Source organism: Paenibacillus caseinilyticus (genome assembly GCF_027533645.1).
GTDB classification, from domain to species: Bacteria; Bacillota; Bacilli; order Paenibacillales; family NBRC-103111; genus Paenibacillus_G; species Paenibacillus_G caseinilyticus.
This window is the reverse complement of the sequence record NZ_JAQAGY010000002.1, coordinates 572895-613439: the sequence shown is the minus strand read 5'-3', so window position 1 is coordinate 613439 and position 40545 is coordinate 572895. Positions and strand designations below refer to the sequence as shown.

Annotated in this window: 43 protein-coding genes and 1 tRNA gene (1 of these 44 cut by a window edge); 17 read left to right on the top strand and 27 right to left on the bottom strand. The window is 56.3% G+C overall.

The features are described from left to right. Positions 1-325: 325 nt before the first annotated feature. The gene (locus O9H32_RS05570; RefSeq protein WP_269864878.1) at positions 326-1024 is read left to right on the top strand and encodes a response regulator transcription factor; all 699 of its coding nucleotides are present in this window, start codon (positions 326-328) and stop codon (positions 1022-1024) included. Here the strand turns inward: O9H32_RS05570 and O9H32_RS05565 are convergent. Continuing rightward, positions 1021-1938, bottom strand: a complete 918-nt coding sequence (locus O9H32_RS05565) for a stalk domain-containing protein (protein ID WP_269864877.1) — start codon at positions 1936-1938, stop codon at positions 1021-1023. The two genes, O9H32_RS05570 and O9H32_RS05565, sit on opposite strands and share 4 nt — an antisense overlap. A 459-nt stretch (positions 1939-2397) precedes the next feature. Beyond that, entirely contained in the window at positions 2398-2760 is a 363-nt protein-coding gene (locus O9H32_RS05560; RefSeq protein ID WP_319946923.1) for a hypothetical protein, read from the bottom strand. Positions 2761-3041: 281 nt separating this feature from the next. On the opposite strand from O9H32_RS05560, the gene O9H32_RS05555 reads away from it, so the two are divergent. Continuing rightward, positions 3042-3713, top strand: a complete 672-nt coding sequence (locus tag O9H32_RS05555) for a DUF1054 domain-containing protein (RefSeq protein WP_269864876.1) — start codon at positions 3042-3044, stop codon at positions 3711-3713. A 107-nt stretch (positions 3714-3820) separates the two neighbouring features. Continuing rightward, positions 3821-4552, top strand: coding sequence for a hypothetical protein (locus O9H32_RS05550; RefSeq protein WP_269864875.1), 732 nt, complete (start codon positions 3821-3823; stop codon positions 4550-4552). A 412-nt stretch (positions 4553-4964) separates the two neighbouring features. Here O9H32_RS05550 and O9H32_RS05545 read toward each other — a convergent pair whose 3' ends face one another. The 7 genes from O9H32_RS05545 to O9H32_RS05520 form a co-directional block, all read right to left on the bottom strand. Next, on the bottom strand, positions 4965-6035 hold the full coding sequence (locus tag O9H32_RS05545; RefSeq protein ID WP_269864874.1) for an SGNH/GDSL hydrolase family protein: 1071 nt from the start codon (positions 6033-6035) through the stop codon (positions 4965-4967). Between the two features lie 223 nt (positions 6036-6258). Continuing rightward, positions 6259-6642 carry a hypothetical protein gene (locus O9H32_RS32985; protein WP_455072780.1) on the bottom strand — a complete coding sequence of 128 codons (384 nt, stop codon included), beginning with the start codon at positions 6640-6642 and terminating at the stop codon, positions 6259-6261. Further along, entirely contained in the window at positions 6576-7553 is a 978-nt protein-coding gene (locus O9H32_RS05540; protein ID WP_455072779.1) for a rhamnogalacturonan lyase family protein, read from the bottom strand. The genes O9H32_RS32985 and O9H32_RS05540 overlap by 67 nt, the downstream gene beginning before the upstream one ends. Positions 7554-7803: 250 nt before the next feature. Next, the gene (locus O9H32_RS05535) at positions 7804-10329 is read right to left on the bottom strand and encodes a helix-turn-helix domain-containing protein (RefSeq protein ID WP_269864873.1); all 2526 of its coding nucleotides are present in this window, start codon (positions 10327-10329) and stop codon (positions 7804-7806) included. Between the two features lie 126 nt (positions 10330-10455). Beyond that, positions 10456-11337: a carbohydrate ABC transporter permease gene (locus tag O9H32_RS05530; RefSeq protein WP_269864872.1), complete on the bottom strand. Its 882-nt coding sequence runs from the start codon at positions 11335-11337 to the stop codon at positions 10456-10458. 27 nt (positions 11338-11364) lie between these two features. After that, the gene (locus tag O9H32_RS05525) at positions 11365-12327 is read right to left on the bottom strand and encodes an ABC transporter permease (RefSeq protein WP_269864871.1); all 963 of its coding nucleotides are present in this window, start codon (positions 12325-12327) and stop codon (positions 11365-11367) included. A gap of 99 nt (positions 12328-12426) precedes the next feature. Continuing rightward, the gene (locus O9H32_RS05520; protein ID WP_269864870.1) at positions 12427-14175 is read right to left on the bottom strand and encodes an extracellular solute-binding protein; all 1749 of its coding nucleotides are present in this window, start codon (positions 14173-14175) and stop codon (positions 12427-12429) included. A 345-nt stretch (positions 14176-14520) separates the two neighbouring features. Between O9H32_RS05520 and O9H32_RS05515 the strand changes: the two genes are divergently transcribed. Both O9H32_RS05515 and O9H32_RS05510 read left to right on the top strand, forming a co-directional pair. Next, positions 14521-15210: a TetR/AcrR family transcriptional regulator gene (locus tag O9H32_RS05515; RefSeq protein WP_269864869.1), complete on the top strand. Its 690-nt coding sequence runs from the start codon at positions 14521-14523 to the stop codon at positions 15208-15210. A 6-nt stretch (positions 15211-15216) separates the two neighbouring features. Continuing rightward, positions 15217-15783 (top strand): GNAT family N-acetyltransferase, encoded by a 567-nt coding sequence (locus O9H32_RS05510; RefSeq protein ID WP_269864868.1) that lies wholly within the window; start codon positions 15217-15219, stop codon positions 15781-15783. Between the two features lie 131 nt (positions 15784-15914). Here O9H32_RS05510 and O9H32_RS05505 read toward each other — a convergent pair whose 3' ends face one another. Then, a complete protein-coding gene (locus O9H32_RS05505; protein WP_269864867.1) occupies positions 15915-17093 on the bottom strand; it encodes an MFS transporter in 1179 nt (392 codons plus the stop codon). Between the two features lie 287 nt (positions 17094-17380). Between O9H32_RS05505 and O9H32_RS05500 the strand changes: the two genes are divergently transcribed. Next, positions 17381-18850, top strand: a complete 1470-nt coding sequence (locus O9H32_RS05500) for an aminotransferase class I/II-fold pyridoxal phosphate-dependent enzyme (RefSeq protein WP_455072778.1) — start codon at positions 17381-17383, stop codon at positions 18848-18850. A 170-nt stretch (positions 18851-19020) separates the two neighbouring features. On the opposite strand, the gene O9H32_RS05495 is transcribed toward O9H32_RS05500, so the two are convergent. Together O9H32_RS05495 and O9H32_RS05490 are read right to left on the bottom strand one after the other, a co-directional pair. Further along, complete coding sequence (locus O9H32_RS05495; protein WP_269864865.1) at positions 19021-19167, bottom strand: hypothetical protein; 147 nt, start codon at positions 19165-19167, stop codon at positions 19021-19023. After that, entirely contained in the window at positions 19136-19975 is an 840-nt protein-coding gene (locus O9H32_RS05490; RefSeq protein ID WP_269864864.1) for a Cof-type HAD-IIB family hydrolase, read from the bottom strand. The genes O9H32_RS05495 and O9H32_RS05490 overlap by 32 nt, the downstream gene beginning before the upstream one ends. Positions 19976-20130: 155 nt before the next feature. Here O9H32_RS05490 and O9H32_RS05485 point away from each other — a divergent pair, with 155 nt between their 5' ends. Beyond that, on the top strand, positions 20131-20550 hold the full coding sequence (locus O9H32_RS05485; protein WP_269864863.1) for a DUF1885 family protein: 420 nt from the start codon (positions 20131-20133) through the stop codon (positions 20548-20550). A 210-nt stretch (positions 20551-20760) separates the two neighbouring features. Here O9H32_RS05485 and O9H32_RS05480 read toward each other — a convergent pair whose 3' ends face one another. Beyond that, complete coding sequence (locus O9H32_RS05480) at positions 20761-21054, bottom strand: DUF1292 domain-containing protein (protein ID WP_269864862.1); 294 nt, start codon at positions 21052-21054, stop codon at positions 20761-20763. 103 nt (positions 21055-21157) lie between these two features. Further along, positions 21158-21772, bottom strand: coding sequence for a stalk domain-containing protein (locus O9H32_RS05475; RefSeq protein WP_269864861.1), 615 nt, complete (start codon positions 21770-21772; stop codon positions 21158-21160). 389 nt (positions 21773-22161) lie between these two features. On the opposite strand from O9H32_RS05475, the gene O9H32_RS05470 reads away from it, so the two are divergent. From O9H32_RS05470 to O9H32_RS05450, 5 genes are all read left to right on the top strand, one after another. Next, positions 22162-22902, top strand: coding sequence for an MBL fold metallo-hydrolase (locus O9H32_RS05470; protein WP_269864860.1), 741 nt, complete (start codon positions 22162-22164; stop codon positions 22900-22902). A gap of 297 nt (positions 22903-23199) precedes the next feature. Then, positions 23200-24111, top strand: coding sequence for an arginase (rocF, locus tag O9H32_RS05465; RefSeq protein WP_269864859.1), 912 nt, complete (start codon positions 23200-23202; stop codon positions 24109-24111). A 114-nt stretch (positions 24112-24225) separates the two neighbouring features. Further along, the gene (locus tag O9H32_RS05460; RefSeq protein WP_269864858.1) at positions 24226-24459 is read left to right on the top strand and encodes a DUF3892 domain-containing protein; all 234 of its coding nucleotides are present in this window, start codon (positions 24226-24228) and stop codon (positions 24457-24459) included. Positions 24460-24771: 312 nt separating this feature from the next. Next, entirely contained in the window at positions 24772-26475 is a 1704-nt protein-coding gene (locus O9H32_RS05455) for a methyl-accepting chemotaxis protein (protein WP_269864857.1), read from the top strand. A 265-nt stretch (positions 26476-26740) separates the two neighbouring features. Then, positions 26741-28381 (top strand): sensor histidine kinase, encoded by a 1641-nt coding sequence (locus O9H32_RS05450; RefSeq protein WP_269864856.1) that lies wholly within the window; start codon positions 26741-26743, stop codon positions 28379-28381. Here the strand turns inward: O9H32_RS05450 and O9H32_RS05445 are convergent. After that, a complete protein-coding gene (locus O9H32_RS05445; protein WP_319946922.1) occupies positions 28350-28931 on the bottom strand; it encodes a divergent PAP2 family protein in 582 nt (193 codons plus the stop codon). The genes O9H32_RS05450 and O9H32_RS05445 overlap by 32 nt on opposite strands. Positions 28932-28948: 17 nt before the next feature. Beyond that, the gene (gene mobA, locus O9H32_RS05440; RefSeq protein ID WP_269864855.1) at positions 28949-29575 is read right to left on the bottom strand and encodes a molybdenum cofactor guanylyltransferase; all 627 of its coding nucleotides are present in this window, start codon (positions 29573-29575) and stop codon (positions 28949-28951) included. Positions 29576-29781: 206 nt separating this feature from the next. Between mobA and O9H32_RS05435 the strand changes: the two genes are divergently transcribed. Then, positions 29782-30504, top strand: coding sequence for a Crp/Fnr family transcriptional regulator (locus O9H32_RS05435; RefSeq protein WP_269864854.1), 723 nt, complete (start codon positions 29782-29784; stop codon positions 30502-30504). A 40-nt stretch (positions 30505-30544) separates the two neighbouring features. On the opposite strand, the gene O9H32_RS05430 is transcribed toward O9H32_RS05435, so the two are convergent. After that, the gene (locus O9H32_RS05430; RefSeq protein WP_269864853.1) at positions 30545-30844 is read right to left on the bottom strand and encodes a DUF1811 family protein; all 300 of its coding nucleotides are present in this window, start codon (positions 30842-30844) and stop codon (positions 30545-30547) included. Between the two features lie 6 nt (positions 30845-30850). Then, on the bottom strand, positions 30851-31894 hold the full coding sequence (locus O9H32_RS05425; protein ID WP_269864852.1) for a phosphotransferase: 1044 nt from the start codon (positions 31892-31894) through the stop codon (positions 30851-30853). 110 nt (positions 31895-32004) lie between these two features. Here O9H32_RS05425 and O9H32_RS05420 point away from each other — a divergent pair, with 110 nt between their 5' ends. Next, complete coding sequence (locus tag O9H32_RS05420) at positions 32005-32229, top strand: hypothetical protein (RefSeq protein ID WP_269864851.1); 225 nt, start codon at positions 32005-32007, stop codon at positions 32227-32229. A gap of 109 nt (positions 32230-32338) precedes the next feature. Next, entirely contained in the window at positions 32339-32773 is a 435-nt protein-coding gene (locus O9H32_RS05415; RefSeq protein ID WP_269864850.1) for a PilZ domain-containing protein, read from the top strand. Here O9H32_RS05415 and O9H32_RS05410 read toward each other — a convergent pair. Beyond that, positions 32770-33714 carry a hypothetical protein gene (locus tag O9H32_RS05410; RefSeq protein WP_269864849.1) on the bottom strand — a complete coding sequence of 315 codons (945 nt, stop codon included), beginning with the start codon at positions 33712-33714 and terminating at the stop codon, positions 32770-32772. The two genes, O9H32_RS05415 and O9H32_RS05410, sit on opposite strands and share 4 nt — an antisense overlap. Positions 33715-33939: 225 nt before the next feature. Between O9H32_RS05410 and O9H32_RS05405 the strand changes: the two genes are divergently transcribed. Further along, positions 33940-34012: transfer RNA gene (locus O9H32_RS05405), tRNA-Val, on the top strand. Between the two features lie 122 nt (positions 34013-34134). Here the strand turns inward: O9H32_RS05405 and O9H32_RS05400 are convergent. The 4 genes from O9H32_RS05400 to O9H32_RS05385 form a co-directional block, all read right to left on the bottom strand. Then, the gene (locus O9H32_RS05400) at positions 34135-34524 is read right to left on the bottom strand and encodes a PH domain-containing protein (protein WP_269864847.1); all 390 of its coding nucleotides are present in this window, start codon (positions 34522-34524) and stop codon (positions 34135-34137) included. A gap of 68 nt (positions 34525-34592) precedes the next feature. Beyond that, on the bottom strand, positions 34593-34826 hold the full coding sequence (locus O9H32_RS05395) for a helix-turn-helix domain-containing protein (RefSeq protein WP_269864846.1): 234 nt from the start codon (positions 34824-34826) through the stop codon (positions 34593-34595). 245 nt (positions 34827-35071) lie between these two features. Next, positions 35072-35224: a hypothetical protein gene (locus tag O9H32_RS05390; protein WP_269864844.1), complete on the bottom strand. Its 153-nt coding sequence runs from the start codon at positions 35222-35224 to the stop codon at positions 35072-35074. Positions 35225-36176: 952 nt separating this feature from the next. Further along, positions 36177-37199, bottom strand: coding sequence for a hypothetical protein (locus O9H32_RS05385; protein ID WP_269864843.1), 1023 nt, complete (start codon positions 37197-37199; stop codon positions 36177-36179). Positions 37200-37452: 253 nt separating this feature from the next. Here O9H32_RS05385 and O9H32_RS05380 point away from each other — a divergent pair, with 253 nt between their 5' ends. Further along, the gene (locus tag O9H32_RS05380) at positions 37453-38214 is read left to right on the top strand and encodes an abortive infection family protein (protein ID WP_269864842.1); all 762 of its coding nucleotides are present in this window, start codon (positions 37453-37455) and stop codon (positions 38212-38214) included. Between the two features lie 63 nt (positions 38215-38277). On the opposite strand, the gene O9H32_RS05375 is transcribed toward O9H32_RS05380, so the two are convergent. The 4 genes in view from O9H32_RS05375 to O9H32_RS05360 are tightly spaced (at most 51 nt apart) and all read right to left on the bottom strand, a layout consistent with a single transcriptional unit that may run on beyond the window. After that, positions 38278-38613, bottom strand: a complete 336-nt coding sequence (locus O9H32_RS05375) for a phage holin (protein ID WP_269864841.1) — start codon at positions 38611-38613, stop codon at positions 38278-38280. 22 nt (positions 38614-38635) lie between these two features. Next, positions 38636-39292: a glycoside hydrolase family 73 protein gene (locus tag O9H32_RS05370; protein ID WP_269864840.1), complete on the bottom strand. Its 657-nt coding sequence runs from the start codon at positions 39290-39292 to the stop codon at positions 38636-38638. Continuing rightward, a complete protein-coding gene (locus O9H32_RS05365) occupies positions 39289-39702 on the bottom strand; it encodes a hypothetical protein (protein ID WP_269864839.1) in 414 nt (137 codons plus the stop codon). The genes O9H32_RS05370 and O9H32_RS05365 overlap by 4 nt, the downstream gene beginning before the upstream one ends. Positions 39703-39753: 51 nt before the next feature. After that, positions 39754-40545: the final stretch of a glycosyl hydrolase family 28-related protein gene (locus O9H32_RS05360; protein ID WP_269864838.1), read on the bottom strand. 858 nt of this gene lie beyond the right edge of the window; the window shows 792 of its 1650 coding nt (coding positions 859-1650); its start codon lies beyond the right edge, outside the window — the gene reads right to left on this strand; its stop codon occupies positions 39754-39756.

Here is a 40545-nt window from a genome sequence, read left to right as displayed (position 1 = left end):
TTGCCTCCAGCTTCCTTCAGATTCCACCTCACGGTGGACACCCTTGCTCTTGGCTAACGGTAGGCGTTCGCCAGCCCCCGTTCGGGACTTTCACCCTAGAGATGACGCCCATGCTGGGCGTACGGCGACGAAGGCCGTTCCCCTCAAGGGGACGGCCTTTACCGCGTATACGGGGGAAAGTAGCGCCGCCACGTTCCCTCCGCAGAAGTTTTCTTGTATAAAATCGGCTTTGACACCTGCACAACCGCATGATACCCTGTGGACACCTGCACCCGAACATTCGGGCCAGGACCCCGCCCTTAGGCGAACAGGAGGCACTCATAGCATGATTAGCGTACTGATTGTCGACGACGATCCCTTCATCCGGGAAAGCCTCAGCCTGATCTTGGGGCTGGATCCCGGGATCCAGGTAGCCGGGACCTGCGGCAACGGCCTCGAAGCCCACGCCTTCTTCGAAGGAGGCTCATTCGCCGATGTCGTGCTGATGGATATCCGGATGCCCGTCTGCTCTGGCGTGGAGGGCACCCGCCTCATCAAAGCGGCCGTCCCGTCCGCCCGTATCCTGATTCTCACGACCTTCGATGATGACGAATATATCGTCGAAGCGCTCCGCAGCGGCGCCAGCGGCTATCTGCTCAAGAACATTCCGCCGGACCGCATCATCCAGGGCATCAAGACGGTGTACGAGGGCAACTGGCTCATCCACCCCGATATCGCGCGCAAGCTCGCGGGCTGGATTCAACCTCAATCCCCGCCTCAAGACACTGCCGCGGCAGCCGGGGCCCCTCCGGCCCGAAATCCCCTCAAGCGGCTCGAGCCGTTCGGTCTGACACCTATGGAGACCCAAGTGGTCCAACGTATCGCGGACGGCCGCTCGAACAAAGAAATCGCCCAGGAATTGTTCCTGAGCGAAGGGACGGTAAAGAATTACATTACCGAAATATTGAGCAAAATGAGACTGCGCGACCGGACGCAGATCGCTATCCTTTATTGGAGGGAGGATGGCGGGGACGAAGCCCGTTAAGGGCTCTCCCGCTTGTCCGCCTCGGAGTTCAAATCCGTCGTCTGTGTAATATTCACCGTGTAGGTGCTGTCGGTCGTCTGCGGATTCTTGGTCAGCTTGAGCACTTCGCGCATATAGCGGTTGACGACTTGGCCGCCCTTCAGACGGACCGTCTCGAAGTAATAGTACGCATATTCGTCTTCCTTGCCTTGCAGCTTGTCCAGAATGACGGGTTTCTTGTAATAGACGTTCTCGCCATATTCCATCGTCAGCGTCGCTTTGACATGTTCCCGCAGAATCTTCAGCTTCTCGGTGTGCATCTCGTCAGTGACGACATACTCGGTACCGGCCGAGGTGCGCTGAACGTAGACCTGCTCCGGCTCCTGACGCCAGCGCTGCGCCAGCTCGCTCTGCAGAATGTACACTTCCTCCGAATAACGCTCCTTGGCTTTCTTGAGACCCGAAGTGTCGATCCCCATCCGCTTAACGTCCTTCTCCCGGTAATACAGGCCCGCCATATAATTGTTCTTGTCGTACGTCTGCAGCATCGGATATTCGCCACCCAGATACTTGAGTTTGAGGGCGGTAGGATTGTCCCAGATCATCGCCTGGTATTCCGGATCCCCCTCCTCCACTGGCTGTTCCTCGTTGATCCGGGAATTGATATAGATCGTGCGGGTATCCCCCTGCCAATAAATATTGGCGCCGAGCAGTCCCCCGAGCTCCGCCAGCGGCAGATAACTCTTATCCTGGTATACCAGCGTCGGCTGGCTGAGTTCTACCGCCTTGCCGTCGAGTACGATCCGGAAGTCCGGCCGGAGGTACGCCTCCACCTTCTGGAGAACATCCTCGGCATAGACGCCGGCCGTGAAAGCGGAAGACACCGCGAGCACGGCGGCGGTCATTCGCAAGGTCCGTTTCATAGTACGTTTCATAAACCGTTATTTCCTTTCCTGAGAAGATATGATGATGTGCCTGTGGAGCAAAATGATTGCCATAAAGAACCGCATAAGTAGGATATCGGCTTTTGCGGACCGGAATGTGGGCTTTTTGTTGTTCTTTATAACGAACGACCGCGGATGCGGTGAACGAATGGTCGGATCGGCTGCGCGGCCGCCTTATGTACTGGTGTATCCTATTCGGCAAAGCTCGGCATAATCCTGCCCCCGCGGCAGCTGGCACCCCAGGTAAATTCTACTCCTGAAAGACGAAGCCCTGTAGGACTCCGGGGTGCAGCAGCGAGCTGAGTTCATGAACAACTCTAACCAAACCGAAGGAGGCCTCCGCTGCACGGCAAGCCGTGACGCGAAAGGCCTCTATCCTGCCCTGCTTGCGGGTGTGCAGATATGATCTCGTGCTGGCCTTCCTGGCGCCGATTATCCTGGCCCTGCTGCTCAACTAGCTGCGGCTTGTGTCCTACAAGCGGGTGCTGCAGACGGTTCTCCAGACGGGCCATACAATCCGATGAGCAGCGTATTGTTTAGGATATTCAGGCAATCGCCGTGGGCGAACATGCGCCGGAAGTGCCCGAGTGCGGTCCATTTGCAGACTGTAAAACCTTGGGAAATGTTGTGTTCCTGAAAGGCGATCACCGAGCCCGGCAGTGGAACACACTTGAAAACCAGAAAATACAGGATGCCGGGCAGCGAGATGAGGTAAAGCGCTTTGTACTTCCACATCAGACGGAGCCTGCTCTCGCGCGCGCTGCGCTTGACAGGCAATGTAACCGGGGGAGCCGCCTGCCGTTTGGCCGCCACAGGGCGTCCTCCTTTGTGCTTCTGGGATGGAATGGCTATGCTTGTATGGTGCCGGAGATAGCGTTTACACAATAGGGGGCGGCTTATTGCTCTCTTGTGTTTTTTTGAGAGAATCCCGGCGGCTGGACAGATGCATAGGGGCTCCAGTTATGCTATAGTAGAGAGGTTCCAGATTAGAATCATTCTTAAGTGGATCGGCGGCAGCCTCGCTGCTGCACGGACTCACCGGTCCGAAGTAACACATACAGCTATGAATTTACCAGAAACGGAGTCTGCCTCTCATGACGTTTACCGGTTTTACCCCGCATGATTTTGATACCTTCTCCATCGAAGGCTTGGAAGGCCGCATGGAAGCGATCCAGAGCCGGATCCAGCCGAAATTCCGGGCGATCAGCGAAGCGCTGCTCCAGGAGCTGTCCGTTCAGGCCGGCGAAGAGCTGCACTTACATATCGCGAGGCACGCCAGACGCAAAGTCAACGCGCCCGTCGATACGTGGATGAGCTTCTCGAGCTCGAAGCGCGGCTACAAGCAGCTTCCCCACTTTCAGATCGGCCTCTTCGACGACAGGGTATTCCTCTGGCTGGCGCTCATCTACGAGCTCCCGAACAAAGTGAATATTGCCCGCACCTACTTGAACGAGTTGGATACCGTGCTGTCGGCGGTCCCGGCAGAGTACATGCTCTCGGCCGACCATATGAAGAAAGACGCCGACGCCTTCGGCGATCTGGGCGAAGAAGGCGTGCGCCGGGCCGTCGAACGGTTCCGCGACGTCAAGAAGGCCGAGCTGCTTATCGGCCGCAATATCTCTGCCGGCAGCCCGGTGCTGCAGGATGGCGATGCGTTCCTCGGGCTTGCCCGCGACACGTTCCGCACGCTGATGCCCCTGTATCAGCTGGCCAGCCGCGGCGCCGGATTGACGGCGGAAGAAGACGCCCGTTCTATAGCGTTTTAAGTAAAAATTTAGGTAAGCCTAAGGTTCCCTTAAGATAAGGTTTACCCCTCCTGTGTATCCTAGTAATGGCACACAGATCAAGCCACGCCATAAGGAAGGTGACCCAAGTGAACAACTCGTACACGAAAAAGGCGCTAGCCACCTCTCTTGCACTGGCCCTCCTGCTGGGGGGCGGAGCCGTGCTCGGCGGCACCCAGCTGGTCCGCGCGGCCGATCCCGCGGATGCGGCCGTCGCCGCTCCACCTTCCGGCACCGCCGATGCGGTAACCCGGGCGGAACGCAAAGACCGGGGCGGCAAGCACGATATCCACGGCATGCCGATCTTCGAAGAAGCGGCAGCAGTGCTCGGGATGGACAAGAAGGAGCTGAAGGCTGCGCTGAAGGATAAGACCCTTGTCCAGATCGCCGCCGACAAAGGCCTCTCCGAAACGGATCTCGTCGCGAAGCTGCAGGCCGAACGCACGAAGCAGATCGACGCGGCGGTAGCCGCCGGCCGGCTGACCGGCGAGAAAGCCGAGAAGATCAAGAAGCAGATGGGCGAGCACCTCGGCCTTATGATCAACCGCAAGTTCACCGGCGAGGAGAAGCACGCTAAGCACCACGGCGGCAAGCACGCGATGCTGCCGGCGCCGGAAAAACTCGCGGGCATCCTCGGCATCACCGAAGACGAGCTGAAAGCGCAGCTGGGGGCCGGCAAGTCGCTCACCGAGATCGCGGCCGCCAAGGGCATCTCAAAGGAGCAGCTCGTGGCCAAGATCAAGGAAGAGATCACGCCTTGGATCGAGAAAATGGTCGACCGCAAGCACCCTGCGGACGGCCAAAAGAAGAAAGCCGAGTAACCTGCGGCTTTCCCCAACACACAAAGCCGTCCGTGGCTGAAGCCCGGACGGCTTTGTGTTGTCCATTCGCAGGCCACTCCCTGCGGCAGGGGAGGGCCTTGTTTCGGATCGCGGGCAGGATGTCAGGGAGCCCGCTCTTGCCCTCGCCCTGCCAGCGAGGCTGTATCATTTTGATAGCGACCTTTATGCAAAGCATAACGGAGCGCAAAATGATACTGTCGAGCGTCGACCTTGCCTCTGGCCCTTGCCCTTGCTCTTGCCCTTGCTCTTGCTCTTGCCCTTGCTCTTGCCCTTGCTCTTGCTCTTACCCTTGCTCTTGCTCTTGCCCTCCCCCTGCCAGCGAGGCTGTATCATTTTGATAGCGACCTTTATGCGAAGCATAACGGAGCGCAAAATGATACTGCCGAGCATTCTAACGGAGCGCAATCTCACACAGCCGGGCACTGATGACCTCGTGCCCATACGCCGAAGGCAGCAGGAGATCGGCGCTCAGCAGCGACGGGTCTCCAAGCAACTCCGTCCCGGGAACATAGACCACGCCGGGGTGGCCCAGGCTCTCCACGGCTGACCGGACCATGCAGCGCAGCCGTGCCGCCTTCCCCTCTCCCTGCAGATCGTATCGGCACTGGAAGAGGTCGGTACAGATCAACCGCCGGTCCCGCAGGCCGATCGTGAGCAGGGTCAAAAAACGGTTCACCTGCCGCTCGAGCCTATCCTCTTCCCACGCCTCGAGGACGCCGCTGCCCAGCTCCACCGAGGCCATATGCCAATCGCTCCGGGATGCGATATACAATGCCATCGCGTCCTCCATGTGAGCGCTTCCAGTAAAGCCGAGGTGAAGGAGATCCATGCCGAGCCGCTGTGCCGTCCGCATAGGATAAGTGCCTGTGGGCCGAGGGTAGCCGCTCCCATGGGCCGCGGAGGAACCGTAGGCCAGCCAGCGCTGCCGGGGAAGCTGGCCTGGCTCCGGCGGGTGAAGCTCACCTTCGACCGAGATGATCTCCCACATCCCCCTATGCGGAAGAAGGATCCGGACAACCGCCGGATCAAACGCCAGGCTCCCTGTGGCGGCCAGCCTCTGCAGCATCTCCAGATGTCCCGGCGGGCGCACGATGACCTCTACTTCCCCTTCGCATAGATGTACCGTCACCCAGGGGGCGGCACCTTGGAAGGCACCGAAATAGACCTCCACCTGACTCCACGTCTGTTCTGACACACAACCCGGCTCCCGGTCCTGCGCTTCCCCTGGCATCTGATCTGACGCCAGGCCGGCCTCATCGTGAAGGTTTCCTTTCCCTTGACGGAGCTTGATGCGGGCCATCTCCCCCTCCAACACGAACCGGATTTCGCAGCCGCAAGTATGATACACCCCCGCGTCGCGGGCATCGGAATGCAGGGCCCGGCGGACCGGTTCCGGGACCCGGCAGAGGCGGATGCCTTCTCCCTCCAGCGGTATCACCGACTCTACATTGTGCAGCTCCATGTTCCCGTACCTCATGCCTCATCTCCCCTTCCCTGGCAGGAAGAACCCGATGATGAACCAAACCATGCTTTTCCGACGGGTTGTCCTGCCCCTTAGGATCCTCACCTTGAGCGTCGATTCAGCCGGTTCGTGATGAGGTTGCGCTCACTGATCATTACCCCGCCAGGGCGTTACCAATCCGAAAGTGGCGGCGGTCCCTCCGCACGGGTAGCTTGGGTAACAGCTAAAGAATTTCGCCGCCGGGATACAAGGTAGAATGCGACAGCCGCTTAGGCTGCCGCAGGGGACATCCCGGAATAACGGGGGTCAAAGGATCCGGACGGCTGGAGTAGACATAAGCCGACTCCGCATCGTAGATGATCACCTGCGCCCGGCCCGTGCCGAGCAGATCGCCATGCACGGCGTACCCTTCTGTGCGGAACTCCGCAGCCACCCGCATGTGTCCGTCATAGAGGCTTGGATAGACACCGCCTCCCCGCCGGTAGGCCAGAATATAATCGAGCCCGGTATCGTCCCAGCCCTGCAGCGTCTCGATGATCGTCAGCCACCCGGCCGTCGTCCGGTCCTCTTTCCATAACTCCCGGCCGTCGTCCGGTCCTCTTTCCATAACTCCCGCCCGCCGGCATCGAGCAAGAACAGCGCATCCTTGCCCTTCTGCCTTATGCCCGTGTCCTCCCGCACCATCCGGTCCAGACCCGCCACCTGAAGGCCAGGCAGATCTTCCCTGAACCGGCCGAGCGCCACGTGCTGGGACTCGATAGATCCCGTATAGCGCCACAGCTCCCGCCCGCCGCTGTCATACATAACGGTGACGCTGCCGCCGATCACCAGCTCCTTGTGACCGTCGCCGTTGACGTCTCCGACCCACACGCAGTCCGCATGGTCCTCCAGATCCGTGCAGCTCCAGCGCACCTGCCCGTTGGCATCCAGCAGCTCGTACCCGGCCATCACCTCGTCCCTTCCGTCGCCGTCGAGATCGTGGCACCACGGATAGTGGCCGAGATTGCCTTCATGGCTCCACAGAAGACGGAATTCGGAATCGAGCGCCCACAACCGGTGGTATCTGTCTTTCAGAATGAGGTCCCGCGCCCGGCTTCCCCCCGTCAGATTCGCTACGATGATACAGTCATGGGCATGAGGGTCCGGCAGCTCCGCCGTCCGCCTTACCCGGCCGGTAGCCCCCTCGAGCACCAGAAGACGCCCGTCCATCACGCAGATCACTTCCAGCCGGCCGTCGCCGTCGAGATCGTAGATCTGTGCCGGATAGTCGGAGCCCGGGCCGCCGGCCGTCTCACTCGGCTTCCCCAGCTGCCACAGCTGCCGGCCGTCCAGATCGAAGGCGGTCAGGCACTGCACCTGATGCGGAAGGTAGCGCACATCCTGCCGGTCATCCGGCTGTACGAGCAGCATCTCCATTCGTCCGTCTCCATCCAAGTCGCCGAGCAGCATCTTGCAGCGGGGGCCTGCGGCCCGGATATCGACCCTGCCAAGCATAAAGGGAGTTTGTTCCATAGTCATCGTTTTCTGCCTCCTGCTGCCGTCGAAGATGAGGGAGCACCGGACTGCACTGCCGGCGCTCTCGTCTTTGCGGCACATATGAAGCCATGATACCCCTCGCTCCGGTTGGACGGCAACGATACGATCTTGCTCGCAGGCGGCTTGTCCGGCTTGCATTATTTTGAGCGTATGGACGATCTTGCGTATGCCAGCGCAGCGCTTCCTACCATACTCCCTCCATCTATCCTGCTTCTCCCTATGCTCCACCGGCTTACGCTTCCCGCTCCGCTGTCTCGCGGTACTTGCCCGGCGTCGTCCCGGTGACCTTCTTGAATACCCGGATCAGCCCGATATCGGCGGCATAGCCCACCTGCTGCGCGATCTGGGTCACCGTCAGCCGCTTGTCGCGCAGCAGCCGCTTCGCCTGATCCACGCGCACTTTCGCCACGTAGTCGGTCAAATTCTCGCCCTGTTGTTTTTTGAAGAAGGCGGACAAATATTGGGGGGTAATATGGAACGTATCGGCGATCGATGTCAGGCTGAGATTGCCGTCCCCGTAGCGCTCTTCGATATGGGTACGGATCGCCTGCAGCAGAAGCAGGCTGTGGTCGCTTGAGCGTGATTTCATGTAGCGGCAGAGCGAGAGGAAGAGCCCGGAGATCTCGCGGTGCATCTCCTCGGCGGTCGTGCAGCGCGTCAGCTTCTGGATAGGATCAAACTCGCCCGGGAACACCTCTGTAACCGTCAGGTTCATGCCGTTCATGATCTTGAGCAGCGTGCTCACCATGTTAAAAAAAAGACAGCGCCCCATCTCCGGCGTAATCCGCCGGGCTTCGAAGTGGACTGCGTAGATGCTCCGGAGCAGGCGCTGGACGCCTTCCGCATCGCCGCTCTTCACGCTGCCCATGAGCTGGACTTCCAGCTCAATCGGATAATGATAGTGATGCTCCTCCCCCTGCAGATCCGCAAAACGGAGGACCGTCTCGGCTCCGCTGACAATCCGGTGATCGGCTGCCCGCGCCGCCTCCAGGAAACACTGCGGGATCCGGGCGGCCCCTTGGTGAATGGAGCTTACGCCGAGCGTCAGCTGAATCTCGAACCGGCTGCGCATGACATGCTGCAGGGCGACTGCCGCCTCCAACAATTCCTCTTCCAGCCGCCGGACAAGCCAGGGAGGCAGAGGCGGCTCCCCGCTCGCCCCCTTCTCCTCCAGACCTCCATCCTTCTCGTACGGTGCATGCAGCCCACGATCTCGGGCCTCCCTATCTTGTGCCTCCTTCTCCTCCGCTTCTTTCTCTTCCCCCTGCTTCGGTTCCGCCTCCTGGCGGCGGAAATTGAACAGCACCGCCAGCGTGGACCGGTCCAGCTCCACCGTATAACCGTGGTGGGCCCCGCTCAGCAGATCCTGGCATACATTGGAGACGATGAAGCGCACCAGCGCCCACTGCCGCTCCGACGCATCCCCGGCGAATCCCCGGATATCGCCGATCCGCACGAAGAGAACCGCGAACCGATCCGAGACGAAGGTCATGTGCATGAACCGCAGCGATTCCGGCGTCAGCGCCTCCGGGTCCACTTCTCCGCGCAGCAGGCGCTGCAGGAAATTCGCCCGGAGCACCGGCGTCTGGCCGGCGATCGTATCCCGCAGCCGCCGCTCCTCTTCACGGCTGACCTCGATCGTCTCGCGGATCAGATCGTACTCGCTGAGCTCGCCCTCCCCGAGCAGACGGAATCCACCGGCGGAGGACCGGCCGCTGCTCTGGATGACACCGACCAGGTCGCGGATCGGAGAGTAATTGCGGTAAGCCATCCGGTAAGCGGCCAGGCTGCCTCCGATCAGGCACAGCAGCAGCAGGCACAGCGACCAGGCTTTCATCGTCTGAAGGCTCTCCAGGACGAGATCCTTCGGAAGGACGAGCACGTATCGCCAAGCGGCCTGCTTCGAATGCGTGTATGTGACGATCTGCTCCCGTCCGTCCTCATCCTTCAGCTCGAAGCGGCCCGCATCACCGCCGAGATGCCCGAGGAGGCCCTGCCGGGGAGCTTCGCCCTCCGCCGAGGAGAGCACCAGCTCGCCGTCGTTATTCAGGATGAATACGCTGCCGCCGCCGGCTGCTGCCTGGGCCAGCATCGCCCGGACGGGTGCCGCGTCGAGCAGCAGCACCAGAGAGCCCTTGATATCGGTGGTCTCCACCAAAGGCAGCGATTGGACGAAGGTCAGCATCCGGCGCGGACCTACATCACTGGACAAGACCTGCCTCGCGGGAAGGTAGGAGCGGTAATGGTAGGAACCGAGAACCTGCCGCCTCCAATCGTCGTACGACATGCCCTCCATCGGGTAGATCCGCTCGAAGAAGGTACGGGCATCGGTACGTGAGGTCGTCGTCATGACCGTATCCGACGCCCCGAAGTACAGGAAGACGTCGCTGATCAGCGTGCCCGTTCCCCGGTACGGGCCCAAATGCTCTTTCATAAACTCGACCAGCCTGTAAGCGTCCTCCGGCGCCTCCGACCCGTCGTTGTTCAGCAAGCCCGGCAGCTTCGGGTTCAGGGAGATCCGCTGGGACACCTGCTCCACTTCCCGGAGCCTCACGTCCAGCGTCTGGCGCAGTTGGTCGAGCAGCGCGGTATTCGCCCGCTCGGCCTGCCCCATCATCATGCCTTCCACCTTCGAATACAAGACCAGCCCGATGGTTACGGGCAGCAGGAAGATCAGCAGATACGATGCGAGCAGCGTCAGGAAGAGGCTTTTGCGGTTCCATACGGATGACGGAAGACGGATAAGCTTCGGGATCATAGCGGGGCACCTCCGGTCAGAGACGCTTTCGCACGCTGGCACGCAAGCGCTTTCTTAAACCTATTCGCGCCTCCCCTGGCAATTCCTCCCGCCTTCCCCCTTTTCCCCCGCCTTCGTACATACGCGTTATTCCTTGATAGCCCCGATCATGACGCCCTTCACAAAATACTTCTGGAGAAACGGGTACAGCAGCAGGATCGGCACCGTCGCAACGATAATCGTGGCATACTTGATCGTCTCGCCGACCGGAATCTTGTCCAGCGATGAAGCCCCCGTCATCATGTTGTCGGTCGAATTCGTGATGAGAATCTCACGCAGCACGAGCTGCAGCGGGTACAACTCCCTGTCGCGCAGGTAGATCATGGCCCCGAACCAGGCGTTCCAATGGCCGACCCCGTAGAAGAGGATCATCACCGCCATGACGGGGAGTGAGAGCGGGATAATCACCCGGAAGAGAATCGTCCAGTCGTTCGCTCCGTCGATTCTCGCCGATTCCTCCAGCGATACGGGAACCGCCTGGAACGAAGTCCGCATGATGATCAGGTTCCAAGTCGAGATCGCTCCCGGGAGCAGCAGCGCCCACGGGGTATCGATCATGCCGAGCGAGCTCACGAGCAGATAGGTCGGGATCAGTCCGCCCTGGAAGAACATCGTGAGGACGATCAGGAACATCAGCGCGTTGCGGAAATACACTCCCTTGCGGGACAGCACATAGGCGCCAAGCGAGGTCATGAACAGGTTGATCGCCGTACCGGCCGCCACATAGAACAGGGTATTGCGGTAGCCTGCCGGAATCATCGGGTTGTCGAACACCGCCTTGTAAGCGTCCAGGGAGAACCCGTCCGGCATGAGGAGCAGTCCCCGGTGCTGCATGAGCTCTGCCGGGTCGCTGAGCGAAGCGAACGCCACATAGAGGAACGGATACAAGGTCAGGAGACTGAGCAGCACCATGAACATCGCGTTCGTGCCGTCGAACACCTTCTCCCCCGTCGTTCTGCGGTTAAGCATATCGGCACCTCCCTTTCTCTTGCCTGGTTACCACAGCTTCGTATCCGTCAGCCGCTTCGAGAGAGCGTTCGAGACCACGAGCAGCGTGAAAGCAATGACGGCATTGAAGAGGCCTACGGCTGCCGTGTAGCTGTAGTTCGCCTCGAGAATCCCTTTGCGGTAGACGAAGGTGGAGATGACATCCGAGGTCTCGAAGGTCAGCGGCGTGTACATCAGAAGAATCTTCTCGCTGCCCACCGACATCATCGTCCCCATCTTGAGGATGAGGAGAATGATCACCGTCGGCATAATCCCCGGAATGGTGATGTGCAGCGCCTGCTTCCAGCGTCCGGCCCCGTCCACCTTCGCCGCTTCGTACAAGGTCGGATCGATCGCGGCCAGCGCCGCCAGATAGATGATGGATCCCCAGCCCACTTCCTTCCAGATGCCCGATGCCACATAGAGGAAGCGGAACCAGTCCGGCTCGCGCATATAGGCTGTCTCGGCGAAGCCGAACAGAATGAGGAGCTGGTTAATGACGCCGTCGCGCGCCAGAAAATCAACCATCATCCCCACCACGACCACGATCGAGATAAAATGCGGCAAATACGTGACCGTCTGAATCGCCCGCTTGAACCACTGGACCCGCAGCTCGTTGAGCAGCAGCGCCAGCAGGATTGCCGCGGGGAATCCGAAGCAGAGATCGTAGAGACTGAGCAGCAGCGTATTGCGGATCAGCCTCCAGAAGTAGAACGATTCGAAGAATTCCTGAAAATGCTTGAACCCCACCCAAGGGCTGCCGAGAATGCCGTCCCCGAGGCTGTAGTCCTTGAAGGCGATCTGCAGGCCGTACATCGGGCCGTATTCGAATACGGCATAATAGAGCAGCACCGGCAGTGCCATGAGATAGATGACGCGGTTGCGCCGCAGATCCCTGCCCATACGCCGCAGGAATCCATCTTGGGTTCGGCTCTTGGGTGCGCCGGCCAGCTTCTCTTCCATCATCGCCATGATTTCTCCCCCTTCCGCACGCCTTCGGAGAAGACCGCTGCAGGTCCCCTCCCGCGTGAGTATCGCCTCTGCCCTATCCCGCTGTCCCAGCAGGCCGCATCAGCGCTTGTTGTAACGTTCGAGCGCCGCCTGCTGGATCTTGATTGCTTCCTGAAGCCCCATGCCCTTCAGCGTCTGCACGTACTTGTCGAAGTTCTCCAGCGGTTCTACGCCCATCACGAACTTGCTGTACATCTCATCGCGGTACGTATTGATATCGCTCATGATCGACGCATACTTACCGCTCTCCTCCCGGTTCGGCGTAACCAGCGGCATCCGCCTCTCATTCGTCGGCTCCGCCCATACCTTCAACGCCTCCTTCTGCTCCGGCAGTTCGGCATACTGCTCCAGATAGCGTTTGTCCTGTACGAACATGCCGTCCCAGGAGGAGCGGGCATACTGGGCCATCGCCTGCTGCACCGGCAGTCCGTTCGGGTTCTTCAAGACGAGATCCGTATACTTCGGATACCCGTTCTCCATCTTGTAGCTGACGCCCTCGAGACCAAAGTTCATCAGCATGTGGCCTTCATTGGAGTACCCGTAGTCCAGCCATTTGACCGTTTCCTCCACATTCTTGTTCGAAGAGGAGATGGAAGCCGTTTTGCCGTTAAATATAAAATCACTCTGTCCCCACAGCGGCTTATCCCCTTTATTCAGCACCGGATACGGAATGGCGGACAGCTTGAAGTTCGGATCCTTGCCCTTCATCAGATTCATGTATTTGCCGATCCCGCCGCCCATGTTCATGACTGTCACGCCGAGCTGGTTTCCCGTAATCTTGGCATCGAGCAGCTTGTTGTCCGTCGCCGCAAAATCCTTGTCGAGCAGCCCTTCCTTATACCACTTGTTCATCAGCGCGAGGTATTCCTTGTAGCCCGGCTCCACCGGCCCGTATTTCACTGTGCCGTTCTCCTGTTGGAAGCCGTAGGAGACTCCGTAAGCCCCCAGGATCGCTGCCGATGAGTTGAGTTCGCCGGTTGCCGGCGTGAATGCTCTCATCAGGTAAGGGATTTCGTCCGCCTTGCCGTTGCCGTTCGGATCCCTCTCCTTGAATGCCTTGAGCACCGTGTAGAGCTCATCGACCGTTGTCGGGACCTGGAGACCAAGCTTGTCGAGCCAGTCTTTGCGGACCGCCAGTCCCTGGTACACCAGAAGCGATTTGTCGCCCCGCAGGAAGGGAAAGCCGTAGATGCTGCCTTCGTCGGTCGTGATCTGCTTCTTCATCTCCGGGTTCGCCTCGAGCACTTTCTTCAGGTTCGGCGCGAACTTATCGATATACTCGTTGAGCTTCAGAATCTTGCCGTCCTTGATGGCCTTCTCCGGCCCTCCCGGATAGTCGTTGATGAAGTAATGCTCGATGACATCAGGCAGCTTGCCGCCCGTGATCATCAGATTGAACTGGTCCTTCTCCTGCCCCTGCGGCGGATGCTGAAAGTCCACCTTCACCCCGGTCTTCTTCTCGAGCTCCTTGTACATGCCGATTTCATTGTAGCTCTTCATGGTGGCGGCCACCTGCGTTGCCATACCGGTCCAATAAGTCAGCCCGGTCAGCTTGGCGGGCTCTTTGGATTCCCCCGCGGCCGGACTGCCCCCGGAAGCCGGGCTGCCCCCCGAGCATCCGGCTGCGGCAAGCAGAGCCGCGACCGCAATGCCGGCAGCCGCGCGCTGCGCGGGTCGATAAGGCTTACTGACTCGGCCCTGTCCGATTCGGCCTTGTCCGGTGCTGTCTTGACTGGTGCTGTCATATAGTTTACCGCCCTGCCTCCTGCCTCCATGACCTATGGTGCTGCCGCTTTTTCTGTCGTTCATTCGTACCTGCCTCCCTTTTTCGATCCCTCTCAGGGCGGAGCCCCGATTCAGCATAGTAGACTGTTTAGAAAAGCGCTTATACTACTGGAGAAACGATAGGACAGCTGAAGTTAGGCCTGATGTCTGACTGCATCATAAGCGGCCGTCTGCACCTCTGTGAACCGCGGAATTTCGGGTACCGCCTTCCAGAATCGTGAATGGGAGCTATCCATTCTCCGATCGACCCTCCGAAATTAATATTTAAACGTTTAAATTATAAGAATGAGCGTTTACTCACACTGGCTATCCGTTATGCTTTATACTATAGAATAGCAAACTTTCAGCAACAAGAAAGAAGGTGAACGCATGACGACCGAACCGGCTTCGGAGGATGCCTGGCTGATGCAGCTGCTCGAGCTCGGGGATTCCGGGAAAGACATGACGGAGAAGCAGAAGAGGATCGTGATAGCGGCGGTCGATATTTTTGCGGCCAAGGGCTATTCCGCCGCCTCCACCAGCGAGATCGCCCAGAAGGCCGGCGTCGCGGAGGGCACGATCTTCCGGCACTATAAGACAAAGAAGGAGCTCCTGCTCTCCATCGTCGGACCGACCATGGCCAAGCTTGTCGCCCCGTTCGTTCTGCGCGATTTTACCCCTGTGCTTGAGGCCCGGTACACGGGGTATGACGAATTTTTGCGGGCGCTCGTCCGCAACCGGCTCGAGTTCGTACGCCGGCATCTGCCGGTCATCCGGATTCTGCTGCAGGAGATCCCCTTCCAGACCGAGCTGCGCGAAGAATTCAAAGCCGTTCTGATGAAAGAAGTGTATAGGCGGGTGGAGAAGGTGATTCACCACTTTCAGGCACAAGGCCAGATCCTCCCTCTTCCCGCCTTTACTGTCGTCCGGCTGACGGTGTCCGTCGTGGTGGGGTTCCTCATGACACGCTTCCTGCTCTTTCCCGAGAAGGACTGGAATGAGGAAGAGGAGATCGATACCTGCGTGAAATTTATTATGAACGGCCTGTCTGCGGGCGGGGATCCGAGAGGAGGGGAGTAACCTACCATGCTCATGCAGGGACAATCGGTCTATACGCGCATTCTGCTCCATTCGGATACGGAGGCCTTGTGGCGCCTGCGGACGGAGAACCGAAGCTTCTTCCAGCCGTTCGAGCCTATCCAGGATGAAGCCTTCTATACCCGGGAAGGCGTGAAGGAGACAATCACCCAGTCGCTTGCGGAACAGGAGCTGGGCGGCAGCTTCTCCTTCGGCATCTTCACGCCGGGTGACGAACTCATCGGACGGGTCCGGCTCTCCTGTATCGTCCGCGGGGCCTGGCAGAATGCGAACATCGGCTATATGCTGGCCGAGCGCTGGAACGGCCGCGGGCTCATGACCGAAGCCGTAGGACTGACGCTGAAGTTCGCCTTCGAACATGCGAACCTGCACCGCGTACAGGCAGGCATCATGCCGGGCAATACCGGCTCGCAGCGTGTAGCCGAGAAGAACGGCATGCGCTGCGAAGGCCTGGCTAAGCGGTACCTCCGGATTGCCGGCGTATGGGAGGATCACCGCATCTATGCGATCACGGCGGAGGATTGGCGGGAGCGGCCGAAGGGCGTGACACCCTAGAGAAGACAAAGAACGAGCTCTGCGGCTTACTCTTTCTGCAGGTCAAAAAAGCTGTTTCCCTGCCGGTACGTTCCGGCTGGAAAACAGCTTTTTTGATGAGATCGGGACTTTGCAAGCTTCGTGGCGGTCCGTCAAGCCGTCTGACGCAGACGGCTTCCCTCGGCCCGGTCCGCCGCGATGAAGCGGAAGAGCAGGAACACGGCTGCCGCCGACATCAGAGCGCCGGAGTAGAACGGCAGGTTATGGCTGTAGTCGTAGACGCCGGCGCCGAGCAGCGGCCCGGTGATCCGGCCGAGGCTGTCCATGGACGAGCTGAGGCCGGAGGCGACTCCCTGCCCCACCTTCGTCTTCTGCGTAATGAGCGAGGTGACGCAGGGCCGGATCAAGGCATTGCCCGCCGCGAAGACGCTGAGATAGATCGACGCGGTGAGCAGCGAGCTGGAGAACAAGATGAGCACGAAGCCCACCGCCGACAGCACGAGACCGATGCCGATCACCGTGGACTCCTGCCCTCTCTTGATCAGCCGGCGAACGACGCCGCCCTGGATCAAGGCGCCGACAATGCCGCTGACGGCAAACATGATGCCGAGCTGCTTCGCGTCCGCACCGATTTGGTCACGCTGGAACAACAGCAGCGTCGCCTCCAGACCGGCGAGGGAGAACGAGACGAAGAACGAGAGCACATACAGGTACTTCAGCGGGCCGTCGAAGGCCTTCCACCGCGATACCTTTGCCTCCTGCGGCTTGCGGCGCTTGTCCTCGGTCAGCGATTCCGGCAGCATGAAGAAGGCGAAGACGAAGGTTGCAAAGGCAAGCGCAGAGGCCGCGAAGAACGGAACCTGGGTGCCGAAGCCGCTCAGCAGGCCGCCGAAGGCCGGTCCGAAGATAAAACCGAGACCGATCGACATCCCGACGAGCCCCATTCCTTTGGTCCGGTTCTCCTCGGAAGTGATATCGGCCACATAGGCGACCGCGCAGGCCGTGGCCGCGCCGGAGAAGAGACCCCCGAGAATCCGGGAGAGGTACATGAGCACCAGGTTGTCCCCTGCAATCCCGAACAGGAAGAAGGAGATACTGAAGCCGAAGGCTCCGGTCATGATGAGAGGACGCCGTCCGATCCGGTCCGAGAGCGATCCCCAGAACGGAGACATCAGGAACGAAGCGAGCGAATAGACAGAGAGCAGCAGTCCAAGGTGAAAGCTCTCTGCCCCCGAGCCGGTCACCGCGTCCGGCAGGACGGGAATAATGATGCCAAAGCCGATAAAGATCGTCATGAGGAGAATCATGACGACGCCGAGCTGTTTGTTCATACGGGTGTGTGTTCCCTTCAAGGAGGATAGGAATAGGGTCATGGTAACAACCGCGCTCCGCTTGGGAGGACCTGATTCCATTGTCCCTGTCATCGTACCATATCTTGAGAAAGGAATGAAACGGACTCTCCCAAGATTAACAAAATCGACAAACCTTTCTTTGCAAAGGCTTGTGTAAAGGTTTTGAAACTATTTCTGAAAACCGCTTGCATCCTCGTCCCATTTTGCTATACTCAGTTTGTTTGCTTTTTTCCAACAAATTTCGCACATGAAGGGTAGGGATGACCGTGGATCAAACGAAAACTCCCCTGTTCACCGCACTGAAGGAGCACGCCGGACGCAACCCGGTACAGTTTCACATTCCAGGACATAAGAAAGGTGTCGGCATGGACCCGGAATTTCGGGAGTTTATCGGCGACAACGCGCTGTCCATCGACCTGATCAATATAGCACCGCTCGATGACCTGCACCAACCGACCGGCGTCATTGAAGAATCGCAGAAGCTCGCCGCTGACGCTTTCGGGGCGGACCATACCTTCTTCTCCGTCCAAGGCACCAGCGGGGCGATCATGACCATGATCATGACGGTCTGCTCGCAGGGCGACAAGATCATCGTACCGCGCAACGTGCACAAGTCCGTTATGGCCGCGATTATCTTCGCCGGGGCGAAGCCCGTCTTCCTGAAGCCCGTGCGAGACGAGAATCTCGGTATCGATCACGGCGTGACGACCAGTTCCGTCAAGCGCGCGCTCGAACGCCATCCGGATGCGAAGGCTGTCCTCATCATCAATCCGACGTACTATGGCGTCTGCGCGAATCTGAAGGAAATCGTCGACATCGTCCACGGCTACAATATTCCGGTCCTGGTCGACGAAGCACACGGCGTGCTCATTCACTTCCATGACAAGCTGCCGATGTCGGCCATGGAAGCCGGCGCGGATATGGCCGCTACGTCCGTACATAAGCTCGGCGGATCCATGACGCAGAGCTCCGTGCTTAACATCAAGGGAGAGCGGGTCAGCGTCCGCCGGGCGAAGACGATCATCTCCATGCTGACGACCACTTCGACGTCATATATCCTGCTCGGCTCGCTCGACACCTCCCGCCGCAACCTGGCATTGAACGGCAGAGCGATGGCCGAGAAGGCCATCGAGCTCGCGAACTACGCCCGTACGGAGATCAACCGTATTCCGGGGCTGTACTGCTTCGGCGAAGATATTCTCGGAACGGAAGCCACCTTTGACTACGATCCGACGAAAGTCAATATTCATGTCCGCCACCTCGGCATTACAGGATACGAGGTCGAGAACTGGCTGCGAGACGAGTTCAACATCGAAGTCGAGCTCAGCGACATGTACAACATCCTCTGCCTGATTACACCCGGCGATACGCTCGATAACGTCGAATCGCTGCTTATCGCGCTGCGCCGCCTCTCCGAGGAGAATTACAACATCCGCCAGGCGAACGAGCTCGTAATCAAGGTGCCAAAGATTCCGCAGCTGACGCTGACGCCGCGCGATGCCTTCTACGGCGATACGGAGCTCATCGCGTTCAAGGAGTCGGCCGACCGGATCATTGCGGAGTTCATCTATGTGTATCCGCCGGGCATTCCGATCCTGCTGCCCGGCGAGGTTATCTCGCAGGAGCTCATCGATTATATCACCGAGCACGTCGAAGTGGGCCTGCCGGTCAAAGGACCGGAAGACCGCAGCATCGAGTTCGTGAAGGTTATCGTGGAGACGCCGGCCATTTTCTAATCCACCATCGGCTATCCCCCGCCAACTGCAGCATCCGGCTCGTCCGTCCAACGGAACGGGAGCCGGATGCTGTTTTTTATTTTGAAGCGGGACTGCACAGTACGCAGCCCTCCGCAGTCGGAGCCCGTCTAGCAGGAACAGCCTCCCCCTTAAGCGGCAGACCTTGCTGCTTAAGGGAAGGCGTCTTCCCCGAAGAGCAGCCGGTCCACGGTCCGCCCGAGGTGAATACAGAACGGGAGGATATCGCAGGTAAGTGGATGCGCCAGCTCCCTCAGCTGCGGCTGCCTATGCTTCTTCTCCAGCGATGTGACGCTCAAGCCACGCGACGGCATCCGCCACCGCATGCTCGTTGTGATGCACCCCGTGGCGCTTCGCTTCCTTGAGCAGGTCCTTGTGGGCATTTGCCACCGCAATGCCGGTTCCCGCACGCCGGATCATCTCGAGATCGTTGAGATGATCCCCAAGTGCGATCGTCCGCTCCCGCGGGATGTCCAGCATGTCCATCAGCCGCTCCAGCGCATGTCCTTTGGTCGCCCCGTAGGGGAGGATCTCAAGATACCTGTCATCGGAACGGACCCATTCGATCTCGGCTCCCTGCGTCTGTGCAACGATCGTGTCGGTCCACTCGTCAAGCAGCTCGGGATCCCAAGCGAACAGGATCTTGCTCCAGGGCCCCGGAGCGTCTTCCGGCGCAGCAGCCGGGCGCTCCGGGAAGCCTTCGATCTGGCGGTGGCGCGCTGTCATGAGATTATCCTGCAGGAAATAAGGGATATCCGCGCCCTGCGGATATATTTCGATCCCGATCCCGGGGAAGCGTTCCTTCACGCGGGCCAGCACGCCGGCACATGAGACGGGCAAGGTCTCTTCCCACACGTTCTCCCCCCGCTGGAAGTCATGAATCACGACGCCGTTATAGAGGATCGCCGGGGCATTGAGCGGCAGCCGGTCCGCATAGGGCTTCGCCGACGCGGCAATACGGCCTGTCGCCAGGGTAAAGCGCCCCCCTTCTTCCGTAAAGCGCCGGATGGCCGCTTCGTTCTCCGGACTGATCCGCTTCTCGCTGTCGAGCAGCGTACCGTCCATATCGGTGACCAGCAAATAGCCGGCAAATTGGTTCGTACCCATCGCTGAATCCTCTCTCTCCTGCAGATCGGAGCTTGTCTTCCGCCCCTCTGCCTATTCGGTTGTATTCGCCCATAGGGAATGCTATGATGAGGCTTGAGCACGTTCGAGGCACGAAGCACATTATTGAAGTCCATTCATAGGCAGGTGCATTGATCATGGCGCAAAGCGCATACATCAAATTCGTTGACGGTTCCGCACGCTCCACCCTCACGCTCGATGAACTGAAGGCCCAGCTCCTCCATTACAAGGATCAGCTTGCCCAGACCGGCCGGCAGCTCGGTTGGGACTATGACGACGCCGGCTTCCCTTATACGATCGAGACCAAACCGGAGAGCGGGAACGTCTGGTTCTATCTCAAAGGCACGAATCCGCTGTACAAATATATCGTCATGGGGATCGGTTCCGAGACGGACGGAGAGACCGAACGTCACTTCTTACAGGTCGTGCTGCCCGATGACGCCACACACGGAGACAAGTCGAAGGGCAATGAATTCTGCAAATACTTCGGCCGGCTGTGGAAAGCGGAGCTGCATCTGTTCAACGGCCGCACGATGTACTTCAATCCCCGCAAATAACCGCAGCGGTTCAACGCCAGCCGGATACCAGGGCCTTGCTGCTGGTCCGGCCGGCGTGTGCTAGACATACCCTGACCGGGCTTTTTGCTGCTTCTGCCGGAGTGGAGCCCCATCTTGCCGACGGCCCCCTTGCCCCTCATTGAATCGCGCGCGAAAAACCCTTCCCGTCACGGAATGCGTGAACAAGAAGGGTCTGGCAGACCATATCAGTTAGGGCTGGTCTTGCTCTTCTACAATCTCATTGTAGATAGCAACAACGCGATCCCATTCTTCTTCGTCTTCAATGCTTGCCAAGAAAGCTTCACCGTCTTCTTCCTCGATGCGGAAGATGACTCCGTCTGCCTCCACGTCATTGCGATCAAGAAGGACCGCATAAGCACGGTCATTCGCTTCGAAGGTATATACCATCACCATCTCATGCTCAACGCCGTCTTGGTCGGTTACGATAAAAATATCATCTTCATGATCATGGTCGCAGGAAGCGTCATGGATGTGATCGCTCATGGAGAAAACCTCATTTCGTCATAAATTGAATGCTTCCCCCGTATCGTACCATGCGCCCTCCGCCCAAGTCAATGAGGACGGGGCCTGCGGCGGATTCCAGCCATTATTCCGAAGCGATCGTCTTCTCCGAAACGACGGTATAAGCCCCGCCCGCCTCGGTTTGGATCGAGAACTTCACTTTGTAGCCGCCGGCTTCAGTAAAGGCTACATCGAACGGCCACGTGTACCAGAAACTCTCACGCTGGCCCTCCACCGGCTTCTCATGAACTTGAACCTCCTCGCCGCTCGGGGATACGATCGAAAGCTTGAACGACGTAATCGGGGTCGTCAGCGAATCCACCTGCGCCACGACCGCGAAGTCCAGGCTGTCGCCCTTCTTCACCTTGCCGAACGGCTGCTCGATGGAATAGTCGTTGCTTACCTTCTTCGCCACGAACATATGCACGTTCGGTTTGTACACCGACACCGTCTTATTGGCGTCATCCCATTTCACCAGCGCCTGCAGCTTGTCGGAGAGGACGCGGACCGGGAACACCGTACTTCCTTTAATCAGAAAAGCGGGCGCTTCGTTGTCCCCGAAGGACTGCTCCGCATTATTAATTAACACCTTGGCTTTCGAGAAGCCTTCGTAATCGCCCCATAAGGAGCTGGCCACTGCCCCCGCCGTCCCGAAGAGGGATAACGACAGCACCAGCGTCAGCAAGCGCGGCACTTTCATTTCGAGCAACCTCCATTGTCTTTGGCATATCTGCTAGGTTATACTCCGGTTCCCCGCAAGAGTTGCGCGTATTCTTAAGAATTTTGTTAAAAAAGTTGCGCCTCTCTCTACATCTAGTAGCTGGGGTGCGAGTTCCGCCAGAGATACAACAAAATATGGAAAGCTCGTGTGCTCCGGCCAGGGAAATCCACTAGAGTCAGCTGCGAATGACGAACCATGTCGAATAATACGTTTTCCCGGGAAATGTCCGGACCGCCCCGCTCGTTATCCTTGCCCAGATGTGGTACATTTCTTGTTGTCTCGCCGCGGTTCGCACGGTAAGATGACAAGTAAGATTGCAAGGAAGAGGAAGAGCCCCCCTAGCCCTCTATAGATCGGAGGAAACCCATGTGAGTCTAACCATCCGGATGATCGGAACGGGAAGCGCTTTTGCCAAAAGATATTACAATAACAATGCCATCCTGGACACCAGCGGCGGCCGCCTTCTCATCGATTGCGGCGTTACCGCTCCGCATGCGCTTCACGAGCTTGGCATCTCGATGAATACCCTGGATGCGGTGCTGATTACCCACATCCATGCGGATCATATCGGGGGACTGGAAGAACTCGCTTTCCAGCTGCTCTATATCCACAAACGCAGGATCAAACTGCTCATCGCCGACAGCTTGGCCGACATCCTGTGGACCCATTCCCTGCGAGGCGGACTCGAGAACCGGGAGGACGGGCTCGCCGGGCTTCAGGATTATTTCGACGTCGTTCCTTTGGCGGAAGGTGTTCCTTACGTGCCGTTCGAAGGGTTGACTCTGAAGCTGCTGCGGACCGCCCATATCCCGAACAAGGCCAGCTATTCGCTTGTGCTTAACGACTCCGTGTTCTTCAGTGCCGATGCGCGCTTCGATGCCGGGCTGCTGCTGTCGCTTGAAGCACAGGGGATCCGCCATTTTCTTCACGACTGCCAGCTCTTCTCTCCCGGCACCGTCCATGCTTCTTTGGACGAGCTCCTCACCCTGCCGGAAGCGCTGCAGATGAGAATGTTCCTAATGCATTACGGGGACAACATGCCTTCTTTTATCGGCCGCACCGGCCGCATGGCCTTCATGGAGCAGGGACGGTCCTATACGTTCGATTAACCGCGGAAGTAGACCCGGCCTCTCCCGCTTCGTCCCGCCAGCCCGCTTCGCATGAACCGGGCTTCTTTGGCGTGCCCTGCCTCCGCATAATATAACATGCAGCGTCAGATTATAATGCGGCTCACGGGACAGCTTATGAAGCTTTCCGCCCCCCGGGCGCCTCTTCTTCACCCAAAAGAGTCTCTTTCGGCAGACAACCCGAATACACTGAAGTATCGGGCCAACGAAGCGAACGTCCGGATGCAGGGTGCTTCTTCGCCGCCCGGAGTCCATCAAGCTGACAGGAGGTCATGATTCATGAGCGCAGTAAAGGATATTTCTGTCCTCTGTGTCCCTTTCGATCTCGGTGCCGGACGCAAGGGCGTCCGCCTCGGGCCGCATGCGATCCTCCAGACGGGACTCGAACGCCGGCTTCGCGGGCTCGGCCTCCAGGTCGAGGTGCTCCAGCCGTTCCCGGTCCCCCCCTCCGGGGGAGATGCGCCCGCTGCGGGGCCCGGATCGCTGAACCACCTGGATGAAGTCGCGGGCATGAACGAGTCGCTGGCCGAAGCCGTCTGGGGTATTCTCTCCCGCGGAAGGTTTCCGCTTGTGCTCGGCGGGGACCACAGCGTCGCCATCGGCACTCTCGCCGGTCTCACTTCGCACCTGCACAGTCCCGGCGTGATCTGGTTCGATGCGCATTCCGACCTGAATACGGCGCAGAGCAGCCCTTCCGGCAACATTCACGGGATGTCCCTCTCCGCTGCTCTGGGCCTGGGGCATGACCGGCTTGTGAAGATCGGCGGCGTCAGTCCGAAGATCAATCCCCAGCATACGGTAATCATCGGCGCCAGGTCGCTCGATCCCGGAGAGAAGGAGCTGATCCGCTCGCTCGGCATCCGCTGCTTCACGATGCATGAGATCGATCGGCTCGGGATCTCGCGGGTGACCGAAGAAGCCATACGTATCGCCGGCACAGGGACGGACGGCATTCATGTCTCCTTCGATATCGACAGCCTGGACCCGGCCGAAGCCCCCGGCACCGGCACCCCCGTACGCGGGGGGCTGAGCTACCGCGAAGCGCACTGCGCGCTCGAGATGCTGCACGAATCCCTGCTTGTGCGGTCTGCCGAATTCGTCGAAGTGAATCCCCTGCTCGACACGGACAACAAGACAGCCCGGCTGGCAGCCGAATTGATCCTCTCCCTGATGGGACAGCGGATCTTATAGAAGCCTCCCGCTGGAGGTGCGGCCCCATCCCCTGCATCCCCTGTCTGCTTTCCTGCTTTTCCGGATAAATCCGCCGCTTCCTGTGCATCCTAGTCCAACAGGAGGCGATTCTTAATGAATACCCAGAGAGAACAAGTAGTTGCCGTACGCAAGAATGGCGACGGCGACATCGTTGAGCTCAAGCTCTCCAGCGGCCAGGTGGTCGACTACTTGGAGGCCCAAGCGATGGCGAAGAACGGACAGATCGAGAATGTGAACGTATTCCGCGGCCGCGACGGCGACGAGCATCTGCGCTCGAATGCGGATGGAGACCCAAGCAACAATCTCGATAACCTGCCGGGATTCTAATACTACATCATGCACCGGCCCGCACGAGCAGCCCGAAAGGCATCCCCTTTCCGGCTGCTTTTTGGCTTGTCGCAAACCTTCCCTGCCGTTCGGCGCTGAGGTCTCCTTGGTTATTCGGCACTCCTTGACAGACATCCGGGAGGCTGTTCCTCCCAGGCCAATTACTCCCTGACTCCAGGCCTTCATCCGGCCTCCTCCACCGACGATATACATATTCGTGACTTGATGCGGCTTACTTCAGCAGCCGGATATCAAGAAAGAGCCAACCGGTGTTTTCGCCCTCATTCCAAACAAGACATCAGGAGGATTCAGATGAAGAACCTGAAAGTAAGCACGAAACTACTAACGATTACGGCCATGTCCGTACTGATCATTATTGGCGTCGGCGGATACGGCTACAAGACGACGGCCGATATGTCCCATGCTTCTTCTTCCATGTACGGCGATAACCTGCTGGCCGTCTCGGCCTTATCCCAGATCCGGATCAACAACCAGGCCATCGAATCGTCCCTGCTGGAACTTATGCTGACGCAGGACACAGCGAAGAACGATGAGCTCAGCAGCGATATCGGAGACCGGATAAAGAAGAATGCGGACTCGACAGCCCAGCTGGAGAACATGCTAAAGAACGACGAGCAGCGGAAGCTTCTCGAAGACTATAAGAGCCAGCTGCCAAAGTATATGGAATCGTCGACCAAAGTCTCCGATCTTGCCATGGAGAACCGCAATACGGAGGCCTATGCGATTTTCGCCCGGGAAACATCTTCGCTTCGCGAGCAGCTCAACAGTGTGCTGAGCAGCCTTACGACCGTACTGCAGAAGGATGCCGAAGCCAACAACATGCATACGATGGCAACGTCCAGCGTCGCTCAACGCATCAATCTGACCGTCATCATCCTTGCCACGATTCTGTTCCTTGCAGCCGGATTCTACATCTCCCGTCTGATCACCCGCCCCTTGCGTTCCATGCAGGAGCTGATGGCCCAAGCGGAGAGCGGCAACCTGACTGTGCAGGGCAGCTACGATTCCAAGGATGAGATCGGGCAGTTGACCCTCTCCTTCAATGCCATGGCCCGCGGGCTTCGGGATCTCGTTATGAAAATCAGCGATCAGGCGATGACGCTGTCCGCCTCTTCGGAGGAATTGACCGCGAGCAGCGAGCAGACCGTCCGTGCCTCGGAGCAGATCGCTGCAGCCACGAATCAAATGGCCGGCGGCTTCGACACGCAGGTACGTACCGTTCACATGGCATCCCAGTCCGTAGAAGCCATGGGCAGCAAATTCTCGGATATCGAACAGAACGGCTCCGAGATGACGCGTCTTGTAGGCACCGCCTCCGCCGCCACGGAACAAGGCGTGCATGCGGTAAGCTCCATTCTCCGCCAGATGGGCGAGATCGAGAGCAGCGTCTCGGAGACGCAGGAGAGGATCCTCAGCCTTGGCGAACGCACGGAACATATCGGCACGTTCGTTACGACGATCAATGAAATTGCCAGACAGACCAATCTGCTCGCGTTGAACGCTTCTATTGAAGCTTCGCGGGCCGGTGAAGCCGGACGAGGGTTTGCCGTGGTAGCCGAAGAGATCCGGAAGCTAGCCGACGCCACTTCCCAATCGTCCAAACAGATTGCAGACATCATCACCGGCGTACAGCAGGAGAGCCAGCAAGCGGTCGAATCCATGCACCGCGGTGCCGAGCGCGTCGAACAAGGCGTGAAGCAGAGCGGTGAGGTGTCTCACGCATTCCGTTCCATCGAAGAAGCAATCCGCCATGTGAGCGGCAAGGTGCTGGCCGTAGAAGCCGCTATCCGTTCGGCTGCAGCCGAATCCGCGAATATCACCGGTGCCATGGAACAAGTGAGCAGCGTGTCGGAGCAGGGTGCCGCCAGCATCCAGCAGACGACAGCCGCGAGCGAAGAGCAGCTCTCCACGATGGAAGAAGTCGCAAGTTCTGCCCGCTCCCTCGCCGGATTGGCCGAGGAGCTGCAGCACACGCTCTCCCGTTTCCACGTTTAATCTTTATTGCAGATTAGCTTGCGCCCCCTGCGTGCCTGACGGCACGCAGTTTTTTCGTTTTCCTCCCCCTTTTCCAACAAAAAAAGAAAGTGCTTGACAGGGAGATGCGGGCAGGAATTCGCCGCTCCGTACAGAACTTTTGAAGAACAAGGTACGGCCGCACAGACAACAAGAGAATTTTCCCACTCCCAATCAGCGGGCTGCGTACCAGCACGGTCCATCGACGCGTTCAAAGAAAACACAACACCGGGAGTTGGAGTACCAAATGAATGTAAACTGGATCTTCTTCATTTACACAGGTGCCGTCTGTCTGTCTTCTCTTTATTATCACCAATCGCCCCAACCCCTGCTGTTATTGCTCGCGGCGGCAGCCTATACCCTCTCTCTTCTGAAAACGCTGCCGAGTCTGCCGGAGCGGGCCCTGCAGTTGTCCCTGCTCGTCACCTTTCATTACTTCAGCGCATCAGGCTGGATCCTCATCCTGTATTACCTCCACATGAGCCTGCTCGCTTACCGGTTCCACCGGCTCTGGGTCGCTCTCCTGGTCAACAGCGGCCTCATCACGGCTTTCACCGCCATCACACTGATTCACAACCCCCCGGGAGGATATGATTCCGCCGTTCCTATCGTGTTTACCGCGGTCAGCTGCCTGCTGCTATCCTTTTTGTTCCGTACGTATGTCCACGACATCGAGAGGCAAAAACAGCGCCTGAGCAATGAGAAGAAGCATCTCAGCACCCATGACGCCCTCACCGGACTCTATAACTTCCAGGAATTCCACAAACAGCTCGAGCTCCTCGCAGGGGCTGGCCATCCGTTCATCCTCGTGCTCATCGACTGCAAAGACCTCAAATCCCTGAATACGACGAACGGCTTCCAAGGCGTTAACCGGATCTTGAAGCAGGCTGCCCAGCTGCTGCGCATCATGTTCCCCGACGCTTCCCTGATCTCCCGGTACGGCGGCGACGAATTCGCGCTGGTGGTACGGACGGAGGATGTCGAAGAGAGTCATCAGCGGATGACCCAGCTGCTCTCCTCCGAATTCCCGAGACTCGCGGCGATCGAGGTCAATTTCGGCATGGCCTGCTATCCGCAGGAAGGACGACACAAAGACGACCTGATTCTGGTCGCCGAACACAATCTGTATCTCATGAAACGGGACAGCTGGCTGAAGCGGGAGGAACATATGCTGCGAAGCGAGAAGCTTCGAGTCGTGGGAGAGCTGGCTTCGGGGATGGCCCATGAAATCCGCAATCCCTTAACGACGGTCAAAGGGTTCCTGCAGATCTCCAAAGCGGGGAATTACAACGTAGAACCGTGGTATGACCTGATTATGGACGAAATCAACCGTATGAGCATGCTCACGGCCGAATTCCTTCAATTCTCCCGGCCCCATGTCACGCAGTACAAAATCCAGTCCATTACCGGCTGTATCAACCGCATCATTCAACTTCTCGAATCGGAATCGACCCGGCTGGGCCACGAGATCCGTTTTGTCCATGGGGAAGACGAGCTCCACATGCTGATGGACCAGGACAAAATGCTGCAGCTGCTGCTCAATCTCGTGAAGAATGCTTACGAAGCGATGCCTGAGCAGGGCTTCGTCGATATTATACTCGGTGTCCGTGACGGGATGGCCGTCATCGAAATTGCAGACAACGGCAAAGGCATACCCGATACGGAACTCGATAAAATTTTCATTCCTTTTTATACGACCAAAGATTCGGGTACCGGGCTTGGCTTGTCGATCTGCCACAAAATTGTCCAGGACCATGAGGGTGTCATTGAAGTCGAAAGCGTACAGGGCCTTGGCACCAAGTTCACCATTACTCTCCCGCTGACCGAAGCGGAAGAACCGTCTTCCAGGCCTCTGATTACGACAAGCCGGCCAACGATTTCCGTATAATGCCGTTCCACAGCTCCGCCGCCTGCTGCAGAGGCTCATTGCGGCGTTCGGAAGCATAACTGAGCCAGCCTACAGCCATGCCGAGCAGGGCACCTCCGAGCACTTCTTCGGGCAGGTGCCCTAAGCGTTCTTCCAGTTCTTTCTTGGGCTCATCGCCCGGCTCCCGCAATGCGGGACTGCTCAGCTTGACCAGCGCTTCCCCGATCTCATTGACTTCCTCGGCGATCAGGCCGGCATGCCGGCGGATCCCCATCGCATCGTACATGACGATGAGACTGAGAATCGTCGACAATGCGAACGGAATGGAGGCAAAGCCCTTCTTCAGGCCCACATACGTAGCTAGTGATACGACTGCAGCGGAATGGGAGCTCGGCATCCCGCCCGTGCGGAACAACTCCTTCCAATCGAAGTAGCCCGCCTGGTGAATCTGCATCGGGATCTTCAGTGCCTGCGCGGCACCGATTCCGGCAATGGACGTCCATAACGCCCGGTTCATCGACATCACCTCGGCAATAGCATCGGAATCCCGGCCCGATTCTATCCCTTCCATCGTCTCCTAATCCGCCACTACTGTCTGGAAGCTCCGTCCTGTGCCAGTGCCCTCCAATATTCTTCGGCACGCCGCACCCTCAAGGCATAGCCCGGAGGGATGCCGGCTGCGGCAAGCTCCGTCTCCGCCATAGTCGATACCTGAAGTCTGGAGAGCAGCGTTTGCCAGTCAGGCCGGGATTGACCCTGGGCATCTTTCTGCAGCATTTCTTCGAGCACACTAAGGCAGCGAACCGAGAACACGCCGTGCAGGGCAGCCGCTTCTCCCTCCACCTCCGGCAGACAAGCGTGGCTTCCCTCCTCCCTCATTCGACCGAATAGACGGGAGGCAACCTCCGGCGACACGCAGGGCATATGAGCCCCCGTCACCCAAACCGCCTCATTCTGGGCCAAGGCTACGGCCGCATGCAGACCGCCCAAGGGTCCCCGGCTTTCATAATAATCGGAGAGAACCCGTACGCTTCTCGGGACATGCTCGAGATAGCGCCGCGGCTGGTCCGTGACCAGTATCAGTTCGCTGCAGCAGGACTCCATCGCTTTCAGCTGCTGATCTATCATGGTAGTCTCTCCGTACGGCAGCAGGCCGATCTCCATTCCCCTTAACCGCCGTACCTCGCCTCCAGCCAGGATCACGCCTGTCAGCATTCTGCCAATTCCCCCTCCGCAAGTTGAATTCTTACCCTCACTATACCGCCTTTGCCGTCCGCTGCCTGTTACAACAATCACAGCTGCTGCAGGAAATCTTCGCCGGACGTGATAACCGTCACATCAAGACGGGGGCTCTTGGGGTATCTTAAGAAGAAGAAAGACAGCATGGATGGACCAAGGGGATGCCGTAGGAGGGTGCGGATATGACAGATCACAAAAGCGGCGGAGCCGTACGCCATAAAGCGAACTCGGATTGCTTCTCGGATGAGAATCTGGACCGGCTCAAAGCGACGATGTATGAGATGAACGTAAAGGCCGGAGAGCACCTCTTCTGGGAGGGCGATCCGGCCGACAAGCTCTACTATATCAAAAGCGGCAGTGTGCGCATCACGAAGGATAACGGCGAAGGCAAACAGTTCATCCTCTATACGCATGGGGACGGCGATCTATTCGGGCAGCTTGACCCGTTCCAGGCCTCCCTGAACAGCTTCAACGCCGAAGCGCTCGAGAACTGCACGTTAGGCGCCATTCAGCAAAAGGATCTGGACACCCTCCTGTGGCAGCACGGGGATCTCGCCGTGGAATTCATGAAATGGATGGGGCTCATGCACCGGATGACCCAGACCAAATTCCGCGATCTTATGATGTTCGGCAAACCGGGGGCGCTCTGCTCCACCCTGATCCGGCTGTGCAATTCGTACGGAGAGCCCCAAGGCAGCCACATCCGGATCACCCGCAAGGTGACGAATACCGAGCTCGCCGAGATGATCGGATCCACCCGGGAGAGCGTGAACCGGATGCTCAGCGACCTCAAGAAAGCCGATGTCGTCACACTCGAGGGCGGATACACCATCGTCAAAAACATCGCATATCTGCGGGACATCTGCCAGTGCGAGAACTGTCCGTTGGAAATGTGCCGCATCTAAACCACGAGGGCTTTAAACTAAAGTTTTTTTCCGGCGCAGACTAGGGCCGGAGCGGGGTGAGCAGCGAGATCGGATAGCTCGCCTCTTCTTTGCCGTCCAAGGTTCCCCACGCCATGATTCCGTTAAGGTATACCACATGAAACGGCAGCTGCACATGCTCCACCTTGTAGATGCCCGGCGGAAAATCCGCTGGATCCAGGGTGTAAGACAGCGCTGCCGCATATTTGCTTTGAAGCACCGACTTTTGGCTTGGAAATTCAGCCCGATCCATGGCTTCCCGCAGCCCGGTCAGTTCATCTTGAAGCTCTTCCGGCGTCATTTGACTATATAATTTCTTCATGTCTTCTTACTCCTTTCGAATATAACGCTCCGCAATCGCCCCTAGACGAGGCCCTTGTTCGCCGATCAGGCGGCTGACTTTGGCGAAGCTCGTCAAATAATGCAGCGCGCGCTCTTCTCCCTCGACTCCTGCCAGATAGCGGCCGAGAAAATGCGGAACAAGAACCAGGCGGCGAAGCAGCATCAGCCGGGGCAGTGCCGCAATCTCCGCTGCAGTCAGCGCCGCAGCCCGGCCATAGCCCTTCAGGGCTTGCTCTGCCGCACGCCAGCAGCGCTCCTCTGCCTCCGGAACCGCCGGATCCAGCGACTCCGGCGGGAAGAGCTCGCTGAGCAGGACGGCGAGCTCCATCGCGCGCCAATCGGGCGTGACGAACTCGAAGTCGAGCACCGCGGAGATCCGCCCGCCGGAGGCCAGCATATTACCGTACACGATGTCGGAGTGGACCAGCTGCACGGGAAGCTGTCCCTGGAGCTCCGGCAGGTCGCGCTCCAGTTCCTGCAGCGCGGTCCGCACCTGATCCGCTTCCGCACTGAAGCCCCGGCCGGACATCTCCTCCAGCCACTCCCCTAACCGTTCCCGGGTAACGAGCGGATGTACATGGTAGATGTCATAATATGGCTCGTAAGCGGGAGGGGCCGCAATCTCCACCCCGCTTAGTGCGCCGACAAGCCGGCCTACCGTTTCCCCGGCCGATGCTGCCATCCCCGGTTCCTCCAAATTCGCCCGCTCCCCTTCCATATAACGAAAGAGTACGGCAAGCTTGCCGTCGTCCGCAGTCACCCAGGTTCCCCCCTCTTCAGAAGGGTACGGCTGAGGGATGCCAAAATTTAGTTCCGCCTTCCCCAGCGCCTCCAGCACCGCATGCTCGAAGGCTACTTTCTCGGGTTCCGCATGATTCTCATAGATTCGTAAGACGAACGTCTTCCCCTCCGCTTGTACGTATCGGGTCGTATTATTGATACCGCTCTCTTTTTCCTCGACAACCCACGACCCATTAGTAAAGTATTTGGCAAGAATCGAGCCCAGCCGATCCACCTGCTTGTTTTCCATGTCCCATTCCCTCGATTCATGTCACAATATGTAACAAAGTCAGGATCGTATTTTGCTAGAACTATTGTATAATAGAAGTATCCGAAGAGGAAAGGGAGGATGAGATTCCGATGACGACTGAACTCATTATCGGCGACCGCAAGATTCCCGTACGATTCATTTCGAGTGATCAAAAAGCGATTCCCAGACTCATCACGGTACTTGAGAGCACACAGCAGCCTTCTGCCCGGCAATCCTGCCCCCCCATCCAAGAAATCGACCATATCGAAGTCATCGGCAACAATGCCGTAGTGTACGACTGCAAGTCACGCAACGTCCAACTGCCGCTCTACTAAGTAGAGCGGTTTTTTTTCTCTTTCCTTCTATCATTTTAACGTTGCCTGGGACTAAAGTCTTGCTGTATAGTATACATACGACTTCAGGAAAGAGAAGGACGGTCCATCCATGAATGAGCAGCCCAACAAGCGCCGTTTCTTCCGGCTGAAACTGCAGCATCCCCTCGGCGCCGAACTTCGAATGGTAGGCGTTCACGATACTCAAACGATCCGCCACACCCTGAAGACGGCACTGCTCGATATTTCGGCAGGCGGAGCCCGTTTTATCGCCACAGGCCCGCTGCCGGAAGAGAAGCACTTGCTCTTCGAGCTCCGGTTCACGGCGCTCGGCAAGGACTATAAGCCGCTTGGCGTCATGGTGCGCAAAGTAGAAACGGCGGGCGGTCATCCGCAGTATTGTGCACAGTTCTCGCTGGATGAACAGGACACCGCTTCACTCGCAAGCGTTATCAACCAACTCTCCGTCAAGCTGCGGAAGAATCCCGTTCTCTCCTCCTGCAGCTTCTTGACCGACGAAGACCTCCAGACGCTCGGACCCTTCTAACGAAGCACGCCGGACATGCCGGCCACCAGATACCGCTTGCCCGATTCCGTATGCCAAGACCAGCTTCGAAACAGGAGCTGGTCTGTTTTTACTTTGTCATGCAGATCCTTCAGCCCCAGCACAGCCGCATCGATCCCATATTTGCCAAAGACGGAGAAAAGGTAAGCCGTGCGATCTGTCTCCAGTGTCTTCCCGTTTAATTCTTCCATAATGTCCGCTTTGCTCTCATCGATGTGAATCATCTCGGACCACATCACGATCCGCCCCTCGGGCTTCAGCAGAGACAGCAGCGTCTGGTTATAGGCCGTGACCAGCGAGTTGCGAAGCGACCGGATCGCCTCGATGATGCTCTTCCGCTCTCCTTCGGCATAGCGGTCCATGTGCCCGTGAAACTGAGCCAGGGCTTCCCCATAGAACAGCTGGGTGTGAACACCGGAAGACACGACAAGCGAGAACGACTTTCGCAGATGCGGCAGGACTTCGACTCGGCGGGCCTGGAATGCACTGTCCCGCAGGAAGGCGATCAATTGGTCTGCCGAAGCTTCGCCGGTCAACAGCTCCTCATACCGCTCGTAGAACGAAATCTGGTCGAGTCCGGTATAATCCACACGGGTCAACGATTTGATCCGTCCGGCCGCAGGGCTTCCCGTCGACTCCAGGATCTCTTCGAGTACATTATCCTCCGTATCGAGGACCGTGAGGCCTTGAAAGTGCGCACTCAGTCCCGGCAGATCCACATCGCCGTGATTCCCCGCGCCAAGCACGGCCGCCTTCTCGCGCCGGCCGAGCAGTCCGATCGATTCATCCAGCAGCTGCCGAATATGGAACCGGTGCGTCCCCCACTCCGCCTCGCCCCAATCGAGCGTTTCTTTCTCCATCCCTATATGCTCATCCGCACTCAGCGGCTGCTGCGGTTCCAATCCCCAACGAAAGTCTCTCATGCGCTTCCCTTCCCTTCAGAGGCTTGTTTTTCCTGCTGTCATTATAGCATAACGATTCTGGCCAAACCTATGCGAACCGTCACACGAAAACCGGAGCTTCAAGGTGACTTCACAAAAACTTTAATTGAAGTGTTGACATGTTCCATGGATCTTGTTATTATAGAAAACGTCCCCGGTAAACACGGGAACAACAACCGGATAATGAATAAGATCCGTTCCCATCATGACTTGTTAGCTCAGCTGGGAGAGCACCATCTTGACAGGGTGGGGGTCACTGGTTCGAGCCCAGTACAGGTCATACAGCAAAGCCCTTGCCCAGCAAGGGTTTTTTGCTTTTTAGGGGGTGTCCCCTCTCCTGAGAAAACACCCTTTGACCACATTTTGACCACGCCACGAAATAAACCCCTGTACAAGATGTTACTATGCGGTCCTGCTCCGGACGATCTCCGCCAGCTTTGTCGCCTCCGCCTTATCGGCATTATCAAAGACGATCGTGTTCCCAATTCCCATGAAACTCAAGCTGGCCAGGCGCAGCATCGGACCCATCGGCTCGAATTGGACCGAGGTGATTTTTGAATACGGCAGCTCCTCGTGCTTCAACAGGAAAAGCGCCTTGGCCACAAAAAGGACCCGCTTATCGGTTGCAATAGCCAAGCCATTCATTTTATTGTATCGCCCCTTAGCAATCCCCTGGATCCGCTCGTTCTCGTGCAGCAGGCCAGGCAGCTCCTTGACCTCAGACTCCTTCACCATCTTGGCTCCGTTCTCTAGCTGCATGATCTGGCTCTTTATCTCGTCAATAGTAGGCACGGTACAACACCTCTCAGAATTTTCTCATGGGTAATTGTACCAGCTATACTATCAGTCTTGATACCTTTTTATGAATGTCTTTGCTTGTACTCATCAATTTCAGCTTTTCTGGCAAGAACATCGGACCGGAGAAATAACCGGTCCTTGTCCAAATTTTTGATAGCCTTAAGCTTGCCGCGGCGAATCTGGTCGCTAAGATTCTGCCGAGTACATTCGAGAATCTCGGTTGCCTCTGTTGTATTGATGACCTCTTCTTCGATAAATGCGATTAGTTCTTCCCTCGATGAGAACGTCAGCTTCATTTTGACCACTTCCTTAAGATGATTCTTACAAGGGTAAGGACAAGCCATATCCCTATTGCGATGACGGCAGCCCACTTGACCCCCGTCATCTCATTGAAATCTGTATCCAGAAGATACATTACGGCAAGCAAGAAAAACATGTAATCCGAGTATTGGATGCTCTTCATAATTGGAGGATGGATGTGGTATACTTTTTATTGAAAGCAGGAGGACTGCCATCCTCCCGCTCTCGTTACAGTTTAGGCTTAGCGTCTCTTCTTCGAGGGGCGCTTTTTCTTTTTTTTCTTTCTCTTGTTGAGCCACTTCTTGAGATACTGCCATATCTCGAAGCTTACTTTGATGCTTGCCCCTGCGTAGAAGATGGCGGCCGCTAAGTCTTTCCAGTCCTGCACATCCATCTTGTTCTCCTCCTTTCTATAATTAATTATACCACGCTACTTTACATATGACAAGTACTTATTGTGAATATATCCCCGCAGCTCTTGGCCAACGGGGATATGCTTTACATCCAAAATGAGCATTTCGATCGTTTGAAATACCGCGCACCCATCTGGACAAATATAGAAGACAAGGAATCAATCTTTCCACTGCCAACCGGCTTTTGCTCGAACATTACCACGATGTTCGATTGGCTCATAAGAGCGTTGTGAAAATCCGTTTCGCTTATAATAGGTCTCAACCGAATCACCTCCCAAGAAGTGTATCGGTAATATGTGGAAGAATTGTTAGTCCATAAAGTAATTATTTTGTATACGCATTGGATATCGACTAGCCAGACTATCACGATCAAAGGTCTCGATCGGTAGAATTACATGAGGTAGTGTCTCGGTCCACTCTATGTACTGCTCCTTGTTTAGCAATCTGAGCACCTGATAAATGCCTTCTTTACTGCGTCCCGTCTTTTGCATGAGCTCACCGATCGAAGGCGCACGACGATATCCTTCCCAATAATTGCCGATTATCCTAAGTACTTTTCGTTCGATATCTGACAGCAATGCAATCACCTCTGTTCGCATTATATACGAACACACAAATAAATCAATAACTAAAAAAGCCCCATGTATTTAACACGAGGCCCGAATTTAGTATGGTGGATTAAATTCTACGTAAGTAATAATATACAAAAGGGAAGTTACCGAGAAAACAACGTCCCCTACAGATACCTTACTCCGAATTTCCTTTTTAAATATGGGAATAAAGCCTATTGTAAACCTTTGGATGAGAAAAGTGCTCCCAAAAACAAACAGAAAGGCGCCCAACACGGATAGTATATTCCTAACCATATCCATTGACTTCCCCCCTCATCCTTATACTTGAGAAAACATACATTCTTTATTATAGATCAAAAAATCACTTTTCAGAAGTTTTTTCTGAAGAAGCTGGTGGATCAACTGCTTCCAATAGTTTGGCAAGCTCTTCAGGCGTCTTGACTTCTAGATCTGCCATGTATGTCTTCAATATAAGTTCTTTTTGGTCTCTGCTTTGCTTGTGATCCCAAAAATCAGTTATTTCCTTCAACATACCATTCATATTTACACTTACAGGCTCCCCGCCAAAAACCTGAAGTGGGATCGAAAAACTACCACCATTTAATGTAAGAAGCAACAGTCCAATTACTGTAATAACAGCTATAGGACCCGTAAACGTAATTTTTCCAGGTGAGTTCACATTAACCTTTAAGTCTACGCCATCTAAATCAATGTCATAGGTCTCCGAAAAATCATTAAATTCTTCAGCTAGTTCTATTATTTCAGCACCCATCAAGAAAAATGAAGGCATTGGTATTTTACCTTCTTTTTTCACTTGTAAGGCTAGATGAGCTTCATTTCCTCTAATGAAGAAATTGTGTATTAATCTTTCAATCGCATTGGCATACTCATCTGCTTCACTAATCGTATGCTGCGCATGTTGTAGAAGTTTATATAGTTCTTTATCCAAATCCCACTTATGTATATCTTTGAGCCACTTTACACGCTTTCTTTTTTGAAAAGGGCATTTCTTAGGGTCTTCTTCAAGGGCAGCCTGTTCTATTGTCTCCACAAATGGTTGGTCATCTAATACTTCACCAACGGACACTACATTTGAGGAATACCCTGTAATTAACACTACATCCCCTTTTTTTATGTTCTTTGCAAATATTCTTAACTGGTTCGCTGTCCTGCTTGCATTCGGTTTATCGGGGTAATAGCTTTTTACCATCTCGACAAGTTCTTTATCTGAGAGTTCATTTATATTATCAACAGTAATATCATCCCAGTTAATAGCAATAAACCCGTTTTTCCTGTAATCACTATAATAACGCCCGCCTTGAGTTCTTACGAGCCAGTAGCCTTTGGTATCTGGAATAATAGGTAACAGAGCTAAGTTATTCAAGTTGATGAACATCCTCTCAAGGTTAAGATAAAGACTGTCGGTATTCCGACATTATTTTACATCATTATCTTAGAGGCGGATATATCAAAAATAATTTATAAAGAAAACTTCATAATTGTAAAAAAATTCATCTAATCAGTCATAATTGCTACAGGGATAGTTATTATCCGCCGCGATAAGAATAAAATCGGTTTAGAAAAAAATATGCTATTAATTTGGTTTAAAAGACATTAATCTATGGAGTTGAATAATTATGTATGAAGCTGAACTTATTGAAGCAGAAAAATTGAAGCTTAATATTACTTCCCGTGTAACTGGAGCTGAAGCTAGTGCCAGTAATATTGAATACAAAACTATCCGTGAAAAATTAATTAAAAATCCAAGACTTAAAGATAAGTTGCCCCGATATATACATACCTGTAGAACTCTCGATGAGATATGGGGGTACTTCAAACCCCTAGCGGGTACTTATCAACAACGCCGTACAATCATTCAGGATTCTTTTCAGCCCCTACTCTCATTCATAGAACAAAATTCAAACACTCCGCTTGATGAAATAATTTCAGATGGCCTTACTCAAAATAATGCGCATCAATTTATTCGGGAGAATTGGGATAAAGCACTTGAAAGAAGGGAAGAAGATCCTGAGGGGGCAATCACAATTGCAAGAACTTTGTTAGAGCAAACATTAAAATTTATTTTAGACCAAGAAGGCGTGATCTACACAGATAAAGAGGATCTCCCAGCACTTTATAAAAAGACACAAACTGTGTTAAATCTCTCTCCAGACGGACACACTGAGCAAATATTCAAGCAGATTCTAGGCGGGTGTGCTTCAGTTGTACAGGGCTTAGGGTCCCTTCGTAACAAGTTTGGGGATGCCCATGGCCACGGTATAAAATACTATAAACCTTCAAAAAGGCATGCACAGTTGGCTGTAAACATTGCAGGTTCTCTGGCAGACTTCTTAATATCGACATGGATAGAAAAACTAAATGCAGTTCATACCAAATGAATGTATCACTCTATAGTTAACAAAAAGAGCTCCTTAGGATTGGAGCTCTTTTTGTTTAATAGCTTATTTTTTTTGCTCTAAAACTGCCTTCTCAATTGCAGCGCGGATTTCTGTAGACGTTAGATTCAGGCCAATATCTGCAAGATGGTCTAACACATACTTCTCGGCCTCTTGCAGCTTAGCCTCCCCGCCGGCACCTTTGAAGACTGCCTCCGCTAAGGCCATACCCTCCTTTGCGATCAGGTGTAGCTTCTCTCGCTGCTGTACCGTCGTTCGCGTCTCAATCCAGCCTTCGGCTTTGCTTCGCAGCCCGCCAACGGCCGCTATTACGATAAGTGCCAGAGCGCTGACCAGCGCCTGCAGGACGGTCTGGAGATAAGGTTGGACCAGTTCATTCATAAAAAATTTCTCCTCTCCCTTATTAGACTTCCACGCCGCTTTGACGCGCGAGGATGACAGTGTTCAGCCAACTGACCTCAGAGATCGTCAACTGCCGCGTATAGGCTTTCTCAACCCATGAATAGTCAGACAGCTTTCCGGCCCGATAGAGTCCATCAAGGGCATCCCCAAGCTGCTTCCATTGCCAATCGTGCTCCAGCTTCATCGTATCCTCATCCTCCTTCACTTCTTCCTCGATTTGATCGTACTTCGCAAACCCGTTCGCCTCGATGATGCTGATCAACTTCTTTGCATACTGCGGGTCAGTGGCATACCCTGCGGACTGAAGAGCCCGAGCCGCCCCTTTGTAGTCAAGAGCCTTACAAGCCGTGAAGAACCCGGCTCGGGAGTACCGGCCGTTCCTCAGTAGGAATTCGCTGTGGTCGATCACGCTGGCCGCCCAGTCCGGATATGCCCGGAAGCTGTCCTGGACCGTCGTCTTCACCCCGTTATAGTACTCATGGGTCGTAAACGTCTGCCCGCTGCCTTTGATGCCGTACAGGTTCCCACCGGCGACTGCGCGGCCGTACCCCGTCTCCAGGCACGCCTGCGCCAGCTTGATGCTGGTCAGCACCCCTGTCCTTCGTTGCTCAGCCTGCGCCATCGGCAATAAGGTTTTGATAAAATCCTGCTTATTCATGGTACAGGGACCTCCCCTCGCATCACGAGATAAATAATCGTACCCGCCAGCACCCACCTCAGTAGTGCCATCAGGTCTTTCCTGAGGCTGCTGCTCTCTGCGGATCCCGATGCCATGTTTTGCCGGAGCAGTGCAAAGACCTCCGATTTGAAACTGGCAAATTCAGTCACCAGCATATTGATTGAAGTTTTTATCCCCTCTTGTGTAGACTGCAGTACCCGAAGATCCTCTTGGTGCCGCTTATCTGTTTCCTCCAAAACCCGGATCTGCTGCTGCGACTTGAGGCCCTCCGTATTGAGCCTCAACAGCTCGCCCGACATTCCCTTTAGCTGTTCAACTACCTCGAGGTGTTTTGCCTCCAATCGTTCAAGCCGGGCAAGGGCCTCGGCGCTTAAAATGGTCTCTGGCACCCCCCTCAGCTCCTTTCTGAAGAATAGCCCCGATCGGCTCGGGGCACATGCTCACACTTTGTCAGCAAATGCATCACTCGTGGCGTCTCCGTAGCCGGCCGTCACCGCATCGATCTTCAAGATGGATCCCGTAGTCAGCGGCAGCGCCCGGGTGCAGTACAGCACCACTTTGATCACAGTGCCGGTGTAACCTGCAGGTACGGTGAATACCTCCCGGTAAAGGAGATTGGCTGCCGCGGGCGTGAGGCTCTTCAGCTTCCGGAGGATCTTCCCATCCTCACCGACCACCTCTGCGGTGAGATCCGGCGTGCCGTTGGTACGGTAGGAGGCAAGGAAGGTAATCGGTGCACCGACCATCGCCCGGCTGACCGGGATCGAGTAGACCAGCTTTCGCCACGATGCCCCACCGGCGATCTGGTTGTAATTGAGATCCTCCATAAGGACCTTGTCCCGTGTGAAACGCCCGCGGCCGCCTACCCGGCCACCGTACACCACGCCGCGCTGAGCCCCTCCGGCTTCGAAGGCGATCTCCCCGCCAGCATTATGCACGATAAGGTTCTCCGGCAGCTCCTTGACCGTCACCTTCTTCGAGTTATAAGTGGTGATCCTGCCGGCGCTCACCTTGGCCAGGGAGACCACTGCCGGCGTCAGCTCGCCGAACACGGAGTCGGTATCCAGCTGGATCCGATCGTATTTGTGGCCCTCCACGTAGATGAGATCATCAGTGCAGCCGCAGTCGTATGTGTTCCCCTTGAACGATACACCGCAATTACTCGTGTTTGCCTCCTTTGAGAGTACGTACTTCGGAGCGAGCTCTCCGCTGACTTTGTCACTAACCGGCCC

What these genes read in the sequence shown, in the direction of transcription:
- O9H32_RS05525 (WP_269864871.1), bottom strand. Translation starts at nt 12,327, where the DNA reads ATGGCGATGATGGAAGAGAAGCTGGCCGGCGCACCCAAGAGCCGAACC.
- O9H32_RS05535 (WP_269864873.1), bottom strand. Translation starts at nt 10,329, where the DNA reads ATGATCCCGAAGCTTATCCGTCTTCCGTCATCCGTATGGAACCGCAAA.
- O9H32_RS05520 (WP_269864870.1), bottom strand. Translation starts at nt 14,175, where the DNA reads ATGAACGACAGAAAAAGCGGCAGCACCATAGGTCATGGAGGCAGGAGG.
- O9H32_RS05515 (WP_269864869.1), top strand. Translation starts at nt 14,521, where the DNA reads ATGACGACCGAACCGGCTTCGGAGGATGCCTGGCTGATGCAGCTGCTC.
- O9H32_RS05455 (WP_269864857.1), top strand. Translation starts at nt 24,772, where the DNA reads ATGAAGAACCTGAAAGTAAGCACGAAACTACTAACGATTACGGCCATG.
- O9H32_RS05375 (WP_269864841.1), bottom strand. Translation starts at nt 38,613, where the DNA reads ATGAATGAACTGGTCCAACCTTATCTCCAGACCGTCCTGCAGGCGCTG.
- O9H32_RS05380 (WP_269864842.1), top strand. Translation starts at nt 37,453, where the DNA reads ATGTATGAAGCTGAACTTATTGAAGCAGAAAAATTGAAGCTTAATATT.
- O9H32_RS05530 (WP_269864872.1), bottom strand. Translation starts at nt 11,337, where the DNA reads ATGCTTAACCGCAGAACGACGGGGGAGAAGGTGTTCGACGGCACGAAC.
- O9H32_RS05540 (WP_455072779.1), bottom strand. Translation starts at nt 7,553, where the DNA reads ATGACTATGGAACAAACTCCCTTTATGCTTGGCAGGGTCGATATCCGG.
- O9H32_RS05415 (WP_269864850.1), top strand. Translation starts at nt 32,339, where the DNA reads ATGAATGAGCAGCCCAACAAGCGCCGTTTCTTCCGGCTGAAACTGCAG.
- O9H32_RS05430 (WP_269864853.1), bottom strand. Translation starts at nt 30,844, where the DNA reads ATGAAGAAATTATATAGTCAAATGACGCCGGAAGAGCTTCAAGATGAA.
- O9H32_RS05450 (WP_269864856.1), top strand. Translation starts at nt 26,741, where the DNA reads ATGAATGTAAACTGGATCTTCTTCATTTACACAGGTGCCGTCTGTCTG.
- O9H32_RS05490 (WP_269864864.1), bottom strand. Translation starts at nt 19,975, where the DNA reads ATGGGTACGAACCAATTTGCCGGCTATTTGCTGGTCACCGATATGGAC.
- O9H32_RS05510 (WP_269864868.1), top strand. Translation starts at nt 15,217, where the DNA reads ATGCTCATGCAGGGACAATCGGTCTATACGCGCATTCTGCTCCATTCG.
- O9H32_RS05420 (WP_269864851.1), top strand. Translation starts at nt 32,005, where the DNA reads ATGACGACTGAACTCATTATCGGCGACCGCAAGATTCCCGTACGATTC.
- O9H32_RS05485 (WP_269864863.1), top strand. Translation starts at nt 20,131, where the DNA reads ATGGCGCAAAGCGCATACATCAAATTCGTTGACGGTTCCGCACGCTCC.
- rocF (WP_269864859.1), top strand. Translation starts at nt 23,200, where the DNA reads ATGAGCGCAGTAAAGGATATTTCTGTCCTCTGTGTCCCTTTCGATCTC.
- mobA (WP_269864855.1), bottom strand. Translation starts at nt 29,575, where the DNA reads ATGCTGACAGGCGTGATCCTGGCTGGAGGCGAGGTACGGCGGTTAAGG.
- O9H32_RS05565 (WP_269864877.1), bottom strand. Translation starts at nt 1,938, where the DNA reads ATGAAACGTACTATGAAACGGACCTTGCGAATGACCGCCGCCGTGCTC.
- O9H32_RS05480 (WP_269864862.1), bottom strand. Translation starts at nt 21,054, where the DNA reads ATGAGCGATCACATCCATGACGCTTCCTGCGACCATGATCATGAAGAT.
- O9H32_RS05545 (WP_269864874.1), bottom strand. Translation starts at nt 6,035, where the DNA reads ATGGAGCTGCACAATGTAGAGTCGGTGATACCGCTGGAGGGAGAAGGC.
- O9H32_RS05475 (WP_269864861.1), bottom strand. Translation starts at nt 21,772, where the DNA reads ATGAAAGTGCCGCGCTTGCTGACGCTGGTGCTGTCGTTATCCCTCTTC.
- O9H32_RS32985 (WP_455072780.1), bottom strand. Translation starts at nt 6,642, where the DNA reads ATGGAAAGAGGACCGGACGACGGCCGGGAGTTATGGAAAGAGGACCGG.
- O9H32_RS05395 (WP_269864846.1), bottom strand. Translation starts at nt 34,826, where the DNA reads ATGAAGCTGACGTTCTCATCGAGGGAAGAACTAATCGCATTTATCGAA.
- O9H32_RS05390 (WP_269864844.1), bottom strand. Translation starts at nt 35,224, where the DNA reads ATGGATGTGCAGGACTGGAAAGACTTAGCGGCCGCCATCTTCTACGCA.
- O9H32_RS05570 (WP_269864878.1), top strand. Translation starts at nt 326, where the DNA reads ATGATTAGCGTACTGATTGTCGACGACGATCCCTTCATCCGGGAAAGC.
- O9H32_RS05425 (WP_269864852.1), bottom strand. Translation starts at nt 31,894, where the DNA reads ATGGAAAACAAGCAGGTGGATCGGCTGGGCTCGATTCTTGCCAAATAC.
- O9H32_RS05370 (WP_269864840.1), bottom strand. Translation starts at nt 39,292, where the DNA reads ATGAATAAGCAGGATTTTATCAAAACCTTATTGCCGATGGCGCAGGCT.
- O9H32_RS05555 (WP_269864876.1), top strand. Translation starts at nt 3,042, where the DNA reads ATGACGTTTACCGGTTTTACCCCGCATGATTTTGATACCTTCTCCATC.
- O9H32_RS05460 (WP_269864858.1), top strand. Translation starts at nt 24,226, where the DNA reads ATGAATACCCAGAGAGAACAAGTAGTTGCCGTACGCAAGAATGGCGAC.
- O9H32_RS05445 (WP_319946922.1), bottom strand. Translation starts at nt 28,931, where the DNA reads ATGGAAGGGATAGAATCGGGCCGGGATTCCGATGCTATTGCCGAGGTG.
- O9H32_RS05505 (WP_269864867.1), bottom strand. Translation starts at nt 17,093, where the DNA reads ATGAACAAACAGCTCGGCGTCGTCATGATTCTCCTCATGACGATCTTT.
- O9H32_RS05435 (WP_269864854.1), top strand. Translation starts at nt 29,782, where the DNA reads ATGACAGATCACAAAAGCGGCGGAGCCGTACGCCATAAAGCGAACTCG.
- O9H32_RS05410 (WP_269864849.1), bottom strand. Translation starts at nt 33,714, where the DNA reads ATGAGAGACTTTCGTTGGGGATTGGAACCGCAGCAGCCGCTGAGTGCG.